At 35.9% G+C, this 57671-nt stretch carries 47 protein-coding genes and 2 riboswitches (1 of these 49 running past the window's edge); of the genes, 43 read left to right on the top strand and 4 right to left on the bottom strand.

Translation table 11 applies throughout. The annotated features are described in order from the left end of the window. The 7 genes from QVA17_RS03265 to QVA17_RS03235 all read left to right on the top strand — a co-directional run. Nucleotides 1-557, top strand: partial view of an ABC transporter ATP-binding protein gene (locus QVA17_RS03265; protein ID WP_287386419.1) — the final stretch only. 1282 nt of this gene lie to the left of the window's left edge; only the last 557 of its 1839 coding nucleotides appear in the window; the start codon falls outside the window, past its left edge; its stop codon occupies nt 555-557. A gap of 117 nt (nt 558-674) precedes the next feature. Next, nucleotides 675-2234, top strand: coding sequence for a cardiolipin synthase (cls, locus tag QVA17_RS03260; RefSeq protein WP_287386417.1), 1560 nt, complete (start codon nt 675-677; stop codon nt 2232-2234). An 83-nt stretch (nt 2235-2317) separates the two neighbouring features. After that, a complete protein-coding gene (locus QVA17_RS03255) occupies nt 2318-3181 on the top strand; it encodes an NUDIX hydrolase (protein WP_051195454.1) in 864 nt (287 codons plus the stop codon). A gap of 14 nt (nt 3182-3195) precedes the next feature. Beyond that, nucleotides 3196-3537 carry a PadR family transcriptional regulator gene (locus QVA17_RS03250; protein ID WP_287386414.1) on the top strand — a complete coding sequence of 114 codons (342 nt, stop codon included), beginning with the start codon at nt 3196-3198 and terminating at the stop codon, nt 3535-3537. Nucleotides 3538-4038: 501 nt separating this feature from the next. Beyond that, nucleotides 4039-4419, top strand: a complete 381-nt coding sequence (locus QVA17_RS03245; RefSeq protein ID WP_242826375.1) for a GntR family transcriptional regulator — start codon at nt 4039-4041, stop codon at nt 4417-4419. Continuing rightward, nucleotides 4416-5318: an ABC transporter ATP-binding protein gene (locus QVA17_RS03240; protein WP_287386412.1), complete on the top strand. Its 903-nt coding sequence runs from the start codon at nt 4416-4418 to the stop codon at nt 5316-5318. The genes QVA17_RS03245 and QVA17_RS03240 overlap by 4 nt, the downstream gene beginning before the upstream one ends. Then, the gene (locus tag QVA17_RS03235) at nt 5311-7434 is read left to right on the top strand and encodes a hypothetical protein (RefSeq protein ID WP_287386411.1); all 2124 of its coding nucleotides are present in this window, start codon (nt 5311-5313) and stop codon (nt 7432-7434) included. The genes QVA17_RS03240 and QVA17_RS03235 overlap by 8 nt, the downstream gene beginning before the upstream one ends. Nucleotides 7435-7561: 127 nt before the next feature. Here the strand turns inward: QVA17_RS03235 and QVA17_RS03230 are convergent, their stop codons facing one another. Beyond that, nucleotides 7562-8911, bottom strand: a complete 1350-nt coding sequence (locus tag QVA17_RS03230) for an MATE family efflux transporter (protein ID WP_287386410.1) — start codon at nt 8909-8911, stop codon at nt 7562-7564. A 311-nt stretch (nt 8912-9222) separates the two neighbouring features. Here QVA17_RS03230 and QVA17_RS03225 point away from each other — a divergent pair, with 311 nt between their 5' ends. The 22 genes from QVA17_RS03225 to ilvC all read left to right on the top strand — a co-directional run bounded on the left by QVA17_RS03225 (nt 9223) and on the right by ilvC (nt 33372). After that, nucleotides 9223-9675, top strand: coding sequence for a winged helix-turn-helix transcriptional regulator (locus tag QVA17_RS03225; RefSeq protein WP_287386409.1), 453 nt, complete (start codon nt 9223-9225; stop codon nt 9673-9675). Then, entirely contained in the window at nt 9676-10419 is a 744-nt protein-coding gene (sufC, locus tag QVA17_RS03220) for a Fe-S cluster assembly ATPase SufC (protein ID WP_287386408.1), read from the top strand. It abuts the gene before it with no gap. A 14-nt stretch (nt 10420-10433) separates the two neighbouring features. Continuing rightward, complete coding sequence (gene sufB / locus QVA17_RS03215) at nt 10434-11843, top strand: Fe-S cluster assembly protein SufB (protein ID WP_287386406.1); 1410 nt, start codon at nt 10434-10436, stop codon at nt 11841-11843. Between the two features lie 138 nt (nt 11844-11981). After that, complete coding sequence (locus QVA17_RS03210; RefSeq protein ID WP_287386405.1) at nt 11982-13061, top strand: SufB/SufD family protein; 1080 nt, start codon at nt 11982-11984, stop codon at nt 13059-13061. Between the two features lie 30 nt (nt 13062-13091). Next, nucleotides 13092-14333, top strand: coding sequence for an aminotransferase class V-fold PLP-dependent enzyme (locus tag QVA17_RS03205; RefSeq protein ID WP_287386403.1), 1242 nt, complete (start codon nt 13092-13094; stop codon nt 14331-14333). Next, nucleotides 14323-14751 (top strand): Fe-S cluster assembly sulfur transfer protein SufU, encoded by a 429-nt coding sequence (gene sufU, locus QVA17_RS03200; protein ID WP_287386401.1) that lies wholly within the window; start codon nt 14323-14325, stop codon nt 14749-14751. The genes QVA17_RS03205 and sufU overlap by 11 nt, the downstream gene beginning before the upstream one ends. A 162-nt stretch (nt 14752-14913) precedes the next feature. Beyond that, the gene (locus tag QVA17_RS03195; RefSeq protein WP_074521496.1) at nt 14914-15606 is read left to right on the top strand and encodes a DUF3990 domain-containing protein; all 693 of its coding nucleotides are present in this window, start codon (nt 14914-14916) and stop codon (nt 15604-15606) included. Then, nucleotides 15572-16219 (top strand): helix-turn-helix domain-containing protein, encoded by a 648-nt coding sequence (locus QVA17_RS03190; RefSeq protein WP_287386387.1) that lies wholly within the window; start codon nt 15572-15574, stop codon nt 16217-16219. The genes QVA17_RS03195 and QVA17_RS03190 overlap by 35 nt, the downstream gene beginning before the upstream one ends. Before the next feature lie 28 nt (nt 16220-16247). Beyond that, nucleotides 16248-17486 carry a threonine/serine ThrE exporter family protein gene (locus tag QVA17_RS03185; protein WP_287386386.1) on the top strand — a complete coding sequence of 413 codons (1239 nt, stop codon included), beginning with the start codon at nt 16248-16250 and terminating at the stop codon, nt 17484-17486. Nucleotides 17487-17695: 209 nt separating this feature from the next. Next, entirely contained in the window at nt 17696-18457 is a 762-nt protein-coding gene (locus tag QVA17_RS03180; protein WP_287386385.1) for a hypothetical protein, read from the top strand. 344 nt (nt 18458-18801) lie between these two features. After that, the gene (locus tag QVA17_RS03175) at nt 18802-19581 is read left to right on the top strand and encodes a CAP domain-containing protein (protein WP_287386384.1); all 780 of its coding nucleotides are present in this window, start codon (nt 18802-18804) and stop codon (nt 19579-19581) included. Nucleotides 19582-19841: 260 nt separating this feature from the next. Continuing rightward, nucleotides 19842-20453, top strand: coding sequence for an HAD family hydrolase (locus QVA17_RS03170; RefSeq protein WP_027431677.1), 612 nt, complete (start codon nt 19842-19844; stop codon nt 20451-20453). A gap of 182 nt (nt 20454-20635) precedes the next feature. Continuing rightward, complete coding sequence (locus QVA17_RS03165; RefSeq protein WP_287386383.1) at nt 20636-23026, top strand: rhamnogalacturonan lyase family protein; 2391 nt, start codon at nt 20636-20638, stop codon at nt 23024-23026. Between the two features lie 192 nt (nt 23027-23218). Then, nucleotides 23219-24502 carry an O-acetylhomoserine aminocarboxypropyltransferase/cysteine synthase family protein gene (locus QVA17_RS03160; RefSeq protein WP_287386382.1) on the top strand — a complete coding sequence of 428 codons (1284 nt, stop codon included), beginning with the start codon at nt 23219-23221 and terminating at the stop codon, nt 24500-24502. 153 nt (nt 24503-24655) lie between these two features. After that, nucleotides 24656-26392, top strand: coding sequence for an ABC transporter ATP-binding protein (locus QVA17_RS03155; RefSeq protein ID WP_287386380.1), 1737 nt, complete (start codon nt 24656-24658; stop codon nt 26390-26392). Between the two features lie 9 nt (nt 26393-26401). Continuing rightward, nucleotides 26402-27055 (top strand): sce7726 family protein, encoded by a 654-nt coding sequence (locus QVA17_RS03150; RefSeq protein WP_287386379.1) that lies wholly within the window; start codon nt 26402-26404, stop codon nt 27053-27055. Between the two features lie 282 nt (nt 27056-27337). Next, nucleotides 27338-28585, top strand: coding sequence for a GH25 family lysozyme (locus QVA17_RS03145; protein WP_287386378.1), 1248 nt, complete (start codon nt 27338-27340; stop codon nt 28583-28585). Nucleotides 28586-28603: 18 nt separating this feature from the next. Continuing rightward, nucleotides 28604-29290: a hydrogenase nickel incorporation protein HypB gene (gene hypB, locus QVA17_RS03140; RefSeq protein ID WP_287386375.1), complete on the top strand. Its 687-nt coding sequence runs from the start codon at nt 28604-28606 to the stop codon at nt 29288-29290. After that, nucleotides 29291-29938, top strand: a complete 648-nt coding sequence (gene hypB, locus QVA17_RS03135) for a hydrogenase nickel incorporation protein HypB (RefSeq protein WP_287386373.1) — start codon at nt 29291-29293, stop codon at nt 29936-29938. Between the two features lie 14 nt (nt 29939-29952). Further along, nucleotides 29953-30663, top strand: a complete 711-nt coding sequence (locus tag QVA17_RS03130; protein ID WP_027431685.1) for a FadR/GntR family transcriptional regulator — start codon at nt 29953-29955, stop codon at nt 30661-30663. A 189-nt stretch (nt 30664-30852) separates the two neighbouring features. After that, on the top strand, nt 30853-32160 hold the full coding sequence (locus QVA17_RS03125) for a response regulator (RefSeq protein ID WP_287386372.1): 1308 nt from the start codon (nt 30853-30855) through the stop codon (nt 32158-32160). Between the two features lie 186 nt (nt 32161-32346). Continuing rightward, nucleotides 32347-33372 carry a ketol-acid reductoisomerase gene (gene ilvC, locus QVA17_RS03120; protein ID WP_287386370.1) on the top strand — a complete coding sequence of 342 codons (1026 nt, stop codon included), beginning with the start codon at nt 32347-32349 and terminating at the stop codon, nt 33370-33372. A 77-nt stretch (nt 33373-33449) separates the two neighbouring features. Here ilvC and QVA17_RS03115 read toward each other — a convergent pair whose 3' ends face one another. Then, the gene (locus QVA17_RS03115; RefSeq protein WP_287386369.1) at nt 33450-35336 is read right to left on the bottom strand and encodes an ATP-binding protein; all 1887 of its coding nucleotides are present in this window, start codon (nt 35334-35336) and stop codon (nt 33450-33452) included. Next, nucleotides 35321-37693 (bottom strand): ATP-binding protein, encoded by a 2373-nt coding sequence (locus tag QVA17_RS03110; RefSeq protein ID WP_287386367.1) that lies wholly within the window; start codon nt 37691-37693, stop codon nt 35321-35323. The genes QVA17_RS03115 and QVA17_RS03110 overlap by 16 nt, the downstream gene beginning before the upstream one ends. A 219-nt stretch (nt 37694-37912) precedes the next feature. On the opposite strand from QVA17_RS03110, the gene QVA17_RS03105 reads away from it, so the two are divergent. Both QVA17_RS03105 and ade read left to right on the top strand, forming a co-directional pair. Further along, nucleotides 37913-38710 (top strand): TatD family hydrolase, encoded by a 798-nt coding sequence (locus QVA17_RS03105; RefSeq protein WP_287386365.1) that lies wholly within the window; start codon nt 37913-37915, stop codon nt 38708-38710. Continuing rightward, complete coding sequence (ade, locus tag QVA17_RS03100) at nt 38710-40440, top strand: adenine deaminase (RefSeq protein WP_287386364.1); 1731 nt, start codon at nt 38710-38712, stop codon at nt 40438-40440. Before QVA17_RS03105 ends, ade begins: the two co-directional genes overlap by 1 nt. A 142-nt stretch (nt 40441-40582) precedes the next feature. Here ade and QVA17_RS03095 read toward each other — a convergent pair whose 3' ends face one another. Next, a complete protein-coding gene (locus tag QVA17_RS03095) occupies nt 40583-41956 on the bottom strand; it encodes an NCS2 family permease (RefSeq protein WP_287386362.1) in 1374 nt (457 codons plus the stop codon). Between the two features lie 278 nt (nt 41957-42234). On the opposite strand from QVA17_RS03095, the gene QVA17_RS03090 reads away from it, so the two are divergent. The 12 genes from QVA17_RS03090 (at nt 42235) to QVA17_RS03035 (ending at nt 57419) form a co-directional block, all read left to right on the top strand. Further along, entirely contained in the window at nt 42235-44727 is a 2493-nt protein-coding gene (locus QVA17_RS03090; protein WP_287386361.1) for an EAL domain-containing protein, read from the top strand. Next, complete coding sequence (locus QVA17_RS03085; RefSeq protein ID WP_287386360.1) at nt 44717-45961, top strand: 6-phosphofructokinase; 1245 nt, start codon at nt 44717-44719, stop codon at nt 45959-45961. The genes QVA17_RS03090 and QVA17_RS03085 overlap by 11 nt, the downstream gene beginning before the upstream one ends. Nucleotides 45962-46171: 210 nt before the next feature. Further along, entirely contained in the window at nt 46172-46498 is a 327-nt protein-coding gene (locus QVA17_RS03080) for a hypothetical protein (protein ID WP_027431694.1), read from the top strand. A gap of 174 nt (nt 46499-46672) precedes the next feature. Further along, nucleotides 46673-46987 carry a glutaredoxin domain-containing protein gene (locus QVA17_RS03075; protein WP_027431695.1) on the top strand — a complete coding sequence of 105 codons (315 nt, stop codon included), beginning with the start codon at nt 46673-46675 and terminating at the stop codon, nt 46985-46987. A gap of 173 nt (nt 46988-47160) precedes the next feature. Then, nucleotides 47161-47236, top strand: a riboswitch (cyclic di-GMP riboswitch). A 137-nt stretch (nt 47237-47373) separates the two neighbouring features. After that, a complete protein-coding gene (locus QVA17_RS03070) occupies nt 47374-50181 on the top strand; it encodes a hypothetical protein (RefSeq protein WP_287386358.1) in 2808 nt (935 codons plus the stop codon). Nucleotides 50182-50449: 268 nt separating this feature from the next. Next, nucleotides 50450-50641, top strand: a complete 192-nt coding sequence (locus QVA17_RS03065; RefSeq protein WP_287386357.1) for a hypothetical protein — start codon at nt 50450-50452, stop codon at nt 50639-50641. Between the two features lie 621 nt (nt 50642-51262). Beyond that, nucleotides 51263-51360: riboswitch (THF riboswitch) on the top strand. A 57-nt stretch (nt 51361-51417) separates the two neighbouring features. Then, nucleotides 51418-52716: a bifunctional folylpolyglutamate synthase/dihydrofolate synthase gene (locus QVA17_RS03060; protein WP_051195437.1), complete on the top strand. Its 1299-nt coding sequence runs from the start codon at nt 51418-51420 to the stop codon at nt 52714-52716. A 42-nt stretch (nt 52717-52758) separates the two neighbouring features. Then, on the top strand, nt 52759-53310 hold the full coding sequence (gene folE, locus QVA17_RS03055) for a GTP cyclohydrolase I FolE (RefSeq protein ID WP_287386355.1): 552 nt from the start codon (nt 52759-52761) through the stop codon (nt 53308-53310). A 1-nt stretch (nt 53311) separates the two neighbouring features. Next, the gene (locus QVA17_RS03050) at nt 53312-53794 is read left to right on the top strand and encodes an HD domain-containing protein (protein ID WP_287386353.1); all 483 of its coding nucleotides are present in this window, start codon (nt 53312-53314) and stop codon (nt 53792-53794) included. Nucleotides 53795-53807: 13 nt separating this feature from the next. Next, complete coding sequence (gene folP, locus QVA17_RS03045; RefSeq protein WP_103952751.1) at nt 53808-54617, top strand: dihydropteroate synthase; 810 nt, start codon at nt 53808-53810, stop codon at nt 54615-54617. A 1-nt stretch (nt 54618) separates the two neighbouring features. Next, a complete protein-coding gene (gene folK, locus QVA17_RS03040) occupies nt 54619-55476 on the top strand; it encodes a 2-amino-4-hydroxy-6-hydroxymethyldihydropteridine diphosphokinase (protein WP_287386351.1) in 858 nt (285 codons plus the stop codon). 23 nt (nt 55477-55499) lie between these two features. After that, nucleotides 55500-57419 (top strand): OPT family oligopeptide transporter, encoded by a 1920-nt coding sequence (locus QVA17_RS03035; RefSeq protein ID WP_287386349.1) that lies wholly within the window; start codon nt 55500-55502, stop codon nt 57417-57419. Nucleotides 57420-57671: the final 252 nt, after the last annotated feature.

Raw genomic sequence — 57671 nt, 5'->3', positions numbered from 1 at the left:
TTTTAATTGATGGTGTGAATATAAAGGACATTGACTGTAATAATCTAAGAAAGAATACAGCCATAGTTCTACAGGATACAGTGCTTTTTGCAGATACTGTTAAGAATAATCTTAAGTACTCTAATTTAGAGGCTACAGATTTAGAGGTGGAAGAGGCTGCAAAACATAGTCATTGTAAGAACATGATAAATCATTTTAAGAATAAATACGACTTTAGATTAGCTAAGGAAGGACAAAACATTTCCCAAGGACAAAGACAGCTCTTAAGTATTGCTAGAGCTTTCCTTGCAAAGCCAAAGATTCTTATATTAGATGAGGCCACTTCTTCTGTAGATACAAGAACTGAAAAGAGAATTCAGGATGCCATGGTTAATCTTATGAAGGATAGAACTAGCCTTATAATTGCCCATAGACTATCAACTATTCAGGATGCCGATAAAATTGTGGTTATGGATCAGGGAAAAATCGTAGAAATAGGCAATCATAAGGAATTACTTAAGGCAAAGGGGCGTTATTACGAGCTTTATATGACTCAGTTTGCAGGTCAGGAAATTTAGATTTAATAATATATTAAGATTGTGATTATAGGCAGTTTATAGAATATGGTATATAATAATATTGATGTAATTTTTGATGTGATAAGTTATTGAATTTAAATAAAGGAATACTGAGTAATGATGCGTACAGAAAAGAAAACTTCCGCAAAGAATAGTGCTGGACGTCTGATTATGGCTGCCCTTATGTTTGTTTTACAGATCGTTTGGACAGAGACTTTAGTACTAATGGTATTTAATTATGCGGCAAGTATCAATTTAGTTTTTACAATTATAGCGATTTTTATTGTGCTTAAGATGCATGTAAAGACAAGTAATGCCTCAATGCGTTCACCTTGGATAATAGTTATATTAAGCTTACCTGTTATGGGTGTTCCGCTTTATTTTCTATATGGAAGACCCGTAATTACTAAGAAAGCTAGAATTAGATTTGAAAATATGGTAGAGGAAATTGATCCTTTTATGGTTCAAGATGAAGCAGTGGCAAAGGAACTTGAACAAAAGGATAAAGCTATTTCAAATGAATTTAAGTACCTTTATAATCACATGGCTTTTCCAGTTCATAATAAGACAGCAGTTGAATATCATGGCTGTTCAGAAGATGGGCTTGAAAGCTTGATATCCACACTAGAGCTTGCAAAGAAGTTCATTTTCATGGAATATCACGCCATTGAAGATGCCACAAGCTTTGGTCGAATTAAGGATGTACTTATAAGAAAAGCGGCAGCAGGAGTAGAGGTTCGTCTCTTTTACGATGATGTTGGTAGTATATTTTTCTTAAATAAGGACTTTATTAAAGAGATGCGAGAAAAGGGCATTGACTGTCGAGTCTTTAACCCAGTTAGCGCAGTCTTTAATATGTTTATGAATAATCGAGATCATAGAAAGATTACAGTAGTTGACGGCCTTTATGCAGTGACTGGTGGTTATAATCTTGCTGATGAATATTTTAATATTACTCACCCATATGGGGAATGGTATGATACTGGAATCAAGGTAGTTGGAAGGGCTGTGCATAATTACACAATTATTTTCCTGTCTATGTGGAATTCTATTAAAAAGACGGATGAAGATATTAGCAAGTATATTGATATAGACTATTCTCCAGTGGAATATTTGGTAAGAGATAGTAAGGCTTATGTTAGCCCTTATGCAGATAGTCCTCTTGGAGAAGATAGGGTTGGCGAAAATGTATATCTTAATATCATTAAGAATGCAAAGGATTACGTGTATATCACTACACCTTATCTTTTAATTACCGATGAGATGAGAAGAGAACTTACTCTTGCTGCAAGACGCGGGGTAGATGTAAGAATTGTAACTCCAGGAATACCAGATAAGAAGCTTACCTATTCAATGACACGTTCATATTATCCTGGCCTTGTAAAGCACGGGGTTAGAATTTATGAATATACACCAGGTTTTATGCATGCTAAGCAGTGGGCCTGCGATGATGAGATTTCAGCAGTTAATACAATTAACATGGATTTTAGAAGTCTTTATCATCATTTTGAAAATGGTACTCTTATTTACGATAAAGATACAGCAATAAGTGTTAGAGAAAACTTTGAGGAAATATTTGAAAAATCAGTGGATGTAACTGAGAAGTACTCTGACTATAAGCATCAGCACTTAACACTTTGGCAGTGTTTAATTAGATTAATTTCTCCATTGTTCTAAGTTGCGATTGGGAATATATTGGTGTATATTTAACACATGAGACGCCTTTGGCGCAATTAAAAAGTTATATGAAATGAGGTATTATGAGAGAAGAAACAGTTACTGTTAAGATTGATCATCCCTTGGGCAGTACAGACGAAGACAACCCCTCGATAGTGTACCCTATTAATTGCGGGTACGTAGAAAGAGATTGTGAGATAGGGCAAAATGGTGAATTTTCTAGACAGGAGGCCTATGTATTAGGCGTGGATGTACCACTTGATGAATTTACAGGAGTTTTGACCGCAGTGGCAAGAAGAAAGGATGATGCAAACTCAGTTTGGCTCGTAGTTCCAGAGAATATCCATTATACAAGACAGCAGCTTGAAGAAATGATATATTTTAGCGAGCAATATTACGATGGTTTTGTAGAGGTTATTGATGATGAAATCTGGGATGGCTACGATTGTGATGAACACAGACTTGGCCTTGATGTTAAAAGAAGTCAGGCAAAATCACTACCAGAGGGAGTTTATCATGTAGTAGTAATGGTTTACACGATTACGAAGGACGAAGGTAAGATCTTAGTTACCCAGCGTTCTCGTAATAAGACTTATCCCCTTAAATGGGAAGTTACGGGAGGTTCAATCCTTAAGGGTGAAACTGCAAGACAGGGAGCAGCTCGTGAACTTTTAGAGGAAACTGGCATTAAAGTAGCGCCAGAAGACTTAATTCCTCTATATGAATTTTCAGATGCAAGAAAGCATGTGATTTACCATAGTTACATTAATTTGATTGAATCAGAAACCAAGATTAAACTTCAACTTGGAGAAACTATGGACTATAAGTTTATACCTTATGAAGAATTTATTGAGATGGTGGAATCAGAAAGATTTGTACCATCAGAACAGAAAAGATATGGCAGATTTAAAGAACTAATTAATGAAAAGGTTCATGAATATATTTAGAATTAGAGGTAGAGATGGCAGTTAACAAGAAGTATGAGAGACAGTTAAAGAAGGGTGTTTTTGAAATACTTGTGCTTCAATTACTAAGCGAAAAAGAGAAATATGGTTATGAACTTCTTACAGAGATGAAAGAGCGTAGTAACGGAATGTTTAGCGTAAAGGAAGGCACTTTATATCCAATACTATATAGACTTGAAGACGAAGGTCTTGTGGTAGCAAAGTGGACACAGCCAAAGGAAAGGGAAATTAGTAGAAAGTATTATTCAATAACAATGCCAGGTTTAGTAGTTCTAGATGAACTAAAGAATTTGTGGACTGAATTTTATACGAATGTCAATAATATTCTAAAATTTTAAATTGATAAAAATTATCAAAAACTAAGATAAGTGAGGAAACGCCTTAAATACAGGAGTTTCCTCCTATTTTTTTGTTTTTAAGATTGGATAAAAGAATAAATTAATCATTGACAAAAAATGAATTAAGAGTAATAATATAACTGTACTAAGACAGTTAGTACAGTTAAGACGCACGATAAGATGTTGATACACTAAAGAGCGCGTAAGCGCTAGAATTAAAAATCGGCACCCGATAAGGCATTTACCATAACGGATGCTACAATATATATGTTATCTAACCTTTATCCCAATACAAGAATAACTATTAGGGTGCTGATTTTTCAAAAAAGAATTACAATTTACCAGAAACTGTAGTAAATTTTAGAAGATAATTTTCATTTTATATATTCACATTTTAAAAAACACCAAGAAACAATAAAGAATAATATGTAACATTAACTAGTAAAGTATTGGATTTTGTAACATGAAGATAAACTAAAGACATATATGAAAGGTAAGTATATGAAAGGTAGGCAGAGAATGTTTATTATTGATGCAATGTCTCGTACACCAGTATATGAACAACTAATTGAGCAAGTAGAGACAATGGTACTTACAGGAGTAATGAAATCTGGGGACAAGATGCCTTCTGTAAGAAGTTTGTCTGGGGAATTAAGCATCAATCCGAATACAATCCAAAAAGCTTATGCCGAACTTGATAGAAAGGGCTTGATAGCTTCGGTACCGGGAAAAGGTTCTTTTATATCTGAGAATGCAATGGACATCATAGGTAACGACAAGAGGGAGCAGGCGGCAGATCTTAAAGATTTAATTGGTGAGATGAAGTTGGCAGGAGTAACTAAGCAAGAGATTATGAAGATAATCGAGGAGGTGTATGGATGATTGAATTAAAATCTGTATCTAAGAAATTTGATCATTTTCAGGCTTTAGATAAAATTGGCAGTAATATTAGTGATTCAAGTATATATGGAATGGTTGGTTCTAATGGGGCAGGTAAATCCACATTATTAAGAATTTTAGCAGGTATATATGAAGTAGACGAAGGGGAAGTACTTTACGATGGTCAGGCTATTTATAATAATCCTGAAGTAAAGAAAGATGTTGTACTTGTGGGAGATGAATTATACTTTTTCCCAGGTGCAGATTTAAAGCGAATGGCTAAGTTCTATGCTTCTGTATATGATAATTTTGATAAAGACTTATTTAATGAGTTAATAATAGATTTTAAATTGGATATTAATAAAAATTTAGGACATTATTCTAAGGGTATGAGAAGACAGGCAGCTATTGTACTTGCCCTTTCTACAGGTGCAAATTATTTATTATTTGATGAGACTTTTGATGGTCTCGATCCAGTAGTTAGAAAGTTTGTTAAGAAGAAAATATGTGAAATAGTTGCAGATAAAAAAGCAACTGTAATTATTACTTCTCATTCGCTTAGGGAACTTGAAGATATATGTGATCATTTGGTTTTATTACATAAAGGCAGCTTAGTGGTTGATAGTGATATTATTGAATTAAAGACGCATAAATTTAAGGTTCAGATTGCCTTTAGGGAAGAATTTAATAGAGATAAATTTAGTGACTTTGATATAGTAAGTTATTCTCAACGAGGTTCAGTTGCCAATATTATTATTAATGGTGAAAAGGAAATCGTAGTAAATAGGTTAAAAGGCTTAAATCCAGTTTTACTTGATGTATTACCTTTAACTTTAGAAGAAATATTCATATATGAGATGGAAAAACTTGGATACGATTTTTTGGAGGCGACATATGAATAATAAACGCATTTTTAGTTTTAATCTATTTAAACAGACTTTTAGTCAGTTAAAATCTGTAGGAATAATTGGAATAATAGGTGTATTATTTATATCTTTCACTATTGTTTTTGATCTTGTTCAAGAAAGAATGAAATATAGTTTAGGACAGATACATGCAGAGTATGAATATTCAAAGGCTATTGTTACAGGACTTGACGAGAATGGATTTTTAATAGTAATAATCCCACTATTAGTTATCGCTTTTAGTCTTATAGTATGGCATTTCCTAAATCAAAGAGTTTCATCAGACTTTTATCATTCACTACCATATACTAGACTTGCACTTTACTTAAGTCGATTTATGGCAGGAGTGGTATGGCTGTTTTTAATACTATTACTTAATATGATAATTCAGCTTGTTAGTTTTTTGTTATATAAGGATTATTTAATAGTAGATTATAGTGGAATGCTTTTGATGCATTTGTCCTTGTTTATATATGGTTTTCAAGCACTTTGTGCTTTTGCATTAGCTTGCGCTTTAACAGGAAATATAATTAGTAACGTATTAACAGCTAGCATAATAGTTTTTTTACCAAGATTTATTTCTACTATAGTTTTTAGTTTTATTAACACTCAAACAATACTTAGAGTTGACGAGGTTCCTGGTCTATTTAATAACATTTATAATTTTGATGTTGCTTTTGTGTTTAGATTTGTAGGAATTAACCACTTAGAAAGTTTCTCGGATATTATTTCTAATCCTGGAACATATATTTATAGTATTATACTAAGTTTTGTTTATTTACTTCTTGGTGCTTATGCATTTAATAAAAGAAAGAGTGAATACGCTGGAAAGGGCGCTATTAGTAGAGTCTTAAGATTTATAATTAGAACAGCTATAGTAGTTGCCTTAAATGTTTATAGTATTGCGAGATTTATTAATGAAGATCACAGTATTGAGAGCTTTTGGGAAATTGTTGCCACCTTCCTTGTTACTATTGTGATTCTTGGAATTTATGAATTTATTGCTTCAAAGAGAGTGGCAAGCATCATTAAGGCGATTCCAAGTTTAATTGTAGGTATTGTGGTTACAGTTGGAATTTCTTTATGCATTAATATGACTGTAAAGAATATCAATAATTACACACCAACAACTGATAATGTGAAAAATGTTAGCATTTCCATTATAGGCAACAATTATAGATATGAAGCCACAGAATACACAGGCGTAATTACGGGAAAGTATAAGATAACAGATGAAGAAGTTATTGATACTTTAATTGATGCCTATAAGAGAACTAAAAAGAAAGCTATAAAGTCTGATATAAGAGATTTTAATATTACAGATGACGGATATACAGCAGTTGAAGTACAGTTTAATAGCTCAATTATTAAGAATAAGAGAATTGTATGGTTAAGCAATTCTGATATTGAGAAGATTGCTTCTAAGCTATCAGATTACGAGGATTATCAGAAGGCTTTTGATAAATATCCAGATGTGAATGAGGCAAGTTTTGAATACGATGCGGTAATTGATAAACTTACAAGTTCTGAGATTAAAAATGTATATCAGACTGCAGTGGAAGAACTAAACGAATTAGATTTTAAAGATGTATATATGGCAAGAGTAAAGGGCTCAAGTACTAATATTCGAGCTTATTTTTCAAAGAATGGTAAGAAGTATAAGGTTATAATTCCTATTACTCAGGAATATACTCCAAAGGCACTAGCTTTAGTTATGAATTACTGCAACGAAGACTTATATGAGCAGGAAGAAATTAGAACAGGACTTGCAGACATTTTAGAAACTTATGTATTAAACTCAGATACTAACAGTCTTTATGATGAATATAATATATCTGATACAAGTAGTTATTATGACATTTATTTTACTGATTATAAATTTCCAGCAAATGAAGATATGGAATCAGAGGTTTTATATCTAGATGATTTAGAGGAAAATGATGGCGAATTCCTAAAGGCTATCATTGATGCTTTGCGAAATGGAAATGAAATTACTAATGTAGATTCAGATGATGAATTTATTGGGCTTAATATAACTCATATGGTTTATGATTCTGAATATGAGTATTACTATTGCGATGAAGAATATTATTTCTATGTACGAATAGACTAGAGCGATTTTTCGCAAAATATTTGCTAAATCTTATAACCCGCATAAAAAGGCACCCCATTATAGTCCAAATCCTAGGGCTGTAATGGGGTGTTCTTTTTAATTTAGATTGAAAGTCAAAAGCGCTAAGCTATTCTTTAGCAATGCTCTCTAACTTATCCCAATTTCTTAAATTCTTAATTAGTAGTGGGATTTCGGCAAGCAACATACCAATCCAACCCACTAAGTAACCATAAGGGAAGGAAAGAATTTCTGCATTAAATATAAATACTAGAATACTTACAGCAATAACTCTTACAAACATATTTACGAAACTACTAATAAGTGTAACCTTTAAATCTCCCATACCTCTAAAGAAGCCCTGAACTCCATTAGTCATGGCAGGAAGTAAATAACAAAAGGCGATTACGTGAAGGTATGTAACACCTTCTTTTATAACAAGGGCATCCTTGGTAAATAGCATCATAAGTGGATTTGCAAGTAAGTAACATACAAGTAAAATAAATACTCCATAGGTAAGTTCTAATTTCATACCATCAAGGAAGCCGGATTTTACTCGCTTGAAGTTTTTAGCTCCTCTATTTTGCGCCATAAAACTTGTCATGGCATGACCAATATTTTGCTCAGGAGTATAGGCAAAATCATCGATTCTATTAACAATTGTAAAGGCAGCAGAAACTGCAATACCCATAGAATTGGCAATAGCCTGAATTACAATCTTACCCATCTGAACTGTGGCCTGCTGCATAGCAGAAGCCCATCCGTAACTAACTGTCTTAGCAAGTAGTGTCTTATCAAAGATAAACCAAGAAAGTCCAAGGTTTAGAATAGGAACTTTTCTTTTTATGTAAATAAGACAGAAAACTACGCTAAGAAATTCACTTAAAACCGTAGCAATAGCACATCCGTTGCTACCCATTTTAAAGATAATAACAAAAATCAAATCTCCAAGGATGTTAATAATAGCACTTGAAATTAGGAAGTAGAGTGGAGTCGTGCTATCGCCCAAAGCCCTTAGAGTACTTGATAGGAAGTTATAGCCATAAGTAAAAATTAGACCTAGGAAAACGATTCGCATATAGCTAATTCCCATAGCTAGGGCAGACTCATGAATCTGTAACAATCTTAAAATTAGAGGTGCATTTACAATACACACTAAGCTAATAAAAATTGAAAAAATGAGACCTGCAAGCATTGTGGTACTTATCTGTCTTTTTAAAGTCTTATAATCCTTAGCGCCAAATTGAACGCCCATTAGGATACCAGCACCCATGCAAAGTCCGTTTAGGAGATTGATCATAAGTGTAGTGATAGGGTTTGCGCTACCCACTGCCACAAGGGCTTCAGCTCCTACAAAACGACCAACAATAATGCTATCCATGGCATTATAGGTCAATTGGAAAATGTTACCAATAATTAGGGGAATAGTAAAATTAATTAGTTGAGGCATAATTTTACCCTTAGTTAAGTCTTTAGTCATTCTTCTTAATAAACAGTTTCTTTTATTTTTTAGAAAATGTTTATCTTTCTCCTTTCTGAAAAAATATATAAAATAATCAAATTTGTAAATCTGATATTTCCTAGAAAAAATGTCATAAACAATTATACAGATTTTTTTGGAAAAATAAAATATTAAGAAAGCTAGTAAAATTCCATTACTATTATTTTTAATAGTAGCTTGCAATATTAATAGTGTAGTGCTATAATCCAATAAACTACAGTAAAGATTGTGCTCGATTTATTATTGTAGAGAAGATAAATAAAGAGTTTATGAGGATTAACGAGGTGTGTATGAAAGAAGATAAGAAGAATAGTATTTATTGTCCAATAGAATACGGATTACAGGTTTTCGGAGGAAAGTGGAAGGCTAGAGTAATATGTGTTTTAAATGATAAGGGAACCCTTCGTTATAACCAATTAAGAGAAGATATGCCAGAAATTACAGATGGAATGCTTGCATCTACTTTGAAGGAATTAATGCAAGAGAATATTGTTGAGAGAAAGCAATATGGAGAGATTCCGCCAAGAGTTGAGTATTCATTAACACCAAAGGGTGAATCAACTATTCCGATTCTAGACATCATTAGAAAGTGGTCTATGGAACAATTTAAGATAGAAGCTAAAGGTAATTTAGAAGCAGCACAGAAAAGACTTGAAGAAGCTGTTAAGGCTGACAGAGCAGGTTGCCTTGTAAATGCGGGTATTAAAGATAATAAAAAAATGCCAATTAAGGAGGAAGTATAAATGGCTAACAAGATATTAGAAGTAAAAGATGTAAAGGCTAGAGTTGAAGATAATGAGATTTTACATGGCTTAAATCTAACAATTAATGAAGGTGAAACTCATGTAATTATGGGACCTAACGGTGCTGGTAAGTCAACTCTTGGAAATGTTTTAATGGGTAATCCAAAGTATGAGAAAATTTCAGGTCAGATTTTCTTTAATGGTGAGGATATTACAGAAGCAGGAACAGATGAGATTGCAAAAAAAGGTATGTTTTTATCTTTCCAGAATCCAATTGAGGTTCCTGGTATTACACTTTCAAACTTTATTAGAAATGCTTATCAGAATAGAAATGGTGGAAGAATTAGATTATGGGATTTTAGAAAAGACTTGGAAAATTCAATGAAGTTATTATCTATGGATCCTTCTTATGCTAATAGAGATTTAAATGTAGGATTTTCTGGTGGTGAGAAAAAGAAGGCTGAGATTTTACAGCTTCTTATGCTAAAGCCAAATCTAGCAATTCTTGATGAAACAGATTCAGGCCTTGATGTAGATGCAGTAAAGACTGTATCTGAAGGTATTAAGGCTTATAAAGAGAAGGTAGGCGGAGCTTTAATTATTATCACTCATAGTACAAGAATTCTTGAGTCTCTTGATGTGGATTACACACATATCCTAGTGGATGGAAAGATCGTTAAGTCAGGAGATGCTACATTAGTTGATGAAATCAACAAGGAAGGATTTGAAAAATATATTAACTAGAAAGGTAGGAAGCTATGAAGGAAAAGACATACGTTGAAGATATAGATAGAAGTCTTTACGATTTTAGAAATGAAGATAAAGACGCTTTTAGATTAGATGGCGGCCTATCAGAAGAGATTGTTCGTCAGATATCTAAAGAGAAGAATGATCCAGAATGGATGCTTGATTTAAGACTTAAGTCTCTTAAGATTTTTAATGATACACCATTCCCACAGTGGGGCCCAGCAATTGATGGCCTTAACATGGACAACATCGTTACTTATGTTCGTCCTAAAGATAATAAGATGATGGCTGATTGGAAGGACGTTCCAACAGAGATTAAAGATACATTTGAAAAATTAGGAATACCACAAGCAGAAAGAGAATCTCTTGCAGGGGTTGGTGCCCAGTATGATTCAGAGCTTGTTTACCATAATATAAAAAAGGAAGTAGCTGAGGCAGGTGTTATCTACACAGACCTAGAGTCTGCAATGCATGGAGAGTATGGAGATATGATTAGAGAGCATTTTATGAAGCTCGTACCTCCAACAGACCACAAGTTTGCGGCTCTTCACGGAGCAGTTTGGTCAGGCGGTTCCTTTGTTTATGTTCCTAAGGGGGTTAAGGTGGAAATCCCACTTCAGTCTTACTTTAGACTAAATGCCCCAGGAGCAGGTCAGTTTGAGCATACTTTAATTATTGTAGATGAAGGTGCCGACCTTCACTTTATAGAAGGTTGTTCAGCTCCAAAGTATAACGTGGCTAATTTACATGCAGGTTGTGTTGAATTATTTGTTGGTAAAAATGCAAAGCTTCGTTACTCTACAATTGAGAACTGGTCAAAGAATATGTATAACTTAAATACTAAGAGAGCCTTAGTTGAAGATGGCGGAACAATTCAGTGGATATCTGGTTCATTTGGTTCTCATGTATCTTACCTTTATCCAACTTCTGTTCTTCAGGGAGATGGTGCTCGTTCTGAATTTACAGGCGTAACATTTTCTGGCGCAGGACAGGATCTAGATACAGGTTGTAAGGTAATTCACAATGGTCCTAATACCACAAGTTATGTTAATACAAGATCAATATCAAAGTCAGGCGGTGGCAATACATTTAGAAGCTCTGTAAATATTAATCCTAAGGCAAAGAATTCAAAGTCATCTATAAGCTGTGCTTCATTAATGCTTGATAGCGAATCTCGTTCAGATACAATTCCAGCAATGGATATTAGAACAAAGGACGCAGATGTAGGACACGAAGCTAAGATTGGTAGCATTAGCGATGATACAGTATTTTACCTAATGTCTCGTGGTTTATCTGAAGAAGATGCAAGAGCCTTAATCGTAAGTGGCTTCGCAGATAATGTTTCAAAAGAGTTACCACTAGAATATGCCATAGAAATGAACAACCTCATCCGCTTAGAGATGAAAGGTACTATAGGATAAGGACTGATCAAAGGAGGGACCCACAAAGTGGGAGGATCCCTTTGATCTCGTTGCATCCTAACGCGAAGCGTATCTCATGGATGCAACTCCTCAAAAAAAAGACTACCGGTATTGACAAAGTATAACAAGGAGGGACACATGTATATAAATCATTTGCCAGCTGAAACCTGGAATCATCTTAAAATGAATGGCAGTGAAATAGAAGTAGCAGATAAGCTATCAAACGCTATCTTTACTGTGACTAGAGCCAATAACATAAATTGTGAACTTGGCCAGATAAAAGGCCTCAATATAGATGCAAGAGACAATAATGCAATGAGAATTGCTGCTAAGAATGGCGTCAATGTAACTGGCGTTGGCCCTGATATGGACAATCTTCTTAGCACTAATAATATAAGTCTTAATCAGTATGAAATAAATGAAAATTCTGGAGATACTTTAGTATTGTCATTTAAGTTAGTGGATGGAGCAAATTGGGCCTCAGCCTTTGAAATAACTGTTAAGAAGGGCTGTAAAGCTAAGGTAATTGAAGAATTTGAAAGTGAAGATAAGGCAAAGGCATTTCTTGCAGTTCAGACAAAATTTGTTTTAGAAGAAGGCGCAAGCCTAGAATTTATCCAACTTCAAAGACTTGGGGCAGGAGTAACTTTTGTTAATGACATAGGAACTATGCAGGCTGCAAATTCAGTAGTGAATTTACAGGAAGTAATATTAAAGACTGCAAAAACTTACTTAGGTTCAAGAGCAAATCTTGTAGGAGATGCTTCAGAGTTTCATGCAGAGGTTGGCTACTTAGTTGATAATAGAGACAGACTTGATATGAATTTTGTAGCTTTCCAGACAGGAAGAAAAACTGATAGTACTCTTAATGTTAAGGGTATTTTAAGAGATGAAGCTTTTAAGATTTTTAGAGGAACCATTGATTTTATAAAGGGTTGTGTGGCATCTAAAGGTCAAGAGCTAGAAGATGTTTTACTTCTAGATGATGGAGTTATTAATCAGACAATTCCACTTATTCTTTGTGATGAGGAAGACGTGGAGGGAGATCATGGTGCAACCATTGGTCAGTTAGATGAAGAGGAATTATTCTATCTAAAGTCTAGAGGTATAAAAGAAGAGAATATTTATGAAATGCTTGCAAAGGCTAGATTAGATTCAGTTGTTGCAAAGATTTCAGATGAAGAAATAAAAACAAAGTGGCTATCTTTTATAGAGTAATTAGCTAGTTAAAGGGAGGAGTGTTAGAGTATGAGCTATACATTAGAAGAATTAAGAAATATTGGTGCAGATTTAAGAAAAGATTTTCCTATTATTAATGATAGTGCTTCCTATCTTGATAATTCAGCAACATCACAGAAACCAAGACAGGTAATTGAGGCAGTTACATATTATTATGAAGAGTCAAATGCAAATCCTCTACGTGGATTATATGACCTATCTGTTAAGGCTACAGATGCCTATGAGGATGCTAGGGAAGCAGTAAGAAAATTTATCAATGCCGGAAAGATTTCCGAAATTGTATTTACAAGAAATGCTACAGAGAGTTTGAATTTAATAGCCAATTCCTATGGCAAGGCCTTCTTAAAAGAGGGAGATGAAATCCTTGTTTCCATTATGGAACATCACTCTAACATGCTTCCTTGGCAGGAAGTAGCAAAGGCTACAGGCGCCAAGATTAAATATCTTGATATTGATGAAAATGGTGCAATAACAGTTGATGTGTTATCAAAAGCCATTAGTAAAAACACTAAATTAGTTGCTATTACTCAGGTTTCTAATGTACTTGGTATAAAAAATGATATTAAGGCTTTGGCAAAGTTAGCCCATGAAAATGGAGCAATATTTGTCTGTGATGGAGCACAGTCTGTACCTCATATGAAGGTAGATGTTAAGGAACTTGATGTTGATTTCTTAGCATTTTCAGGCCATAAAATGTTAGCCCCAATGGGAATTGGTGTTCTTTATGGAAAAGAAGAGTTATTAGAGAAAATGCCACCATTCCTTTATGGTGGAGAGATGATTGAATATGTAACACTTGAGGGCGCTACATATGCAGAACTTCCACATAAGTTTGAAGCAGGAACTGTTAATGCCAGTGGTGCAGTAGGTTTACATGCAGCTATTGATTACATTAATAAGGTTGGATTTGACTATATTGAGGAAAGAGAGAATCAGTTGACAGCTTATGCCTTTGAGAAAATGAAAGCTATTCCTCATGTAAACATAGTGGGTTCACAAAATCCAGCCGATCATCATGGCATTTTAACATTTACAGTTGATGGCTGCCATCCACATGATATATCAGAAATCATGAATTCTCTAGATGTAATGGTAAGAGCAGGACATCACTGCGCTCAGCCACTTACTAAGTATTTAGGCTTAAACTCAACAACAAGAGCTAGTCTTGGATTTTATAATAATGAAAAGGATATCGATAGATTTATTGATGCCCTATCACAGATTAGAGGTAAATTAGGTTATGGAGAATAATAGAAGTTTTTATAATGAAATATTAACAGAACACAATATAAATCCCTTTCATAAACATGAAATAGAAGGTGCAAACTTAGAACTTAGGGGAGTTAATCCTTCTTGTGGTGATGAAATAACTTTAAAGCTTAAAGTGGAGAATGACAAAATCGTTGATGCAGGCTATGTAGGCGATGGTTGTGCTATTTCTCAGGCTAGCGCAGATATGATGATTGATTTAGTGTTAGGTAAGACCAAAGAGGAAGCCTTAAACTATGCTAACATTTTCTTAAAAATGATTAAGGGCGAGGCAAGCCTTGAGGAAATAGAAAGCCTTGAAGAGGCAGGCGCATTACAGGATATTTCCCATATGCCAGCTAGAGTAAAGTGTGCGGTTCTTTCTTGGCATACATTAGAGGAATTGTTTGACGTAGAGTAAGTAATCTCCTACTTTAGCGCAGAGTAAGCAATTCTTTTATACGGAATAAAAATTATAGAATAAGTTTACAAACCATCGTTTAGACGATATAATATACTTAAAGTATATACATCGTTTTAACGATGGTTTTTTCGTGATTAAAATTAAATAAGAGGGTGTTTTATGAAACTATACCATGGTGCCGAACGTATTATAAAGAAGCCTGTCTGGGGAGAAGGCTTTATTTTTAATGATTTTGGTCAGGGCTTTTATTGTTCACAAGAGATGGAGATTACTAAAGAATGGGCCTGTCAAAACAAAACTAATGGCTTTGTTAGTGAGTTTGAAATCAATTTAAAGGGTGAGGGCATTAATTTTCTAGATTTAAATTCCGGTGAGTATAACATTTTTAATTGGATGGCAATAGTCCTTGAAAACAGGCAGTTTAGGATTAACGGCGAGGATGCTATAAGGGCTAGAAAGTACATTTTAGATAATTTCTATGTGGATTATTGGAAATGTGACATTGTAAGAGGCTACAGAGCTGACGATTCTTACTTTGCCATCACTAATGCTTTTCTTAATAATGATATTTCCCTTGAAAATTTTTATAAGTCTATGGATTTAGGCAAAAATGGAATTCAACTTTTACTTAGAACTAAGAAAGTCTACGATTTATTAGAATTTAAAAAGGCTAGCTTCGCAAATAAGGAGATTTATTATCCTAAAAAAATAGCCAGAGATATGAAGTTTAGAGAGGAATTTACGAAGTCTATAAGTGAGGAGGACGACGGACTTAAGCTCTATATTAACGATATAGTGGAAAAGGGGTGGAAATCCAATGATGAATGCCTACAACGATACATACTTGGATGATGCAATGTGTAATCTTGGGGATATGTTTGATTATGCTATATATGATTTAGGAATTGATGGGGATGAGTTCTTAATTAGCTTTATTGAGACCGGCATTGCTAGACAGTTTGAAATCGGTAATCCAAAGTATATAACTGGTATGTCAGGAGTGGAATTAGTAGATACAGTTTTACTAAAGCAAGGCAAGGATATACAGGCAATTAAGCCAAGAAATAAGAACTTTGACGAGGCGGAATATTGGACTGGCTGGGCCTTGGCATATTTTCAATGGAAAAGTTCTCTAAGATTTGTTGACATTTTCAATCGAGGGCTTACAATAGAGAAGATATTGTCCTTGTACGACGGACTCCATGATGAAGACGTAGAAGAATTCGTGAAAGAAGCTAATAAAATTATTAGTCAAAAGAGAAGAGATAAAAATACTAATCTTGCCAAAATCAGAAAGGCAAGAGGGATGTCCCAGAGGCAATTATCCAATGAATCAGAGGTTACTTATAGAATGATTCAGCTCTATGAACAACGTCAGAATGATATAAATAAGGCAAGTGTGGCTACAATTCTTAATTTAGCTAAGGCCCTTGCCTGTGATGTTGAAGATATATTGGAAAGATAATGCGCAAGCTTATAAGAGGTTAGTTGTTATGGCAAATAGATGGGAACAGATTGTAAAGTGCGCTCTTGATTTGGGAGAGAGCTTGTACGTGGCAGGCGGAGAGGTAAGCAGAGTAGAATCAACTGTTAGCCGAATTTGTTATGCTTACGGCGCAAAAAAAGTAGATATTTTAGGAATTACTTCCTGTTTAATAGTTACAGTTCAAACAGATGATGACAGAGTGGTTACTCAGACAAGAAGAGTGCCGGGACAAGATTATAATATGCATAAATTGTCCCAGTTAAATAATCTATCAAGATGTGTTTGCAGTAGTTATGTAAGTTTAGAGGATTTTCGAGAAAGACTAGATAAAATAAATGAGAAGGCAGATGTGTCTCTTTTAAAGCTAGCTATGTCCTGGGCTTTAGTGTCTGCCTTTTTTTGTATTTTCTTTGGTGGAAATATAGTAGAAGCCATATATTCAGGCGTTTTAGGTGCAATATTAAGAGTGGTATATAGTTATCTTTTAAGTTTAAGTCTAAATAATTACTATGCAATTCTTATATGTAGCTTTGCCGGTGGTTTGGCAGCCGATATACCAATATCAATAGGTGTACCACTAAATGCTGCGGCTATAAGTATGGGAAATATCATGCCCTTTGTACCTGGACTCGCCTTTACAAACTCTATCAGAGATATGTTTTCCGGGGAGACAATTACAGGTCTTTTAAGAAGTGCAGAATCTATTATTCTTTGTCTTGGTATTGCTTTTGGTTTTGCGCTATGTACTACAAGTTCAGAGGTTAGAAGTGATGTAAATATATGGGTTACAATTATTTCCGCCCTTGGTGGAACTTTTGGTATTACCCTTTGGTTTAATCTTGATTATAAGCATATTTTAGCTGGTACCATAGGAGGAGCCTTTGCTTGGGCGGTGGCTATTATTTTACAAAACTTTGGAGTGATGGAATTTCTTTCATATATAATTGCTTCCGCTGTAATTACAATTGTGGCAGAATTTTTGGCAAGAGTTTATAAATGTCCGGTTACAGTATTTTTAGTACCTGGAATCGTACCAATGGTACCAGGAGGCCTATTATATAGAACTCTAAGAAAGGCTGTAGCTGGAGACTGGTCAGGTTTTTCCTCATTTGGTTTAAGAACAATTCTTATATCTTTTGGTATTGCCGCAGGTGTAATAATTGTTACTGCCATAGCTGATGTTATTACTAAGAGATTGGATGAAAAAGGTCTCACAAAAAGATTTATTTTAAAAAGAGATCGTTAGATACAAGATGTTGATTTTGCGATTTGATAAATATGTTAACACCTTCTAAATCTTGATTTGAGTCAAAGTTTAGAAGGTGTTGTTTTTATTATATACAAGTTTTTTGGGGAAATTTGTTGTATAATAAATGTACAACAATCGTGGGAATTAAATAAAACTAATTGGGGTAGCATGGGGAGGTGGCTTACATCCAATAGAATGGGGGTATTATGAATTCAGCGGAAGAATTACTGGATTATAACAGCCGTATATTGGAAGTAGTAAACTACTTTAAGCGAAAGGTCAAAGAAATAGGTGCAGATACATCTGATGACAACCTCGACGATATTTTGCTAAATCTTTCAGATGAATCTGGTTTAAGTGAACTTATGATTGAGCACTTAGACGAGATTTTAGATTCTTGCTCAGATAAGAAAATCGCCTTTTTTAACAGATTTGCCAATGTGATTATTGGCCTTGAAGAAGTTTCAGAACGTAAAATCAAAGCGGCATTATATAAGTTAAAGTCAGATGAGACAGGTACAATTAATCTTAATTCCTGTCTAACTAAGGAAGAAATAAGAAATATTAACTTATATGGCGCATGTGTTGAGTTAAAAGAAGCTGTTAGGAATATTAAGAGGGCAAGAGTTTTAAAGACTATTTATTTTATTGCTACATTTATCCTTGTAATGACATGGGGATATGTGATAAATAGGGAAATAAACAACGTGTTTGGTCTTGAGATTGCAACGGTTGCCTGGGCATTACTTGCTCCTATGATGGAACCTCACTATAGTAAGAAGAAGTCCTTTTTAGCCTTCTTTGAATTAGTGAATCTAACAAGAATGATTATGCTTGTAGCATCTAGTGTAATGATTGTATCAATGAATTATCTTATGTATGGATCAATTTCCTGCGGATTATTTTCATTGCTTTTAATCTATATTTTATTTGTGGCCTACATGCATGATTTTAGAAAAAGTAATTAGATATAAATGAATATAAAAATGAATAAAATTATAAGGGAACGACATCAGGTTTTGCTATTTTGTCGTTCCTTTTTTTTCCTAAAAATTTATAGTGAAATTTGACTATAGCAGGTACTATTTTTTACACAATACTTTATATATTCGAAGTTTATTAACACGAAAAATTAGGCTTAAACAGGCATAAATAAAGGATTTCTTCCTCATTACGAAGGTACTAATTTCAAAATAGGACTAGTACTAGGGTACTAAATTTTAGTTGACATTCACGTACAGTGGGTGTAATATAAACCTACATTAAAGACGGGCTAAAATTTAATATAATAGGGATGGGAGAGAGTAAAGAGATGTTAAAGAAGAAGTTTGGAAAGAAACTTTCAATTGTATTAGCAAGCTCGATTGTTGTAATTGCTGGAGGAATTGCTGTTTTTGCCAGTGTAAATCCTAATTTTTTTCAATCAAATGCTAATCAGGATTTAGCAGCTAATGTAGAGGATGTGATTGAAACGGAAAGCTATACAGAAACAACTGTAGAAGAGGTTACTGAAGAAATTACAACTCAGGAGCTAGAAACTGAGAGTTATGTAGAAGAAACAGCAACAGTAGCTGCTGTGACAGAAGAGGCAACTACACAGCCAACAGAGGCCCTTACAGAAGAGACGACAAGTGAGGTGCTTTCAGGAGACGCTGCGTATGCTGCACAAGCTAGGGTGAATGCATCAACTTATAGTTCATATATCAATGAAGTTTATAGTTTAATTAATGATCTTAGAGCGAGCCAAGGACTTGGGGCTGTAAGCTTAGATCAGACTATTACCTTAGCAGCTTGTCATAGAGCCTATGAGAATGCTGTTAATAACTTCTTTGTTGTGGATTCCACAACAGGACATCACATGAGGCCGAATGGCAGTAAAGCATCAACGATTGCATCATATTATGGTTTAGCAGGATTGTTTGGTGAAGTGATGGGAAGATACCAAACAAGTCCTAGTGGAATTGTTGATGGATGGATAGGATCTCCATCTCATTATAATGTTTTAGTTTCCTCTAAATACACCAGAGTGGGTGTTGGAGTAGCCCAGGATAGTGAAGGTAATTACTATTGGGTGGCTATATTTATGAATTAATTTTTTGACAATTTAATATGACCCGATATTAAGTTCATAGTGAAGCCCTACGGTTCCCCAAGGTCTAAATGGCCTGTTTAGAGCTTTATGAAAGCTAATTAAAGGGTTTCATTGAATAATGAAGACGTGTCACGAGTGGCAAGCCTGGGTGCGGACGAAGTTTATCCGCATGGCAGAAACCCCACCCTGACACGTCTTTTACTTGACACTATTTTTGTTTTCGTGGAAAATATTAATACATTTGCAAAGGGAGGAAGAAGATGAAGAAGTATAAGAATATCGTATTTGATATAGGTAATGTATTAATGGGTTATAGATGGCAGGAGATGCTAACAGATGATTATGGTCTTGATAAGGAAAGAGTAGAAGAGTTTGGACCAAGAATTTTTACAGATAAGTTATGGCTTGAGTTTGATAGAGGGGTTATGACTTATGAGGAGATTGTTGATACTTATAAGAAGAAATATCCTAAGGATGCTGATATTTTAGACTGGTTTTTTACTAATGCTCATCTTATGAGAGTTAAAAGAGAAGATGTATGGGAGCTTGTAAGACAGTTAAAGTCTAAGGGCTATGGCATTTACATTTTATCAAACTATTCAAAGGACCTTCTTGATTCTCATGCAAAGGACGCTAGCTTTTGGAACTATGTAGATGGCAAGATGGTTTCTTATATGGTGCATGAATTAAAGCCGGATTTAGCAATTTATCAGGCGCTTTTTAATAAATACGAATTAGATCCAAGCACATGTCTTTTCCTTGATGATAGAAAGGAAAATGTTGAGGGCTCTATTAAGGCTGGCATGGATAGCGTGGTTATTGAATCTAAGGAACAGCTAGTGGATTTACTAGAAGAGTTAATTGCTTGCTAAAAAATCTAAAACAAAAGTGTGACTTTATAGGCATTATACCTAGAAATATAGGTATAATGCCTTTTTTATAGGTTTAAGGGACTATTGAAGAAATTTTAATAATTGAATATTATAAAGATGTTGGTCAAAGGGGGTCTGCAAATTGACTAACGTAATTAATGTTTAGATACTTAGGAGGTATTATGGCAAAATTTATGAGACTTAAGCCTAGGTCTAGGGGGACCAAAAAGCTAGCATCTTTATTTATGGCTAGTTTAACAGTGACAAGCATGCTTTTTGGCGGATTGCTTGGAACAGTAGCAAATACTACAAAAACAGAGGCTGCTACAAGCAGCGCAGTAACGGTTGAATACTTAAACAGGGGTGTAACGGCATTCAACACAGGCTCAGGCATGATTGTAAGCTGGCGTATGCTAGCAAGTGATTCTTCAAACACAGTATTTAAATTGTATAGAGACAATTCTCTCATATATACAAGCAACGCAGGGGATGCAACCTGCTATATTGATAAGAATGGAAATGCAAACTCAAACTACAGAGTAGATACTTATGTAAATAACGTAAAAAAATCCACTGATTCACCAGTGGTAAAATCAGATAAGTCCTACTTAGAGTTAAAGCTTGATAAGCCAGGCTCTGGCTATACTCCAAATGACGCATCTGTTGGGGATGTTGATGGAGATGGAACTTATGAAATATTTTTAAAATGGGATCCATCTAATTCAAAGGATAACTCTCAGTCAGGAAAGACAGACAATGTCTACATCGATTGCTATAAGCTAGATGGCACAAGACTCTGGAGAGTTGATTTAGGTAAAAATATTAGAGCCGGCGCTCATTATACTCAGTTTTTAGTAGCTGATTTTGATGGGGATGGCAAGGCAGAAATGACTTGTAAGACAGCCGATGGCACAAAGGATGGCAAGGGCAATGTAATAGGAAATGCCAGCGCAGACTACAGAAATTCCAAGGGCTATATTTTATCAGGACCTGAATATTACTCACTATTTGATGGTCAGACAGGTGCTGTTTTAGATACTGTAAATTACACACCAGCTAGAGGAACAGTTAAGAGCTGGGGCGATTCTTATGGAAATAGAGTAGATAGATTTCTTGGTGCAGTTATGTATATTGACTCAGATCATCCTACTGCAGTAACTTGTCGAGGATATTACACAAGAATGACAGCAACAGCCTATGATGTAGTTAATAAGAAATTAAAGGTGCGTTGGACATTTGATACAAATGATTCTGCAAATTCCTATGCAGCAGGTAATGGTAATCATAACTGCATGCCGGCAGATGTAGATGGTGATGGCAAGCAGGAGCTTATCTTTGGCGGTCTTTGTTTGGATGATGATGGCAGTATTAAGTGGTGCACAAAGCTTGGTCACGGCGATGCCCTTCATGTAGGAGATTTCCTTCCAAATAGAGCAGGACTTGAAGTTTGGACTTGTCATGAGGAAAAACCATATGGTGTATCTTTACTTGATGCCAATACAGGCAAGAAGATTTTTCACTATGATGCCAGCGCAGACACAGGTAGAGCCCTTGCAGGTAATATCTATGCCGGCAACTACGGAGCAGAATTTTTCTCAACTGCATCTTCAAACGTTTACAATTCATCAGGCACAAGTATTGCCACAAACCGCCCTTCAGTAAACTTCCTTTGCTACTGGGATGGGGATTTGGAAAATGAATTGCTAGACGGAACTAAGATTACTAAATATATAAGTAGTTCTAAGATTAGTACTTTATTTTCAAGTAGTGAAATAGCTTCTAATAACTCAACTAAGGCAACACCTTGTCTTTGCGCAGATATTTTTGGCGACTGGAGAGAAGAAGTTATTTGGCAGACTGCAGATGGCAGCGCCATTAGAATTTATGAAACACCTTATGATACAGATTATAGAATTACAACTCTAATGCAGGACCCACAGTATAGAAATCAGGTGGCAGGACAAAATGTTGGCTATAACCAGCCAGCTCACACAAGCTTCTATCTAGGTTCTGATGCAAGCCTTCCAACTTGGCCAAAGGTATCAGTAAGAGCAAAGTCAGGATCAAGCTCAGGCTCTAGTTCAGGATCAAGCTCATCAACAGTATCTGCTTCAGCTATTGACCAGTCAAAGACTTACATGATTCAAAATGTAAACTCTGGCCTCTACTTAGAGGTTCAAAACGGAACTGCAGCAGCTGGTGCAAATGTTGACCAGTGGGGTGCTTATGGCGCTGGAAATTATAACACATGGAGAGTGAAGTATGGCGGAAACGGCTATTACTATATTTATAGCTGTTTAGGTGATGGAAATACGTACCTACTTGATGTGGCTTATAATAATGCTGCAAATGGTACTAATATCCAGATTTATACAGATACCGGCAGTGATGCTCAGCTATTTAAATTCTCAAAAAATTCAGACGGAAGTTATAAGATTTATACAAAAGCTTCTGCAGACAAGTCAGTTATTGAAATTGTTAATGGTTCAACTGCTTCTGGTGCAAATGTACAGGAGTATTCAATGAATGGCTATAACTGTCAGGATTGGCGCTTAGTGGAGGTTTCAAACTAAGGCTTCAAACTAAAGTCTATAGGAAAAGCTTCTTATTAAGGGCTTTATTAAGAATTAGAATAAGAACTTTGTACAGGTTTATAATTTTTAGATTGCTATGATTTCTAATCTGCGATAATATATCATGTATAGGTCTAAACGAAAACCGAGTTTAGACCATTATATTGGTATAGATATTGACGGGAGGCTAAAATGGAAAATTATAGTATTAACACAAATTGTGTTCAGGCCGGTTACACACCAGCTAACGGAGAACCAAGACAGATTCCAATTATACAATCAACAACATTTAAGTATGATACAAGCGAGGATATGGGTAAGCTCTTTGACTTAGAGGCAAATGGCTATTTTTATACAAGATTACAGAACCCTACTAATGATCATGTAGCAGCTAAGATTGCAGCTCTTGAAGGCGGTAGCGCAGCAATGCTTACATCTTCAGGTCAGGCAGCTAACTTCTTTGCTTTATTTAATATCTGCGAATCTGGTAGCCACATTGTTGCATCATCATCAATCTATGGTGGTACATTTAACTTAATCGCAGTAACAATGAAGAAGATGGGTATCGACGTAACATTTGTAGAACCATATGCTAGTGAAGAAGAATTAAACGCAGCATTTAAGGATAACACAAGAGCTGTATTTGGTGAGACAATTGCTAACCCAGCTCTTACAGTACTTGATATTGAGAAGTTCGCTAAGGTTGCTCACGAGCACGGCGTACCACTTATTGTAGATAACACATTCCCTACACCAGTTAATTGCAGACCTATTGAGTGGGGAGCTGATATCGTAACACATTCTACAACAAAGTACATGGATGGCCATGGTGCAGCAGTTGGTGGATGTATCGTTGATTCAGGTAAGTTTGATTGGATGGCTCATGCAGATAAGTTCCCAGGACTTTGTACACCAGATGATTCTTACCATGGAATTACTTATGCTGAGAAGTTTGGCAAGGAAGGTGCATTTATTACTAAGGCTACAGCACAGCTTATGAGAGATTTCGGTTCAATCCAGTCTCCTCAGAATGCCTTTATCTTAAACCTTGGTCTTGAATCACTTCACGTAAGAATGCCAAGACACGTTGAGAACGGTCAGGCAGTAGCTGAATTCTTAGAGGCACATCCAAAGGTTACTAAGGTTAATTACTCAGGCCTTAAGTCTGATAAGTACTATGAATTAGCTCAGAAGTACTTACCAAACGGTGGTTGTGGTGTAGTTTCTTTCGAACTTGCAGGAGGCAGAGATGCAGCCCAGAAGTTTATGAAGAACTTAAAGCTTGCAGCTATTGAAACACATGTAGCTGATGCTAGAACATGTTGCTTAAATCCTGCAACATCAACACATCGTCAGATGACAGATGAGCAGTTAGAGGCAGCAGGTATTCCAGCAGGTTTAGTTAGAATGTCATGCGGTCTTGAAGATAAGAAGGACTTAATTGCAGACCTTGCACAGGCTCTTGACCAGATCTAATTGTTTTTAGAAATAAATAAAAAATAAACTCTGTTTATATAAACTTGTGCAAAATTAAATTGTACATTATAATCTAATAACAAATGAGAAATCCTACCTCAATTTTTGGGGTAGGTTTTTTGTATAAAAGTGTTTAAATGAAAAGGAAAAATTATGAAAAAGAATCTAAAAACAATGATTAGCTACTATAGCAAATATAAAGTGGTCTTTTGGTTGGATTTATTCTTTGCTGCTTTATCAGCAGCAATCGTTTTAATAATTCCACTTATAGTGCGTTATGTAACTTCTAATTTAATTTATGAAAGTCCAGAGTTTATCATATCAAGAGGAAAATGGATTGCTCTAGGGCTTATCTTTATGATTATAGTAGATTTTGGCTGTAAATTTTATATTTCAAACATCGGCCATGTCATGGGAACAAGAATTGAATATGATATGAGAGCAGAGATTTTTGATCATTTGCAAAAGCTTTCTTTTAGCTTTTATGATAATCAAAAGGTTGGTGCTTTAATGTCAAGAATCACTAATGATTTATTTGATATTACTGAATTAATGCACCATGGCCCAGAAAATATTATTCTATCTGTAATTAAGATTGTTGGTGCTATTGTAATTTTAGTATCTATCAATTATAAGCTAGCTATTGTCTCAATTGCAGTCCTTCCCTTTATGTTTGCATTTTCATATGTATTAAATAAGAAGATGAGAGGTGCTTTTAAGAATAACCGTGCCAAGATTGCCGAAATCAACGGTCAGATTGAGGATAATTTATCTGGCATTAGAGTGGTTAAGTCCTTTGCCAACGAAGAAATCGAGAATAGGAAGTTTAAGGTTGGAAACCTAAATTTTCTTAATGCCAAGAAAAATAGCTACTTCTACATGGGTACTTTCCAGGCAGGAGTAGGAACCTTTACAACAATCGTGCAGGTTCTTGTAATTGTAACGGGAATTTTCCTTATTGCTAATAATAGCGTAACTGCCACTGATTTAGTGACCTTCATGCTTTATATTAGCGTTCTTACAGAGCCTATTAATACATTAATTAACTTTACAGAGCAGTTCCAAAATGGTTACACTGGCTTTGAAAGATTCAGAGAAATCATGGATATTGTCCCTGATATTACTGATAAGAAGGGGGCTAAGCCACTTGTAGTTAAAAAAGGCGAGATAGAGTTTAAGGATGTTTCATTTAAATACGAAGATGCCACAGAAGAGGTTTTATCAAAGGTGGATTTAAAGGTGCCAGCAGGTGCTTATTATGCTCTAGTTGGTTCATCTGGCGCAGGTAAGACAACCCTTTGCTCACTTATCCCTAGATTTTATGATGTAACTTCTGGATCTATTAAGATTGATGGCGAAGATGTAAGAGATGTAACTCTAAAGAGCCTTAGAAGCAACATTGGTATTGTTCAGCAGGATGTATATTTATTCTCAGGTACTATTTATGAAAATATTCTCTATGGTCGCCCAGATGCCACAAGAGAGGAAGTTATTGAGGCTGCTAAAAATGCCAATGCACATGAATTTATTATGGCTATGCCAGATGGTTATGATACAGATATTGGACAAAGAGGCGTTAAGTTATCTGGTGGACAAAAGCAGAGATTATCTATTGCTAGAGTGTTCTTAAAAAATCCGGCAATACTTATTTTTGATGAGGCAACTTCCGCTCTTGATAATGAGTCAGAGAAGGTGGTTCAAGATAGCCTTGAAAGTTTGGCAACTAACAGAACAACTATTGTAATTGCTCACAGACTCTCAACTATTAGAAATGCCCAAAAAATCCTAGTTCTTACTGATAATGGCATAGAGGAAGAAGGAAGTCACGATGAACTTATGGAATTAAATGGTATTTATCGTAACCTTTATAATATGCAGTTTAAAAATTAGGGAGATAACATGAAGAAATTTAGCTTGTATGACAAGGACATTAGGGAAGATTTATTCATATATCTAGAAGAACTATATGGGAAAATAAGAATCCTTGAAGAGGTGAATATAGGCGACTCTAGGGCGGATGCCATTGGAATTATCGATGGCGCCCTAATAGGCATTGAGATAAAAAGTGACGCAGACACCTACACTAGACTTAAAAGTCAAGTAAAGGATTACGATACCTTTTTTGACTACAATTATTTGGTAGTAGGCTCTAGCCATGGGGCACATGCTATGGAGCATGTGCCAGATAACTGGGGAATTATAAGCGTAGAATTAGTGGAAGACCGCCTAGATTTCTACATTTTAAGGGCTACTAGTCCTAATGAAAATGTATCTCTAGCCCATAAACTAAGCCTACTTTGGAGACCAGAGCTTGCTCATATTCAACAAATTATGGGAATGCATAAGTACGACTATAAAAGTAAGGCCTTTGTAAGGGAAAAGATTCTTGATACAGTTCCCAAGGAAAGACTAGATGATTTAATAAGTGAAGAACTTTTTGAAAGAGATTATGAGATTATAAGGCAGCAGATTAATGACTTTAGAGAATCTAAGGGCTTAAAGAAAAGAAGAAATTTAAAAAGAAGAGTGCATAGAAAGAAAAAGAAGCTTTAACGGAAGTTAAGGCTTTTTTTAATGCTTTTTTTGCTGCTGTAGGAAGGTGGCTAAATTTAAGGGTTAGAGTAGCCCACAAGCAAGATAAAATCTATAGTTTAGGACTCTAAACTTTAACGGGGTAACTTGTCAGACAACTATTGATTAATTGTCTGTCTTGTTATACAATGAAAATACGATAAAGCGTATAAAAACGTCGTTTTTAAAGATAATAAAGTTATCAGACAACGCTAAGCAAAGGGTATAAGAATAGGATAGAAATTAAAGAGTATAAGAGGGGTTATGGGAAAGAAAATTAAAGATAAGTTTAAGGCTATCTTTGGGCGTTTTGTGGCTTCAAAGAAAGCAATTGTGATTACAGTAGTTACAGGTCTAGCAGTAATTGGCGTTATAACTACATTTGCAGTATTAGCAGTTAATGCAAGAAATAAGAATATAGAAATTGCTAGTGATGAAATAACGGAAGTGATAGAGACTGAAGTTAGCACTGAAGAGCCTAGGCTTGAAACTGTGGAGATAGAATCCACAACAGAGGAAGTGACAACACAAGAGACAACTACTGAAACTGCGCCAGTGCTGGCTACAAGTAATTACATTCAGGTAACTAATAAGACAGGTTCGCCAAGTCTTGATTATGATACAACAGGTCCGGTTTTCCTATCATCTGATGAAGTAAGCGTAGTGGTGGGAAGCGATTTTAACCTAGATCAGTTAGTAAGTTATGGAGACTATTACGATGCTTGTCCTAATTTAAGCTATTCAGGCTATGTGGATACCAATACTCTTGGTAGCTATAGCATTGTGGCTAAATTAACAGACGCATCCGGCAATGAGACAACTAAGAATATGACTATTAATGTGGTGTCTTCAAAGCCTTCAGAAACAGATAATAGAACAAGAATTAACTATAGTGACTTTATGGCAACTTATGCTGCCGATAATGTGCATTTTGGCATAGATGTATCAAGATGGCAGGGCACTATTGATTTTAATGCCGTAAAAGCGGCAGGTGCAGAATTTGTAATCATAAGAATTGGAGGCTGGGATGGCTCCGAACTTTATAGGGATTCTTGTTATGACTACAATATCAAGGCGGCAAAGGAAGCAGGCCTAAAGGTAGGAGTATATTTTCATTCAAATGATAACACGGTCTCTGGTATGACAACTCACTCTCAGCAGTTACTTTCCATGCTTGATGGGGTGGAGCTAGATTTTCCAGTGGCTTTTGACTGGGAGAGCTGGTCGAGATTTCAGAAGTACAACATGAGTTTTCAGACTCTAAACCAGCTTTTCTATACTTTCCACGACACATTAGCTGCCGGGGGGTATAGCACTATGTTGTACTCTAGTAAATACTACCTAGAAAATTTCTGGGATAACGTGTATAATTATCCGGTTTGGCTAGCAAATTACGTGACACACACTAGCTATGTAGGTAGTTATTCTATCTGGCAGGTTAATAACATTGGTCGAATCGATGGAGTTGGTGGAGACGTAGATTTAGATATTTATTATGGCTCTTTTAATTAGAGTCAAAGGAGTGTAGAAATGAGCAGTATTAAAGTAATGGATGTTAAAGCAGAAATTATAAGTGACAACGACAAAGAGGCTGCCGCTTTAAGAGAAGAAGTTAGAAAGAATAAGGTCTTTTTTGTAAACCTCATGGCCAGTCCAGGGGCAGGAAAGACTACAACTTTGGTTAGAACTATTAATGCACTTAAAAGTAAATACAGAATTGGCGTTATGGAAGCAGATGTAGATTCTTTAGTAGATGCCAAGACTATTGAAGAAACAGGGGCTAAGGTGGTGCAGTTGCACACTGGTGGCGCTTGTCATATGGATGTTGCCATGACTAAGTCTGGCCTTGATTTACTTGATTGCAAGGACCTTGATTTGGTTTTCCTTGAAAATGTAGGCAACTTGGTATGTCCTGCGGAATTTGACGTAGGGGCTAACAAAAGGGTAATGATTTTATCTGTGCCAGAAGGCGATGATAAGGCCCTAAAGTATCCATTGATGTTTGAAGTTAGCGACCTTTTATTAGTCAACAAGATTGACTGTCTTGAGGTATTTGATTTTAATTTTGATGCCTTAAAGGAAAATGTATCTAAGCTTAATAAGAATCTTGAGATAATTCCGGTATCTTCCCTTACAGGCGAAGGCTTTGATAAGTGGATTGATTGGTTAGACAAAGAAGTAGACAGTTTCTTAAAGGATGCAAGAAAGGACAGATAAATGAAGGTTGTTGAATTACATAAAAGTGTGACAGAGTCTAATGATAGGGACGCTAATGATTTAAGAAAAGAATTAAAGGAAAGAAAGGTTTGTCTTGTGAATTTAATGAGTAGCCCTGGGGCTGGCAAGACAACACTTCTAGCTAAGACAGTAACTGACCTTAAAGGTCAGTTAAAGATAGGCGTAATTGAGGCTGACATTGCATCGGATGTGGATGCTATAAAGATTTCTAATCAGGGTGCTAAAAGCATTCAGGTGCATACAGATGGAATGTGTCATATGGACGCAGGCATGACAAAGCGAGGAGTAGACGAGCTTGGAGTTGATGAGCTTGATTTGGTCTTCCTTGAAAATGTTGGCAATTTAATCTGCCCTGCAGAATTTGACACAGGGGCACATAAAAACGTAATGATTTTATCTGTGCCAGAAGGTGATGATAAGCCTTTAAAGTATCCTTTGATGTTTGAGAGAGCCGACGCGCTTTTACTTACAAAGATGGACACAATTAAGTTTTTTAATTTCGATTTAGAAAAATGTATAGATCAGGTTAAAAAACTAAATCCTAATATTAACATTTTCCCAGTATCTGCTAAGACTGGCGACGGTATGGATAAGTGGGAAGCGTATCTAAAATCAACTATCTTTTAGAGAAAGGAACGAATATGCAGATTGAAAATAAAGAAAATCTTTCGCAAAGAACAGCTAGCTGCCTAAAGACAATGATAGTAGACAAGAATAAGTATAAGCCTGGTGAAAAGTTGCCTAATGAAAATGTATTAGCTGACGAGTTGAAGGTTTCTAGAACTACATTAAGAGAAGCAATAAGAATTCTTGTATCAGAAGGTTTATTGACAGTTTACAGAGGACGAGGCACATATGTTTCTGATGTCCTTAATCAGTACGTAGAAGGTGGCACAATCCATATGGAAGATGCCCTTGCTATGAAGGTGACATTAAGAGATTTATATGAAGCAAGACTAATAATAGAGCCAGAGGCAGCAGCCCTTGCAGCAAAGAGAGCAACAGATGAAGAGATTCAAGAGATTCTTAGATTGGGAGATATTTGTCAAAAACAAATCAAGAAGAATCCTAAATCAAAGAAAAGAATTGAGTCAGAGACAAATTTTCATGGAGCTATTATGAAGGCTTCACACAACGACTTTTTAACACAGTTTATACCTGTGCTTACAGAAACAATTGAGAAGACATTTGCATTAGAAGAAAATCTAGATATGATTGCACAGGATGCTTATAATGATCACATTGTAATCATGAAGTTCTTAGAAAGAAGAGATTCAGACGGACTTAAAAGTGCAAGCATAATGCATCTTAGACATGCCTTATGGAATGAGAATTTAACAGACAGTATTTAAAGTTAAACAGATATTAAAAACGACAATTAAAACAAAACAGAGAATTAAAAGATAAGAAGCTAGGAGATTAACTTTTTCGTTAATTTCCTAGTTTTTTAATTTATGTGTCTAGTTTTATTGAATAAAAACTATCGACTTGGTATAATAATTATAACTGTAATTACGTGAAAATTTGAAAGGGGTAACCGTATGTTTAGTCAATTATTCGGTAAGTATTTGATTGAGACTGACGTTATTTCAGAAGAAGAATTAGATGAAATAATAAAAAGCCTAAGAGACACAAGAACTAAGATTGGATTCTTAGCTGTAGCTAAGGGAATGCTAACAGAGACAGAAGCAAGTGAAATCAATAGATTGCAGGCCTTAGAGGATGCTAGGTTTGGCGATATTGCTGTAAGCAAGGGTTTCCTTTCTCAGCAACAACTAGATGAGCTTTTAAAGGACCAAAACGATGAGTATGTAAAATTTATACAGGTTTTAAGCGAAGAAAAAAATATATCTATGCCGGAAATTAATGGCTTTATAGAAGATTTTAAAAAGCAAAAAGGCTTTGATGATAATGAGATAGAGGCCCTTAAGGCCAACGATATAGACGCTATTGTGCCTATATTTGCCTTTGCCTCAAAAGCACATATAACAGATTTAGTTGCCCTTGTGCTTAGAAACATAACTAGATTTGTATCTACAGATTATTACATTGAGAAGATCCAGAGAGTAAAGGAGATGGACTACAATGCCTTTACTTGTATGGAGTTAAAGGGCGATGCAAATATACATCTAGGTTTTTTAGCAGATGATGACGTAACTGGTCTTACCCTTATTGCCAATAGATTTGCAAGAGAGGAATATCCTGATTTAGATGAAGAAGTCTTTGATTCCGTAGGTGAATTTCTTAATTGTATAGCTGGACTTTTTGCAACAAATGCATCACATAAGGAAGTTAAACTAGAGATTTTACCACAGTTTACCTATGAAAATCAGACTGCCATTGCAGATGCCTATGTCCTACCAATTTACATAGAGGGCAGAGAAGTATTTTTCTATGTAACCCTTGATGAGGAGGCAATGGTAGGTAAAAATCCTATGGATGTTAGTGGCGAATTAGTAGAAGGTAGCGTAGAAACTGCAGATAGTAAGGGCAAAATCGTTATTGTTGATGACTCTGGCCTTTCAAGAAATGTCCTAAGAAAGATTTTAGAGGACAACAATTTTACAGTTGTATGTGAGGCATCAGATGGCGTGGAGGCAGTGGAAGCATACCTAGACTATAAGCCAGATATCATTACCCTTGATATCACTATGCCACATCTAAACGGTAATGAAGCTCTAAAGCAGATTATTAAGGCTGATCCTGATGCAAATGTAATTATGATCACTGCTGCAGGACAGGAAAATAAGATTATTGATGCCTTAAAGGCAGGCGCTAAGCGCTTTATTACAAAGCCATTTTCAGAAAGTGACATTTTAAAGAATGTCAATGAAGTACTTGGCCTCTAGAAAAAACATTATTTTTTTGAAAAAATGTGTTGACTTTAGAATATACATGAGTTATTATAGTTGTCAGACAACCACTAAGAGTTGTTATACAACCTAAGAAACAAGCGCAAAACTCTACCGTTATGAGGAAGGAAGATGCTTTGAGTTTGAATAGGAATAAACACATTTTATGGAGGTATAGAAAAAATGGCAGAAGCAAGAATTTTCTATGAGTCAGATTGTAACGTAAGCTTACTTGAGGGTAAGACAATTGCAATTATTGGTTATGGTAGTCAGGGCCATGCACACGCTCTTAATTTAAAGGAATCAGGCTGTAATGTTATTATTGGTCTTTACGAAGGTTCTAAGTCTTGGAAGAGAGCAGAAGAGCAGGGCTTTACAGTATATACAGCAGCAGAAGCTGCTAAGAAGGCAGATATTATCATGATTCTTATCAACGATGAGAAGCAGGCTAAGTTATACAAGGAAGATATTGAACCAAACTTAGAGCCTGGTAACATGTTAATGTTCGCTCATGGTTTCAATGTTCATTTCGGTTTAATTAAGGCACCAGAGGGTGTAGATGTTACAATGATCGCACCTAAGGCACCAGGACATACAGTACGTTCTGAATATCAGGCTGGCAAGGGTACACCTTGTTTAGTAGCTGTTGAGCAGGATGGTACAGGTAAGGCTCTTGATATGGCACTTGCATATGGCGCAGGTATCGGTGGAGCTAGAGCTGGTATCCTTGAGACAACATTTAGAACAGAGACAGAAACTGACCTCTTTGGTGAGCAGGCTGTTCTTTGTGGTGGTGTTTGTGCATTAATGCAGGCTGGTTTCGAAACATTAGTAGAAGCTGGTTATGATCCACGTAACGCATACTTCGAATGCGTACACGAAATGAAGTTAATCGTAGACCTTATTTATCAGTCAGGTTTTGCAGGTATGAGATATTCAATCTCTAACACAGCAGAATACGGTGATTACATTACAGGTCCTAAGATTGTAACAGAAGATACTAAGAAGGCTATGAAGAAGATCCTTTCTGATATTCAGGATGGAACATTTGCTAAGGACTTCTTATTAGATATGTCTGAGGCTGGTGGACAGGTTCACTTCAAGGCAATGAGAAAGCTTGCAGCTGAACATCCAGCAGAGAAGGTTGGTGCTGACATTAGAAAGCTTTACAGCTGGAATAATGAAAGCGATAAATTAATTAACAACTAATTTTCGATATAAGTAAATGTGTTTTGAGGGAGAAGCGATAATCGTAAGGTTATCGCTTTTCTCTCGTTTTGCATTGTTTAAGAGATTAAGGTATTTAATAGCTCGTTTACTTCCTCCATTTGCATAGGTTTTGCAAGGAAGCCATCAAAGCCCATATTACTGTAATTTACCTTGTCTTCAACATTAGTATTGGCAGTCATAATAACTACTGGTGTTTGATTATTTGGACAAGTTGTCAGACCTCTTAGTCTCTTTAATAGACCTGGACCTGAAAGCTTTGGCATTAAGTCATCTAAAAAGATCAGGTCATATTTATTCTTTTGCAAATCTTTTAAAGCCTCTAAGCTATCATTAAAACTAAAGATACTAGCCCCTGTTAGTTCAAAGAAGGCAGTGGCAACCTTTATATTAATATCGTTATCATCTACAATTAATAATTTCATACCCTTTAAATTAGGAGTAGATTTTAATTTCTTATCTTCTTCGGCATCAAAGTTTTCACGTAAGACTTTCCTATATTCTCTAATAGTAAGGTCATCTGCTACAAATTGATCAACCTTAATAGTAATAATAGTTCCATCACCATAGCTAGAACGAACGGAAATTTCACCATCCATGTTATCAAGAAGACGTTTTGTAATGGATAGACCAAGGCCTGTACCTTCGATATTTCTTGTGTTTTCCATATCCACACGTTTAAAGGATTCAAAGAGGTAAGGTAAATCCTCCTCTTTAATACCAATACCTGTATCTGAAACTACAAAGGTAAATTTAATATTTGTGCTAGATTTTATACCAAAGGCTGAAAAACGTACCTCACCACTCTTTGTAAACTTAATGGCATTACTTAGGATATTGCTTAAAATCTGTCTTAAATGACTTTCATCACCAATAAGTAAATCTGGCAAATCCTCATCAATATCAAAGATAAAATCTAGATTTTTTATTTGAGCCTTTAGGCCGTAGGTAAATTTTAATTCGTCTAGTAATTCTGTTAAATGATATTCTGTTTCTACGATTTCAAGCTTACCAGCCTCAATCTTTGAAATGTCTAATACATCGTTGATGATGTGTAGCAAGCTGTTTCCTGCAACCTTCATATCATTGGCGTAAGAGCTAACATTTTCTTCCTTAGTACTATTAATAATGATCTCATTAATACCAAGCATGGCATTCATTGGAGTCCTGATCTCATGGGACATGTTAGCTAGGAAACTTGACTTTGCTCTGTTGGCATTTTGTGCTGTTTCGTTGGCCTCCTTTAATTCATTCATGGTTTCAGACAGGGAGTTATAGTCTCTAGTTTCAAGTGAAAGATAGAGTATAAACAAACCAAAGGAAGAGAAAAGTCCTATGATTTTTAGTTGACCATGAAGTAGGGGCTGTACAATAGCACCAAAAAGGGACATGATAAAGGTTATAATAAAGGCAACTCGTTCTCTGTTATACATTTTCTTAAAGCCTCTAACATAAACATACATGGAATAGATTGAGAAGTACATTGCTGGTAAATAACCGATTATGATGTAGTATTTTTGATTTACGATAGTATTAGTGGCGCTGTCATAGTAATCTATAAGGTAAGTAAAAGGATTACTTATAATTAAAGCTAGTGATACAATTAAAACTAGGATATTAAATCTAATAATGATTTTTGAGGTATTACTAAGGGTGTAGTACTCCATATAGCGGGAGAAGTTGTACATTGTAGTTACAGCAAAGAAAAACTGTATAGAGTCTATGAAGGCTTTAAGCAGGTCAAAGGAACTGTCAAGCTCAAGGATATAAGGCAGACTTACCTCAGATAGCACTAAAAGTAAGCAGCTTATAGCTGTAGCCTTGAAGGCTTTGGCAGTTTTAACATGCCTTAAAGATTGGTTCCAGGAAAATATTATAATAATGGAATCAAAGATTATGGCTACCATTTCGTATGAAATTCTTGGATATCTTAGAATGAAATCCATAGTAATTCCTCCTGTACATCGTCATACAAACTTAGTAATTGCTTATGCTTATCCCTAATTAGGGCAACGTTTGTGTTTATATTTTCTCCAGCAAGAATGGCCCTGCTAGCGTATTCCATCTCCATGGCGGCATCTGATAATTTAAAGGCGCCAATGGTTTTTGAATTAGATTTAAGGGAATGGGTTAAAATGTTATAAGAATCCCAATCCTGTTTATCATAGGCCTGACAAAGCTCAGTTCGCTTAGTTGGCTTGATTTTTATAAATTCATCTATTAAGGCACGGTACAAATCTTTGTCGTTTCTACAGTAGTTAAGACCGGCCTTCCAATCTACGCAAGTTTCACCATTATCACAAGAATTATTTGTCTCACTAGTATTGATGCTTTCTGTCTTTATTGGCTGGCTAGTAGTTGCTGTATTAATAGTTTTGTTTTGAATGGCCTTACTTGAGCTAGCGCTATCAATTAGGTCGCGTGGCAAGTAAGTAAGCAATATTCCCTTTAAACTAGAGGCATCTACAGGTTTGCTTAAATAGTCATTAAAACCGATGGAGATATATTTTTCTTTAGATCCAGAAAGGGCATCGGCTGTAAGAACAATAATCGGAGTTGCGTAGTTTATATTCTTTTTGTTAGCACGAACCTTTTTAAGAATCTGGGTTCCATCAATTATAGGCATAAAGGAATCAAGTAAAACCAAATCAAATTTCTCTCTTTCTAGAATATCAAGTCCCTCAGGACCACCTCCGGCAGTAGTAATCTGGGCATAGGTAGATTTTAAAAAGCCGCAGGCAACCTTTAGGTTCATCTCATTGTCATCTACAATAAGAATCTTTGCCTTAGAGGCTGTAAAGCTGTCCTTAATCTTATCAAGATTAGTAATCTTTTGCTCATTTAGATATTCTTTAATAGTCATCAGAGAAGTGATAGGCTGGAGGATTTCCATGTAAAATGTAGTACCAAGGCCATAATTTGAACGAACGCTAATGCTTCCACCCATCATATCTATAGATTGCTTAACGATGGATAGACCAAGACCTGTACCTTCTACATTTTTATTCTTCTTTAAATCCACACGTCTATAGCTTTCAAAAAGGTGGGTTAAATCTTCTTTCTTAATACCAATACCTGTATCGAAAATCTGCATTTTAAGCATAAGTAAATCGTCTTGTAAAGTTCCCCTAAGGGTAAAGACAATAGCTCCGCTAGAGGTATATTTTACTGAATTACTAAGGACATTAATTAGAACCTGCCTAATTTTTGCTGCATCACCAATTAGCTGATTTGGCAAGCTATCATCAATATCCATCATAAAAGGAATTCCCTTATCCTTAGCTCTTGTGCCTATAATTACATCTATATCCTTTATGATTTCTCCAAGATAGTAGGGGCGGTTGTGAATCTCAATAGTACCCGCTTCAATCTTAGATATATCTAAAACCTCATTAACAATAGATAACAAGGCATTTCCTGCAGATTTAATGTGTTGTGCATTTTCAAGGGTAGCCACATCAAGGGACTCATCAATTATTAAATCGTTAAGGCCAAGAAAGGCATTAAGTGGGGTTCTTATTTCATGTGACATGTTAGCAAGGAATGTACTCTTAGCTTTGTTTGCTAGGTCTGCCTCTTCTCTAGCAATCAGTAAATCTGCATTGGCTTTTAAAAGGTCTATGTAATCCTCAGTTTCAACTGTCATATATAGAATGAATAGGCCAACAGATACTAAGAGGCCTGTGATTGTGATTTCATCGTTAATTAAAGGTTGAACAATCATGCCAATAATGATAGTGCTAATAGTTAAGGCAAAGGTCATACGAATTCTTTTCTGAATTTGCCTATAGTTTCTAGCAAAGACAAAGACGCTAAAAGAATAGGCATATACAGCAAATAAAATACCCACGGGATAGAATAGTGGTCCGTGAACATATTCGTGTACATCGTAGTGATAAAGGGAAATAATGCCCGTAAATAGGTTAATAATAAGCAGAATTATATATATAATAAAGACTATTATGTTAAATTTCCAAACGCTTTTTTTTCCGAAATTTCCAAAGGAGAGCTCAAAGTATGAGGCAAGACCGAAAGCTAAGGTAATAACTAATACATAGACTAAGAGATTGAAAATGTTTATAAGATAGAAATTAAGAATATTTTCCGGTAAATCCTCGAGCCAAGAAGCGGAAGTTTCAATAATTGTCAAAAGAGTACCACAATAAAGAAGGGCCTGAAAGGCTCTTCCTAATTTATTGACTCTTTTTACCTGAAGATTAGAGAAAAATATTAATATTATGTCAAATACTACTGCAGAAGCTTGAATATGAGCCTCTTCGTGTCTTAATAAAAATTCCAACATAAGTTATGTCTCCAAAATCTATTCAATTACCATACAAACTAAAGTTATTATATCACAGTTGTCTGTTAATTTAAATAATTGTTGGACTTTCTTAAACAAAAAATTCAATCTTATAGGCTAGATTTATTATTTAATAAAGTGTATAATAAAGCAATTTATAAGACAAAGATTTTTAAATAGCTATTATTGAAGATATAGAAAGATAAAACGAGGAAGTATATGAAGATATTTGAAACACATGCTCACTTTGATGATGAGTGTTATGATGAGGACAGAGAAATTCTTATTGATGAAATGATTGGTGAGAATGGTATAATAGAATCAATTGTAAATGTTGGAGCTAGTTTTAAGGGTTGTAAGGACTCTGTAGAATTAGCTAAGAAGTATGATCAGATTTATGCAGCCATTGGCTTGCATCCTGAAGATATAGAAAGTCTTGATGATGAGGTTATTGAATGGCTTACAAATCAAGTAAAGACTAATGAGAAGGTAGTGGCAATTGGAGAAATCGGACTTGATTATCACTATGATGAACCAGATAGAGAGCTTCAAAAGGAAGCCTTTAAAAGACAGCTTATTTTGGCCTCAGACCTTAATAAGCCAATAATTATTCACTCAAGAGATGCATGCAAGGATACACTAGACATTTTAAGAGATACACTAGATACAAGCGGTGAGCATGTTTATAAAAATGGCGGAATAATTCATTGTTATTCTTATTCAAAGGAAGCAGCCCTAGATTTCCTAAATCTTGGTTTTCACATTGGAGTAGGAGGAGTTGTAACCTTTAAGAATGCTAAGAAATTAAAGGAGGCTGTAAAGGTCATCCCTCTTGATAGATTAGTTCTTGAAACAGATAGTCCATATATGGCACCGGAACCTCACAGAGGTAGCAGAAACGACAGTAGAAATATTCAGTATGTAGCTGAAAAAATTGCTGAATTAAAGGAAGTATCAGCACAGGAAATTATAGATATAACAAACCAGAATGCAAAAAAACTCTTTTGGAGGAACTAATGGACAAATCAAAACTACATAAACTTATTGATGTGGCAGCAGCAAGACAAGAAGCTGATTTGGTAATTAAGAACGGCAAGATTATTGATGTCTATCAGGGCAAGATAATTGAAGGCGATATTGCAATTTCCGATGATTATATAGCTGGTATTGGAAATTATAAGGGTAAGGAAGAGATTGATGTAGAGGGAGCTTATGTATCTCCCGGTTTTATTGATGGTCATATTCATATTGAGTCTTCCTATATGACACCTGAGGAATTTTCAAGACTAGTTGTACCTCTTGGAACTACAACAGTTATAACAGATCCCCACGAGATTACTAACGTGTGTGGAATTGACGGCCTTGATTACATGATTGAGGCAGCAGCAAGCACAGCCCTTGATATTAGAGTGATGGTGCCAAGCTGTGTACCAAGCACACCTTTTGAGAATTCTGGGGCAGTTGTAAGTGCAAAGGATATTGAAAATATTTTCAAAACAAGGAAAGTTCATGGCCTAGCTGAGTTTATGAACAGCGTAGGCGTTATTAATAATGATGAGGAGTGTGTGGCAAAGTTAGCTGCAGCCATTGAATCTGGCAGGGTTATTGATGGCCATGCCCCAGATGTTGCTGGAAATGAGCTTAATGCCTATATTGCAGCAGGCATCTCAACAGATCACGAGTGCAGCATAATAGAGGACATGGAGAATAAGCTTTCTCGTGGTATGTATATTTTGCTTCGCCATGGCTCAGCTTGTCATGATTTAGAAAATCTACTTCCAGGGGTCAATGAAGAAAATTATAAGAGATGTCTTCTTTGCTCAGATGATAGACAGATTCATACAATCTTTGAAGAGGGCCATGTTGATGACTTAGTTAGAAGATGTATTAAGGCAGGAATTAAGCCAATTCATGCTATTAGAATGGCAACACTTAATGCAGCTGAGTGTTATGGTATTAAGGAAATTGGTGGAATTGCGCCGGGAAAGAAGGCTAATCTTGCGGTTTTTAATAATCTTGAGGACTTAAAGGCTGTAATGACTTTTATTGATGGTAAGCTTTGTGCTAAAGAGGGCAAATACTTACTTCCAGTTAAAAGAGTAGATGTTACAAAGGTATCTTCTTCAGTTAATGTTAAAGATTTTAGTGAGGCTAAACTTAAATTAGAGTTAAAGTCTAATAGGGTTAAGACTATGAATATCTGCCCAGATGGGGTTTTAACTAAGGCTGGAGTTGAAGAGATTGAATTAGATGATAAGGGCGATTTTGTCTATAATAAGGATAAGGATATTGTAAAGATAGCAGTAGTTGAGAGGCATCATGGTACAGGAAATGTTGGAGTTGCATTTTTAAAGGAATTTGGAATTAAAGAGGGTGCAATTGCTCTATCTGTAGCTCACGATTCCCACAACATTATTGCTGTAGGCACTTCAAATGCTCAAATTGCTATGGCAGTTAATGAGGTTATAAAGATGACGGGTGGTATAGCTATTGTTCACAAGGATGAAGTAAAACACGCTATTCCGCTTACAGTGGCAGGAATTATGAGTACTGAAAATGCAGAGACTTTTAATGAGAAGCTAGCTGCCGCTCATAAATTTGCCCATGAGGTTTTAAAGGTGGATAAGGACAAGGATCCATTTATGGTGCTTTGCTTTATGGCACTTCCAGTAATCCCAGAACTTAAGATTACTGATATGGGACTTTTTGATGTAAATGAATTTAAATTTACAAGACTTGAGGCCTAGAAGATTAGAAGTTTAGAAAGCTAGAGCTTAGAAATTTAACTTGCTATAAAAATTAATATATAAAATAAGCCAGTAGAAATTAATCTACTGGCTTTTCTTTATACGTCAATATTCAAACCCTAAAAGAATATTCAAATCTTAATTAGCTAAAGTTAGTAACTAAAGATGCAATTCTAAGTGCGAATAATACGAATACAACCCACATAACTGGGCTAACGTCCTTAGCCTTCTTTGTGCAAACCTTTACGATTACCCAAGAAACAACGGCAAACATGATACCGTTTGAGATTGAGTATGTTAAAGGCATGATAAGAACTGCAAGGTAAGCACCAATAGCATCAGCTGCATCAGCCTCAAAGTTAATCTTTGTGATTGATGTAAGCATAAGCATACCAACATAGATAAGAGCTGGAGATGTAGCAAATGAAGGGATAGCAAGGAATACAGGGCTAAATAATAAAGCTACGATGAATAATAAACCTGAAACGCAAGCTGTAAGACCTGTCTTACCACCTTCAGCAACACCAGCAGAAGATTCTACGAAAGATGTAACTGTAGATGTACCAAGAGCAGCACCAAGTACTGTACCAATAGCATCAGCCATAAATACTCTACCAACTCTTGGAAGTGTACCATCTTCCTTAAGTAACTTAGCCTTATCTGCAACACCTACTACAGTACCAACTGTATCGAAAAGATCTACAAATAAGAAACTGAATAAAATAGCGATGAACTGAATGATATGTTCTCCAGCCCAAGCGAAGTTGAAGTGGAAAGCTGTTTCCTTAAGACCGCTAAAGCTTGAAACGCTAATAACGCCGCTAGGAATAAGTGAGTAAACACCATTTTCAACATCAACTACATACCAACCAATCTTCTCAGCAATAATACCAAGAATCCAAGTTGTAATTATACCAATAAGTACAGAACCCTTAACGTGGTAGTGACTTAAAATAACAATAATAAGTAAACCAACAAGACATAATACAACGTCTGGTCTTGAGAAATCACCAAGATCTACAAGTGTTGAACTACTAGCGATTGTAACGTTAGCACCCTTAAGACCGATGAAAGCGATAAATAAACCGATACCAGCAGTAATACCATACTTAACGTTCTGTGGAATACCGTTGATAATCTGTTCTCTTATCTTGAAGATAGAGATTACGATGAAGATTACACCTTCAACGAAAACTGCTGTTAATGCAACTGTGAAAGCATTAGCTCCCATATCTGATAATTCTGTTAAACATACTGTGTAAGCAAAATAAGCATTAAGACCTAAACCAGCAGAAAGTACTATTGGGTAATTAGCCCAAAGACCCATAACAAAAGTAGCAACAGCGGATGCTAAACAAGTAGCGATGAATACACCGTCCTGATTCATTACTGTACCTAAGATGTTAGGATTTACAGCTAGGATGTAAGCCATGGCAAGGAATGTTGTAATACCGGCAATTACTTCGGTTTTAACATTAGTGCCGTGTTCTTTGAGTTTAAATGTTTTTTCAAGCATTTTGTTCTCTCTCTTTCTTTTTTTATAAATGTATTTTGCGCGATATTTACTAATAAACATAAAAATATTTAAAGTAAATAAACGAACATCTAAATTATAACAAAAAGTCTTAGAATAATAAATATAAAAATTTATTTTTTGTTAAATGCTAATTATCTAAAGTGACTATACTTATAATATTGATAATAATTTCTTGAAATGGTATAATTTTTACAGATGTTAAAATGTATATGAGTTTGTGAATGCAAAATTGAAAATTTGTAATTGGGGGATTTAATATGACTAATGATGAACTAAAAGATTATGTAATTGATAATATAGATTTAGCCATAGAAAATGCGTATATAGAGCCTTTTTATCAGCCAGTTATAAGGACTATAACTGGTAAATTATGTGGTTTTGAAGCTCTTGCCAGGTGGATTGATCCAGAGTATGGAATGATTTCGCCGGCTATTTTTGTGTCTGCACTTGAGTCTGTAGGACAAATCTATAAGTTAGATTTATATATTATGGAACGTGTATGTAAGGATTTTGTAGCGCGAAAGGAAAAGGCGGGTTATGCAGTTCCTTTTTCATTGAATCTATCCCGTCAGGATTTCGATAAGTGTGATATAGCTGAAATAATTGAGAAAAATGTAAAAAAGTATAATGTGCCAAGAAACATTTTAAATATAGAAATTACAGAAAGTTGTATTGGCAAAGATCCAGAGTTTATGAAGAAAGAAATAGATAAACTACATAACTTAGGTTATAGTATATGGATGGATGATTTTGGTAGTGAATATTCTTCTTTTAATGTCTTAAAGGATTTTGATGTAGATGTATTAAAGATAGATATGAAGTTTATTGCTAGTGATGAAATAAAGGCTAAAAAGATAGTTATGTCTATTGTAGATATGGCTAAGAAAATAGGAATTAAGACTTTAGCTGAAGGTGTTGAAACAAATACTCAATATGAGTTTTTAAGAAATATAGGTTGTGAAAAAATTCAAGGATATTTTTTTGGAAAACCAATGAGTCTAGAAGGTACAGCAGATTTTTTTGATAATTATAGTAATGGAGTAGAGTTACCTTATGAGAGCCATTATTATGACAAAATAGGCTCTGTAAATATTTTAAGTCCGGCTACCTTTATGGGCTATAATGCAGAAGAATTAGATGAACTAGGTTTTAACACGCAGATTCCAATAACTATAGCAGAATTGAAAAATAATAAGCTTGACTTCATTTTCTATAATCAAAGCTTTGAAACACAGTTAAAAAGTTTTGGCGTTAATAGTATGGAAATCTTAAAACTAATAGTTAATGATAAAGAAAGTAGTTATTATAGAAAGATAATGGATATATTTAAACTTGCAGATCAGCTAGAGGAAACTTATGCAAGTGGTAACTTTATAATTGATGATAAGTTATGTATTGCAAAAGTTTATAAGCTTGAAACTTGTAATGAGCAAACTGCTTATGTCTGTGTTCTAGTAAATATGGTAAATGACCAGGAATATCTCAATAAGATAACTAAGGAAAAATATATTAAGGCCATCTTTAATAAGTATGATAGAGTAGATGTATTTGATTTGAATAAATTAATTGATACAGAAATTTATGTTAACGATCAAAATATTTATAGTTACGATGGCGGAGATATTCATAGTAATATGGAAAAATATGCTGCTGACCGCGTTTACTATGAAGACGCAGATAGGTATATGAAATTTTTTGATATGGCTACTTTAAGAAAGAGAATTCAAAACTCTAAAGAACGTATTATAACTAGTTATGTAAGAGTTAAAGATGGCAATGATTATGTATGGAAGGTTTTTGAATGTAATTATATAGGAAATAATAAGGTGGTCGGAACTACAAGAAATGCTAGTGATTCAGAATTGAAATATGCGCCTTATTTAGTAAAGAAGGTAAATGTAACTAATATTAATTCTTATGAGGCTTCTTTTAGTCAAGTTAATCCTAATGTAATATGTTATTGGAAGGATTTGGAACTGAGATATACAGATGCAACTAAGGGGTATATTAATTTTTATGGCATAGAAAGTTTGAAGGATATTTTGAATAAAACCGACACGGAATTAAATTGGGTAGAGGATTCGATTGTTGCAGATAAAGAAAAAGAGGTTTTGCAAACAGGCATAAAAACAAGTCTTGTAGAGACTATAACTGTAAAAAATGAAGCAAAGGTTCTTATAATTGACCTGTCGCCAATTTATGATAACGGAAAAATCATAGGCTTAATGGGTTACGTAACAAATATTTATGGTAAGGTCAAACTAGGGGAAAGCACCATTTTTATAGATGATTATTCTGGCACTTTAAATACTAAGGGATTAATGTCCGAGGTTAATAAATTTTCAGACGAATTCTTGCTAAATGATAAGAAGTATGCAGTTCTAATTGTTGATATTAAAGACTTTAAGTACGCTGTAAAAAATTATGGGAAGTTTTTTGCTAAGGATATTCTAAATGCAATTGGCAAGAAATTAGTAGATATTGTTGGCGTAAAGGGAGTCGTAGGAAGAATAGAAACAGACCACTTTATGATTTTAACTAGATATGAAGTAGAAAGTGAATTAGAAGAACTTAAAGAAAAATTATTGTTAGAAATTAACAAAATTAATAAGATTTCAAATAAATCGTTTACAATTGATGCGTATATAGAATATACTACTTGCTTGGAAGACGATACGACAGAAAAATTAATTGGTCGTACAATGAATAAAATAGCTCAGATAAAGAGCAAAAATAGGAATGGTGAATAATATGAGAAATGCTGTTATAGCACAATCAGGTGGCCCTACAGTGGCAATTAATGCTAGCTTAGCTGGTGTTTTAGATTATAATGTGGAAAATGCTACATTTTCAAAGATTTATGGCTCTCTTAACGGAATTACTGGAATTCTAGAAGATAGATTTATTGATTTATCAAAGAAGATAGAAGAGTGTGATAACTTTATTGAAAAATTAAAGCTCACACCTGCAATGTATCTTGGTTCTTGCAGATATAAGATGCCTCTTCCAGAGGATAAGCCAGAAGTTTATGAGAAGATTTTTGCTTTCTTTAAGGAACATGAAATTGATGCTTTTTTCTATATTGGTGGAAATGACTCAATGGATACAGTTGATAGATTATCAAAGTATGCTAAGTCAATTAATAGTGATGTGAGAGTTATTGGTATTCCAAAGACTATTGATAACGATTTAGTTCATATCGACCATACACCAGGTTTTGGTTCAGCAGCTAAGTATGTTGCTACATCAATTCTTGAAATGGCTCATGATACATACATTTACAAGCTTAAGTCAGTTACAATCGTAGAAATTATGGGACGTGATGCAGGTTGGTTAACTGCAGCTTCAGTTCTTGCAAGAAATGAATATAGTGCAGCCCCACATCTTATCTACCTTCCAGAGGCAGCTTTTGATCCTAAGGAATGTGTTGAGGATGTTAAGGCTTTACTTGAAAAGCAGGATGATGTAATTATTGCAATTTCAGAGGGTATTAGAGACAAGAATGGTAATTATTTCTCAGCTTCTGAAAGCAAGTTAGATAAATTCGGACATGTACAGCTTAGTGGTGCAGGTAAGGCACTTGAGCACTTAATCGCTAACGAAGTGGGTTGTAAGGTACGTTCCGTTGAATTAAACATTTTACAAAGATGTGCAACTCACCTTGCATCTTTAACTGACCTTGAAGAATCAGTTAAGTTAGGTGAAACAGCAGCAGGCCTTGCAGCTAAGGGTGAAACAGGCCTTATGGCTACAATCACAAGAACTTCAGATGAACCATACGAAACAGTTTATGGTGGACATCCAGTTTGCGAAATTGCCAACGGTGTTAAGGCAGTGCCAAGAGAGTGGATTAATGAAAGAGGTAACGACCTTACTAAAGAGATGGTAACTTATCTTAAGCCACTTATTAAGGGCGAGCCTCAGCTTAGCTTTAAGGATGGCATGCCAGAATATCTTGATGTTACACATTTAATTGAGCAGTAGGAAAATGTTTTGTCTCATGAATATGAGTAACTAAAGTGGTATATTTTCTAAGAAATTAATTAAACAAAAAGTCAGATTGCGTCTAATTGAGAACTATTATCAATTGGACGCAATTTTTTATGGTTTTATTATTTTCTAAGACTTTAAAAATACTAAAAACTGGCTTATAATTAATTAGACGTTAATTTAAAACTAGGAGGATAATAGGTTATGGGAATGCCAGATCAGACTATAGAGTTTAGATATGACACACAGTTATTATTAGATCAGTACGTAGAGGATGGAGTAGATCCAGACGATTTAGCTGATGATTTAACAGATGAAATTAGAGAATATGTTTTAGAGAATATTAAGGGCGATTCAATGGTAATCGCTGGTGATTCAGGTGAAGATGAGTTTGGCGAGAAGGCTACAGTTAAGCTTCACTATCACACTAACGAACCATGGGATGTTCTTGCATATTGCAGAACTCACGGTGAAATTTATGACATCGTTGTAGAAGACATGGACAGACAGTCAAGAGATTTAAAGGGCTAATATAAATATAGTAGCTTTAAAGGCTTTCTAGCTTTATGTTTTGAAGTTTTAGCGTTTCAAGGCTTTGGCGTATTGAAGCTTTGTTGGTTCAAGGCTTTCGTATCAAAACTTTAATGCCAGAAAGAGCCAATCTTGCAGCTGTTGTTTATGAGTTTTTGACTTAGGAGGTATTATATGTTAAAGGTTTATGGTAGCGAAATGTGCCCAGATTGCATTAACTGCAAGAGAAATTTTGATGACAATGGTATCGAATATACATATATCGACATCAATAAGAATTTAAAGGACTTAAAGGATTTCTTAAAGATGAGAGACGAGAATCCGATTTTTGATAGACTTAAGGCTATTGGAGACATTGGAATTCCAGCAATCGTTATGGAAGACGACACAGTTTTCACTGACTGGGAAGGCTTCTTATCAGAGAGAAATTTACCTATTACTTATGAAAATGTAGGCAAAGCCTGCAGTATTGATGGCAAGGGATGCTAATTGTAAAGATTTTAGCTTAGATAAGATTCTAATAGAAAATTATAAGAAAATGTAAGAAATTTAAGGGGCCTTCGGGCCCTTATTTTTATGCTTTAAATCCTGATTATCAAATAGTGTTAGTGTTGAAAATATTTATAGGATATGGTATTATTTCCTTAGAAACTTACGTGAAATTCAATACTGGGCAAAGCAGGGGAAATCCTGTGACGCAAAACTAGAGGGCCTTTAAAATGGTAGCCAGGTGCATAAAATGACATTTAGCGCTATTCTTTTAAAGAATGGCGCTCTTTTTGTGTCATACAACATTTTATTTTGGCCTAAACAAAGGATTACAGCTTTCCCGTTGAACTAATAAATACTCTAAAGGGTTTTCGAGAGGTGAAGTTATGGCGGATGGAAAGTACAAATTAAAAAATTACACATTTGATACAGAAGAAGAATACAATATCGCATTAGACGAACTTGAAAAGATCAAAAACATGGCGAAATTCCACGATATTTATGACATTGAAACACAAAAACAGATTCTTTACGTGGCCGATGCAGGTGCTCTTGTTTTCCAAACACCTCTCGGTCTTGATTTCATGCATGAACTTCGTGAAATGGTACGTAAAGCCGAGGAAATAGATGAAGATTTAGCAGCCGACATTGCAAATGCCATTGGTAACGCCAATAATAGCGAGAAGAGCGAAATCCTCGATGCCTTCCAGGATGAAGATGAAAATGAGGCAATACCGGAAGAGGCTGTAGCTGAGGAAGTTGCAGAGGAAGAGGCTGTTGATGAAACTGCGGATGAAGCGGTGGCGGAAGTTGCAGAGGAGCCGGTGGCTGAAGAGATGCCGGTAGAAGAAATGGTAGCAGAATCAGTTGCAGAAGAAATGCCGGTTGAAGAAATGGTAGCAGAAGCTGTTTCGGAAGAACCGGTGGCTGAGGAAATGCCAGTAGAAGAAGCGGTAGCCGAGATGCCAATAGAAGAAATGATGGCGGAAGCTGTTGCAGAGGAGCCAGTAGCCGAGATGTCAATGGAAGAAATGGCGGCAGAAGCTCCAGCAGAAGAGCCGGTGGCTGAAGAGATGCCGGTAGAAGAAATGATGGAAGAGGCAGCTGTTGAAGAGCCAGTGGTCGAAATGCCAGTAGAAGAGATGACAGCAGAAGCAGTAGCAGAAGAGCCAGTAGCCGAGATGTCAATGGAAGAAATGGTAGCGGAGGCACCAGTTGAAGAAGCAGTAGCTGAGATGCCAATAGAAGAAATGGTGGCAGAAGCACCTGCTGAAGAAGCGGTAGCCGAGATGCCAATGGAAGAAATGATGGCGGAAGCAGTAGCAGAAGAACCAGTAGCAGAAATGCCGGTTGAAGAGATGACAGCAGAAGCACTGGTAGAAGAGCCAGTAGCCGAGATGCCAATAGAAGAAATGGTAGCAGAGGCACCGGTAGAAGAGCCAGTAGCCGAGATGTCAGTAGAAGAAATGGTGGCAGAAACAGTTGCAGAAGAGCCAGTAGCCGAGATGCCAGTAGAAGAAATGGTGGCAGAAACACCGGTAGAAGAGCCAGTAGCCGAAATGCCAATGGAAGAGATGGTTGCGGAGACAGTTGCAGAAGCACCGGTTGAGGAATCGGCAATCGAGATGCCAATGGAAGAAATGGTAGCAGAGGCACCAGCTGAGGAAGCAGTAGCCGAAATGCCAATAGAAGAAATGATGGCAGAAGCAGTTGCAGAAGAACCTGTAGCAGAAATGCCAGTAGAAGAAATGGTAGTGGAAGCACCGGCAGAAGAGACAGTAGCAGAGATGTCAATGGAAGAAATGGCGGCAGAAGCTGTTTCGGAAGAGCCAGTGGCTGAGGAAATGCCAGTAGAAGAGTCAGTAGCAGAAATGCCAATGGAAGAAATGGTAGCGGAAGCAGTTGCTGAAGAGCCAGTGGCAGAAATGCCAGTAGAAGAGATGACAGCAGAAGCACCGGTAGAAGAGCCAGTAGCAGAGACGCCAGTAGAAGAAATGGTAGCGGAGGCACCAGCTGAGGAAGCTGCAGCAGAAATGCCAATAGAAGAAATGGTAGCGGAAGCACCTGTTGAAGAACCGGTAGCCGAGATGCCAATGGAAGAAATGGTAGCGGAAGCACCAACTGAAGAACCTGTAGCCGATATGCCAATAGAAGAAATGATGGCGGAAGCAGTTGCTGAAGAGCCAGTAGCCGAGATGCCAGTAGAAGCAATGATGGCAGAAGCAGTTGCAGAAGAACCTGTAGTAGAAATGCCGGTTGAAGAGATGGCTGCGGAGACAGTTGCAGAAGAACCTGCAGCAGAAATGCCGGCTGAAGAGATGGTAGTTGAAGCACCGGAAGAAGAGCCGGTAGCAGAAATACAAATGGAAGAGATGGCTGCGGAGGCAGTTGCAGAAGCTCCGGTTGAAGAACCGGTAGCCGAAGCACCAACTGAGGAATCGATAGCAGAAATACAAATGGAAGAGATGGTAGCGGAAGCACCAGCTGAAGAGCCAGTAGCCGAAGCTCATGTTGAAGAAACTGCTGCCAACGGAAATCCTGTTAAGTCACTAGTTGCTGAGATGCTTGAACTCACAGAACAAGCTGAAAAAGCAACAATGGATAAGATTGAAGGTACAAAGTCAGTATTAGATAATATTTTAGATATTGAATCTGATGACATAGAAATCGTTGATCCTAATGTTGATATTCTTGCAGAACTTGAAAATTCTAACTTTGAGTTAGCTGATGCAACTCCTCAAGTTGTGGAATTTGTAGATGATGGCGAGGGCACACAGAATACAAGCAAAGTAATAGAAGAGTCAGTAGCTACAGAAGCAACTGAAACAGTAGCTGAAGAAACTCCTGCAGAAATGCCGGTCATGGAAACACCTTCATTACCAGAAGATGAGTTGCCAGAAATTGAGGTAGATGTCGATGGAATGGTGGATATGATGACACAAGAAGCAAAGCCTGATATTGATATTAGTATCGACATGAGTGCTATGGATGAAGCCAATAAAGATAGACCAGTTTTTACAGATTATGAGAGCTATCTAGATGGTTTTGAAACACGACCAAGTTATGATGATTATGAAATCACAATAGATCAGGCTTATGCTGAAAAAGCAGTTCATCACAAGTTCATTCAGATAGATGAAAACTGGATTGCTTCTATTCAGCTTGAAGCAGGAATTCTAGTGGAATTAGATTAGAAACCTATTGTGTTGAAAATTGAATAATTGAGTAAAAGTGCCTAGAAAGAAGAATAAGAAGCTTTTTAGGCACTCTTTTTTATAGAAAACACAGGCATTATTTGAAATTCTTGAATAAAAATTTCACTAAAATTTCCGATTGTTGCGATTATAGCCACAAGATGTTAGTGAAGAAGGAAGTTGATTTCTGAAATCTTGTGCTTTTATTTTTGATATCCGGTGTTTACAGCCAAAATCAATAGCTAGAAATTTTTTTGAGAGCTTCACAGTGAGAGAAATTTGTGCTTGTTTTTCATGGTTTCTTTTAGGAAAGTCAAAAAGCCCGAAAAGTAGCCTTAAAATTTCTTGGTATAAGCCGGAAGAGCAGTGGCTAAAAGAAGGGAAGCAAAAGCCAAAAGGCACAAGAGCAAGTTCCTACCGCCGTAAATCTCCTGTGAGAGTGGAAGAAATCAAAATTTAAAGTAGAGAGGCCGGAAGAGCAGTGGCTAAAAGAAGGGAAGCAAAAGCCAAAAGGCACAAGAGCAAGTTCCTACCGCCGGAAATTTCCCGTGAGAGTGGAAGAAATCAAAATATGAAGAAGAGAGGCCGGAAGAGCAGTGGCTAAAAGAAGGGAAGCAAAAGCCAAAAGGCACAAGAGCAAGTCCCTACCGCCGTAAATCTCCCGTGAGAGTGGAAGAAATCAAAATATGAAGAAGAGAGGTCGGAAGAGCAGTGGCTAAAAGAAGGGAAGCAAAAGCCAAAAGGCACAAGAGCAAGTTCCTACTGCCGGAAATCTCCCGTGAGAGTGGAAGAAATCAAAATATGAAGAAGAGAGGCAGGAAGAGCAGTGGCTAAAAGAAGGGAAGCAAAAGCCAAAAGGCACAAGGGCAAGTTCCTATCGCCGGAAATCTCCCGTGAGAGGGAAAGAAACCAAAATATGAAATCAATAAAACTCAAAGCTAATCAGCAATAGTCACAATTATTAAATGATAAAGAACAATCATAAAATCTTCTTGCTTTTTTATATGAAAATGGTTACTATATGTTCGTATATATCAGTACTAAAAAGCTTGTATTTTAAGACGATTTAGTACTAACAATATGCAGAGTAGATTTTGAAGCGTTAAGTGCTATGTGAACAGGGAGTTGTCACTTAGACGAAAAGAGTATCTTGCGGTTTCAAAGTCGCATCCCGCTGCTACATACCGAGAGTTTTACCTCCCTATGTAGTTGAGGAATTACATAAGGAGGTTTTTTATGCCAATGAATTACGAGGAAGCTATTGCGTATCTTAAGGAGACTAATAGCTATGGCATGGTGCTTGGGCTTGAGAGAATTACTAATTTATTACACTATGTTGGAAACCCTCATAAGAAGTTGAAGTTTGTTCACGTTGCAGGAACGAATGGCAAAGGCTCTACGGTAGCATTCTTATCTAGCATTCTTAAGGCGTCATCCTTAAGAGTGGGAGTCTATTCATCCCCTGCGTTACTTGATTACAATGAAATTATAAAAGTGAACAATGAAAGTATTTCAAAGGCTGATTTAGCACAGCTAACAACAGTCTTAAAAGCTGCTTGCGATCAAATGGTAAAAGATGGTTTAGGCCATCCAACAGAATTTGAAATTACTACAGCTATGAGTTTTCTATACTTCTTATCTCAGGATTGCGATATATGTATCTTAGAGGTAGGCCTTGGCGGATTACTTGATTCTACTAATGTTATTGAAAGCTGCGAACTCGCTATTCTCACATCTATTAGTTTCGACCACGTTAGAGTTTTAGGCAACACATTAACAGAAATTGCATTACATAAATGCGGAATCATTAAGGAAGGTATCGACGTCTTAACCTGTGATCAGGAAGACGAGGTAATGGATGTTATTGAAGAAAGTGCTAGGAATAAGAAGGCAAGACTTCATAACTCAGAATTACCAGTAGGAATGAAGGCTGATTGTATAAGTCTTGATGGACAGACTTTTACTATGAATGGAATTGGCACTTTAAAAATTAATTTAGCAGGAGATTATCAAATCTATAATGCAGCATTAGCCGTGACTGCTGCCCACATTTTAAAGAATAAGGGCTATAAGTCGATTACAGCAGAAACTGTAAGGCAAGGTTTAATTGAGTGCAGATGGCCATGTAGATTTGAATGCATAAATAAAGAACCTATTGTCATTGTTGATGGTGGACATAATGCAAAGGGAATTGATGTTTTAGTCTCAAGTCTCTATAAACATTTTAAAGACAAGAAATTGATCTTTATTATGGGTGTTATGGCAGATAAGGATTATCAGTATATGATAAACAAGATTTCAAAATTGGCCAAAGAAATAATATGTGTAACAGCACCAAATAAGAGAGCGCTATCTGCTAGTGATTTAAGCAAGTTTATTAGTGAAAATTACGGTATAAAGACGGAAGTTGCAGAAAGCCTAAAAGAGGCTGCAAGCTTAAGCCTTAAGAAGGCAGAGAAAAACGATGTTATAGTAGCATTTGGTTCTCTTTATTATGTTGGTTTAATAAAAGAAGAATTTTTAGGTATTTTTTAATATCTAGAAAATGTGTTTTTTAAGGAAGGTTAGGTGTGAGAAATGTTTGATGATGAGAAAATAAAGGAAGGCGTAAGACTTATACTTGAAGGAATTGGTGAAGATGTTAATCGCGAAGGCTTACTTGAAACTCCCGACAGAGTAGCTAGAATGTACCATGAACTTGCTGAAGGTTATAGTGATGACGCTAAGGAGCATTTATCAAAGAGATTCCACGTAGATAATTCAGATATCGTAATGGAGAAAGATATTTATTTCTATTCTTTATGTGAACATCATATGTTACCTTTCTATGGAAAAGCAGCTATTGCTTATATTCCTAACGGAGAGGTAGTTGGATTAAGTAAAATTGCAAGAACAGTTGAAGTTTATGCAAGACGTTTACAGATTCAGGAACAATTAACAAATCAGATTGCTGATGCATTTATGAAGGAATTAAACTGCAAGGGCGTTATGGTTCATATTGAAGCTGAGCATATGTGTATGACAATGCGTGGCATTAAGAAGCCAGGCTCAAAGACAGTTACAGTTGTAAAGCGTGGGGCATTTGAGGACGAAAAGTTAGAAAATACATTTTACAGAATGTTAGGTTAATATGGAGAGAGTGAATAGAATTTTGGCAAATGAGACATTTAAAGAGAATATGTTACATTTGCAAAGGATTGAAAAAGATAGACAATACTGTAGGCATGGCATTGACCACTTGTTAGATGTGGCAAGGCTTGCCTACATTGAGGACTTAGAAAAAGGGCTGGCAATAGAGAAGGAGATAATCTATGGAACAGCCCTTCTTCACGATTTGGGAAGAGTTTTAGAATACACTAAGCAAATCCCACATAATGAGGCTAGTGTGCAGTTAGCAAAGGAAATTTTGCCTGAATGCGGTTTTAATAATGAGGAAGTTAAGCGCGTTTGCGGGGCAATTGCTGCGCATAGAGACGAAAAGGGTATGTTAGATGATGGACTTGCGGGGCTTCTTTATAGGGCAGATAAGAAATCTAGAACCTGTTTTGATTGTCTTGCCACAAAGACTTGTAAATGGAGCGAGGAGAAGAAGAATCATCTAATAGTTGACTAGATTAGGAGGCAACATGTTAATAGGAAATAAGGAATTTGATTTTGAAAATGAAGCTTACATCATGGGAATTTTAAACGTGACACCGGATTCTTTTAGCGATGGCGGTAAGTGGAATACTTTAGAAAATGCAGTAGCCCACGCAAAAGATATGATTGAGGAAGGTGCTGCAATCATTGATGTAGGTGGTGAATCCACAAGACCTGGATACACAGTTATTAGTAATGAAGAGGAAATAAATCGAGTAGTTCCTGTGATTAAGGCTATTAAGGAAAAGTTTGACGTAGCAGTTTCCATTGATAGCTATAAGTCAGAAGTAGTTGAGGCTGCAATTAAGGCAGGAGCTGATTTGGTTAATGATATATGGGGCCTTAAAAAGGATCCTAAGATGGCAGCAGTTGTGGCTAAGTATAATAAGCCGGTTTGCCTTATGCACAACAGAGAAGAAGCTAAATATGATAATTTCTTTGAAGACTATCTAAACGATATGAAGCAGTCTATTGATATCGCTCTAAAGGCAGGTATAAGTAAGGAAAATATTATGCTTGACCCAGGAGTTGGCTTTGCAAAGTCCCTTGAGCAAAACCTTGAGGTAACTAATAAGCTTGAGGCTTTAAAGGAACTAGGCTATCCTGTTTTACTTGCTACATCAAGAAAATCAATGATTGGCCTAACTCTTAATTTAGATAAGGATCAAAGACTTGAGGGCACAATAGCTACAACAGTAATTGGCGCTATGAAGGGAGCTAGAATTTTTAGAGTCCATGATGTTAAGGAAAATAAAAGAGCTCTCGATATGACAATGGCAATAGAAAGGTGCAAATAATATGGATTTAAACAGTCTAGACAAGATAAATATAGAAGGTTTAGAAGTATTTGCAAAACATGGAGTCTTTAAGGAAGAGCAGTTCCTTGGACAAAAGTTTGTGGTAAATGCCACTCTTTACACAAATACTAGAAAAGCCGGCCTTAGTGATGATTTAACTGCATCTATAGACTATGGCATGATAAGTAAGAAGATAGTAGAGTTTATGCAGGAGAACACATTTGAATTAATAGAAACTGTGGCTGAAAAACTTGCTCAAAAGCTTCTTATGGAAACTGAGCGCTTAGAAGGAATTACATTAGAGATTCAAAAACCTTGGGCACCAGTTTTACTTTCCTTAAAAAATGTGTCAGTTAAAATTACAAGAAGTTGGCATGAGGCCTACATTGCGTTAGGTTCTAATATGGGTGACAAGAAAAAATATCTTGACGAGGCTATTAATTCGTTAGATAATCTAGATTATGTACGTGTGGAAAATGTATCAGATTTCATAGAAACGTTACCATACGGTGGCGTTAGTCAAGACGATTTTCTAAACGGATGTGCAGCAATAAAGACTTTATATACACCGATGGAGTTATTAGATTGTCTACATCGACTTGAAAACGAGGCAGGAAGAGAAAGAAAAATACACTGGGGTCCAAGAACCCTTGATTTAGATATAATTTTTTATGACGACTTAGTTATGAGTACTAAGGAACTAATTATACCGCATGTGCAAATGCATTTAAGAGATTTTGTTTTGGTTCCGTTGGCTCAGATTGCACCTTGGGTACGACATCCAATTTTTGGTACAACCGTTGCAGAGCTTCTTGAGGCAAATAAAAAAGATTATATCAAAGACAAACAATTTATTTAAATCGAAGATTGGAGACTTTTATTATGGCAGATAATAAGGAATTTAAGCCGTATATCGCGGCTGACCAGGTTATGCCAGAAGTAACACCAACATCAATTATTTTAGGTATTTTATTAGCTGTTGTTTTTGGTGCAGCTAATGCATATTTAGGACTTAGAGTAGGTATGACTGTTTCAGCATCAATCCCAGCTGCAGTTATTTCTATGGGTGTTATTAGAATGATCCTTAAAAAGGATTCTATTCTTGAAAATAACTTGGTTCAAACAATTGGTTCCGCTGGTGAATCAGTTGCTGCAGGTGCTATTTTTACATTACCTGCAATCTTTATGTGGATCAAAGAAGGATATGATGTAACACTTTCAGTAGTTGCTATCGCTGTTGTTTCAATTAGTGGTGGTTTACTTGGTGTTTTATTTATGATTCCTCTTCGTAAAGCATTAATCGTTAAGGAACATGGTAGTTTACCTTACCCAGAGGGAACTGCTTGTGCCGAAGTATTAATCGCAGGAGAAAAGGGCGGTAACGCTGCAACTACAGTATTTGCAGGTTTAGGTATCGCTTCAGTATTTAAGTTTTTAACTGATGGATTAAAGCTATTCCCAAGCGAAATCTCATACAGTTTTAAGAGCTATAAGGGTTCTGGTATTGGCGCAGATACTCTTCCAGCATTACTTGGTGTTGGTTACATTTGCGGCGCTCAGATCTCAGCTTATATGTTAGCCGGTGGTGTACTTGCTTGGCTTGTAATTATGCCACTTATCGTAGCATTTGGTGCAGACGCTACAATTTTCCCAGCAGAAGTTGCTATCTCTCAGATGTCAGTTGATGAAATCTGGAGTTCATACGTTAGATATATTGGTGCAGGTGCCGTAGCTGCAGGTGGTATCATTTCCCTTGTTAAGTCACTTCCACTAATTATCAGAACATTTAGTGAGAATATTAAGTCACTCAAGAATTCAGACAACACAGTATCAACACTTAGAACAGATAAGGACTTAAGCATCAAGACAATCCTTTTAATCGCTCTTATTTGTTTAGTTGTATTAGTTGCTGTTCCTTCAGTACATATTAATGTTTTCACAGCTATTCTTATTGTGGTATTTGGTTTCTTCTTTGCTACTGTTTCATCAAGAATGGTAGGTTTAGTTGGTAGCTCAAATAACCCAGTTTCAGGTATGGCTATTGCTACACTAATCATTACAACTGTTATTTTAAAGGCTACAGGTAACGACGGTGGCCTTGGTATGACAACAGCTATTATGATTGGTACTGTAATTTGTATCATTGCAGCTATTGCAGGTGATACATCACAGGATTTAAAGACAGGTTATATTATTGGTTCAACACCTAGAAATCAGCAGATCGGTGAAGTTATTGGTGTAATCGCTGCAGGTCTTGCAATGACAGGTGTTATGGTTTTACTTAACAACGCATGGGGCTTTGGTACAAGTCAGCTCCCAGCTCCACAGGCTACTTTAATGAAGCTTGTAGTTGAAGGCGTTATGGGTGGCGACTTACCATGGAATCTTGTATTTATCGGTGTATTTATTGCAGTTGTAATTGAATTATTAAATATTCCAGTTCTTCCGGTTGCTATTGGTTTATACTTACCAATTTACCTTTCAGTACCTATTATGATTGGTGGTCTTATTAGATACTGGTTTGATCATAAGAAGTATAAGAATGATGATGATAAGGAAAATGTTACAACAGCCGGTATCCTCTTCTCATCTGGTTTAATTGCTGGTGAAGGTTTAATTGGTATTTTACTTGCTGTATTTGCTGTAATTTCAGTAGGTGGCGGAAAGTCTTTTGCTGATGTAATTGATTTAACAGCTCATGGCATTGACCTTGGTGCTATTGGTAGTATTGTATTCTTTGCTATTTTAATTCTTTGCTTGCTCAAGTTCTCAATTTGGGATAAGAAAAACTATAAGAAGTAATCGGTAAAGATACTAAGTTTATAATATTTAACTCAGTCGGAGTACAAGCTCCGACTGAGTTAAACGCTCCGCGAGGATGCGCACGGATTCGGACAGGAATTTGTCTGCTGAAGCAGACCCGAATCCGGCGCGCAAGACTCGCGAGCGAGTCTTGACTTTTCCCTCTCTATCTTATGATAGAGGGGGATTTTTTACCTTGACGGTTCATTATTTATTATGTCACAATAGATAAAGTGACTAGTAAAACAATCG

It is taken from the genome of Lachnospira sp. (assembly GCF_016290755.1).
GTDB classification, from domain to species: Bacteria; Bacillota; Clostridia; order Lachnospirales; family Lachnospiraceae; genus Lachnospira; species Lachnospira multipara.
The sequence above is the reverse complement of the archived record's forward strand: the minus strand, read 5'-3'. Positions and strand labels throughout refer to the sequence as shown.

What these genes read in the sequence shown, in the direction of transcription:
- sufB (WP_287386406.1), top strand. Translation starts at nt 10,434, where the DNA reads ATGAAGGAAAAGACATACGTTGAAGATATAGATAGAAGTCTTTACGAT.
- QVA17_RS03240 (WP_287386412.1), top strand. Translation starts at nt 4,416, where the DNA reads ATGATTGAATTAAAATCTGTATCTAAGAAATTTGATCATTTTCAGGCT.
- QVA17_RS03175 (WP_287386384.1), top strand. Translation starts at nt 18,802, where the DNA reads ATGTTAAAGAAGAAGTTTGGAAAGAAACTTTCAATTGTATTAGCAAGC.
- QVA17_RS03090 (WP_287386361.1), top strand. Translation starts at nt 42,235, where the DNA reads ATGACTAATGATGAACTAAAAGATTATGTAATTGATAATATAGATTTA.
- sufU (WP_287386401.1), top strand. Translation starts at nt 14,323, where the DNA reads ATGGAGAATAATAGAAGTTTTTATAATGAAATATTAACAGAACACAAT.
- cls (WP_287386417.1), top strand. Translation starts at nt 675, where the DNA reads ATGATGCGTACAGAAAAGAAAACTTCCGCAAAGAATAGTGCTGGACGT.
- folE (WP_287386355.1), top strand. Translation starts at nt 52,759, where the DNA reads ATGTTTGATGATGAGAAAATAAAGGAAGGCGTAAGACTTATACTTGAA.
- QVA17_RS03075 (WP_027431695.1), top strand. Translation starts at nt 46,673, where the DNA reads ATGTTAAAGGTTTATGGTAGCGAAATGTGCCCAGATTGCATTAACTGC.
- QVA17_RS03165 (WP_287386383.1), top strand. Translation starts at nt 20,636, where the DNA reads ATGGCAAAATTTATGAGACTTAAGCCTAGGTCTAGGGGGACCAAAAAG.
- QVA17_RS03210 (WP_287386405.1), top strand. Translation starts at nt 11,982, where the DNA reads ATGTATATAAATCATTTGCCAGCTGAAACCTGGAATCATCTTAAAATG.
- hypB (WP_287386373.1), top strand. Translation starts at nt 29,291, where the DNA reads ATGAAGGTTGTTGAATTACATAAAAGTGTGACAGAGTCTAATGATAGG.
- ade (WP_287386364.1), top strand. Translation starts at nt 38,710, where the DNA reads ATGGACAAATCAAAACTACATAAACTTATTGATGTGGCAGCAGCAAGA.
- QVA17_RS03050 (WP_287386353.1), top strand. Translation starts at nt 53,312, where the DNA reads ATGGAGAGAGTGAATAGAATTTTGGCAAATGAGACATTTAAAGAGAAT.
- QVA17_RS03070 (WP_287386358.1), top strand. Translation starts at nt 47,374, where the DNA reads ATGGCGGATGGAAAGTACAAATTAAAAAATTACACATTTGATACAGAA.
- folP (WP_103952751.1), top strand. Translation starts at nt 53,808, where the DNA reads ATGTTAATAGGAAATAAGGAATTTGATTTTGAAAATGAAGCTTACATC.
- QVA17_RS03060 (WP_051195437.1), top strand. Translation starts at nt 51,418, where the DNA reads ATGCCAATGAATTACGAGGAAGCTATTGCGTATCTTAAGGAGACTAAT.
- QVA17_RS03185 (WP_287386386.1), top strand. Translation starts at nt 16,248, where the DNA reads ATGGCAAATAGATGGGAACAGATTGTAAAGTGCGCTCTTGATTTGGGA.
- QVA17_RS03170 (WP_027431677.1), top strand. Translation starts at nt 19,842, where the DNA reads ATGAAGAAGTATAAGAATATCGTATTTGATATAGGTAATGTATTAATG.
- QVA17_RS03190 (WP_287386387.1), top strand. Translation starts at nt 15,572, where the DNA reads ATGATGAATGCCTACAACGATACATACTTGGATGATGCAATGTGTAAT.
- QVA17_RS03195 (WP_074521496.1), top strand. Translation starts at nt 14,914, where the DNA reads ATGAAACTATACCATGGTGCCGAACGTATTATAAAGAAGCCTGTCTGG.
- hypB (WP_287386375.1), top strand. Translation starts at nt 28,604, where the DNA reads ATGAGCAGTATTAAAGTAATGGATGTTAAAGCAGAAATTATAAGTGAC.
- QVA17_RS03115 (WP_287386369.1), bottom strand. Translation starts at nt 35,336, where the DNA reads ATGGATTTCATTCTAAGATATCCAAGAATTTCATACGAAATGGTAGCC.
- sufC (WP_287386408.1), top strand. Translation starts at nt 9,676, where the DNA reads ATGGCTAACAAGATATTAGAAGTAAAAGATGTAAAGGCTAGAGTTGAA.
- QVA17_RS03225 (WP_287386409.1), top strand. Translation starts at nt 9,223, where the DNA reads ATGAAAGAAGATAAGAAGAATAGTATTTATTGTCCAATAGAATACGGA.
- QVA17_RS03250 (WP_287386414.1), top strand. Translation starts at nt 3,196, where the DNA reads ATGGCAGTTAACAAGAAGTATGAGAGACAGTTAAAGAAGGGTGTTTTT.
- QVA17_RS03180 (WP_287386385.1), top strand. Translation starts at nt 17,696, where the DNA reads ATGAATTCAGCGGAAGAATTACTGGATTATAACAGCCGTATATTGGAA.
- QVA17_RS03105 (WP_287386365.1), top strand. Translation starts at nt 37,913, where the DNA reads ATGAAGATATTTGAAACACATGCTCACTTTGATGATGAGTGTTATGAT.
- QVA17_RS03235 (WP_287386411.1), top strand. Translation starts at nt 5,311, where the DNA reads ATGAATAATAAACGCATTTTTAGTTTTAATCTATTTAAACAGACTTTT.
- QVA17_RS03150 (WP_287386379.1), top strand. Translation starts at nt 26,402, where the DNA reads ATGAAGAAATTTAGCTTGTATGACAAGGACATTAGGGAAGATTTATTC.
- QVA17_RS03230 (WP_287386410.1), bottom strand. Translation starts at nt 8,911, where the DNA reads ATGACTAAAGACTTAACTAAGGGTAAAATTATGCCTCAACTAATTAAT.
- QVA17_RS03095 (WP_287386362.1), bottom strand. Translation starts at nt 41,956, where the DNA reads ATGCTTGAAAAAACATTTAAACTCAAAGAACACGGCACTAATGTTAAA.
- QVA17_RS03205 (WP_287386403.1), top strand. Translation starts at nt 13,092, where the DNA reads ATGAGCTATACATTAGAAGAATTAAGAAATATTGGTGCAGATTTAAGA.
- folK (WP_287386351.1), top strand. Translation starts at nt 54,619, where the DNA reads ATGGATTTAAACAGTCTAGACAAGATAAATATAGAAGGTTTAGAAGTA.
- QVA17_RS03160 (WP_287386382.1), top strand. Translation starts at nt 23,219, where the DNA reads ATGGAAAATTATAGTATTAACACAAATTGTGTTCAGGCCGGTTACACA.
- QVA17_RS03245 (WP_242826375.1), top strand. Translation starts at nt 4,039, where the DNA reads ATGAAAGGTAGGCAGAGAATGTTTATTATTGATGCAATGTCTCGTACA.
- ilvC (WP_287386370.1), top strand. Translation starts at nt 32,347, where the DNA reads ATGGCAGAAGCAAGAATTTTCTATGAGTCAGATTGTAACGTAAGCTTA.
- QVA17_RS03155 (WP_287386380.1), top strand. Translation starts at nt 24,656, where the DNA reads ATGAAAAAGAATCTAAAAACAATGATTAGCTACTATAGCAAATATAAA.
- QVA17_RS03085 (WP_287386360.1), top strand. Translation starts at nt 44,717, where the DNA reads ATGGTGAATAATATGAGAAATGCTGTTATAGCACAATCAGGTGGCCCT.
- QVA17_RS03255 (WP_051195454.1), top strand. Translation starts at nt 2,318, where the DNA reads ATGAGAGAAGAAACAGTTACTGTTAAGATTGATCATCCCTTGGGCAGT.
- QVA17_RS03080 (WP_027431694.1), top strand. Translation starts at nt 46,172, where the DNA reads ATGGGAATGCCAGATCAGACTATAGAGTTTAGATATGACACACAGTTA.
- QVA17_RS03035 (WP_287386349.1), top strand. Translation starts at nt 55,500, where the DNA reads ATGGCAGATAATAAGGAATTTAAGCCGTATATCGCGGCTGACCAGGTT.
- QVA17_RS03110 (WP_287386367.1), bottom strand. Translation starts at nt 37,693, where the DNA reads ATGTTGGAATTTTTATTAAGACACGAAGAGGCTCATATTCAAGCTTCT.
- QVA17_RS03145 (WP_287386378.1), top strand. Translation starts at nt 27,338, where the DNA reads ATGGGAAAGAAAATTAAAGATAAGTTTAAGGCTATCTTTGGGCGTTTT.
- QVA17_RS03130 (WP_027431685.1), top strand. Translation starts at nt 29,953, where the DNA reads ATGCAGATTGAAAATAAAGAAAATCTTTCGCAAAGAACAGCTAGCTGC.
- QVA17_RS03125 (WP_287386372.1), top strand. Translation starts at nt 30,853, where the DNA reads ATGTTTAGTCAATTATTCGGTAAGTATTTGATTGAGACTGACGTTATT.